A 56957-nucleotide genomic window follows, 5' to 3' on the forward strand; every position below is an offset into this window, starting at 1 on the left:
AGGATTACATTGATGGCTTCTACAACCGATCACGCCTGCACTCTGGTCTGGGGTATCTCAGTCCGCTAGAGTACGAGGCGAAGAATGGATAATACGAATGTGTCCGCAAAAGTGGGGCAAGATCAGGAGTTTTGTCTTCAATTTCTGGCTTTACTAATGCACCTCTACGCCTCACGGTCAAAGCTCTGACATTAAGCCACTCGATCTTCTGCCACGCACCGAACACGTGATAAATGTCGGCGTCCCAATAGTCTTGGTTGGGCTCCGCCTCATCTACGTCTTTGCGCTGAAATTGCAGAGCACCCTCGAAATTTTGAAGCTCTTCAAATAGGCGCCGCCACTTTGTATCGTTTAGTACGCTACCAATTCCCTCACGTTCCAGATATCTCGTCAGTTTTGTCTTTGAATCTGATTCCATACTCGACTCGCTTAGGCACTTAACAGTTTATTCATGCGCATGCGCGTTTTCTTGGTAGCGTGATTTGTTGCGGAAGGATGCCAGGCATTTGAATTGATTGATAATTTCCATTTTCATAAAACCATCCTCCCTGGAAATACACGCGCAGACGGCGATTTATGCGCGTTTTTCTGGTTTAACGTGCACATTAATTTTGCGCCAATAACACAAAACCATTGAACTTCATGGACTTACGCTAACAGCATCCGGAAAAACACGCAACGGCTCTGGAAATACGGGCATGGCTTTTTTCTTCAGGCTGATAATGCTGTTTATCCATACAGTTTTTTTTAGGAGAGTAGAACCATGCGGGGGACAAGCAGCTGGGCCAATTAACAAGCCGAGTAGCCGCCAGAAGTCGGACGTCGGACGCGATTGTTGTGGGCATAAATGCCCACCCTACAACAGAGCAACTATTAACACCGATTTCGCCCAGCGCAGCTGGCTGCCCAATGCCCATCTGGGCGAGCCGGGATTCACCGCAACGGCCGACCCAGCCGGGGCATGGATGCCCCGCAAGGCCGGGGGACAAGGTCCCCCAAGAGGGCAAGCAGCCGAGCAAATTAACAAGCCGAGTAGCCGCAAAGCGCCAGAAGTCGGACGCCAGACGCCAGACGCCAGACGCCAGACGCCAGACGCCAGACGCCAGACGCCAGACCAACCCCATAAAAAAGCCCGGCATAAAGCCGGGCTCAGAAGGTGGCCGGGTACCAGCCGGATTAATGCGCCCGTCTCAGCTCTCTCAATTTCTGGATCGCTTCCACATCGCGATCAATCTTGTCCATTTCAGCCATCATGCCAGCAATATAACCCGTGCTCTCACGCACCTGCTGCCCTGCCGAGATCGATGAATCCACCAATGTCCCCAGCTCATTACTGAGCACACTACTGCCGTCGGCGATACGCGCAAGGAAGGATTCGGTGTGACCAATCGCATCCTGAATCGAACCAATCGAGCCGGTTACGGCATTAATGGTGTCACCAGTCTTGTTGAGGCTGTCCTGGGTGGTGTGTGACAACTGACGAACTTCGTCGGCTACCACCGCAAACCCGCGTCCGGCCTCCCCTGCCCGCGCCGCTTCAATAGCAGCGTTAAGTGCAAGCAGGTTGGTCTGGTCAGCAATACCGGAAATCACACTGAGGATATTCAGCACTTCTTCGGAGTTCTGACGCAGGGCCGCGACAGTGGTATGCAGGGCTTCACGCTCACCACTCTGACGTTCGATGTCCTTGGAGAATCCGACAAATTTTTTCTGCACGTCCGACAACACAGTACCGGTCTGATCGGCGTACCCGGAGACTTTCTCGAAGCTGTTTACGATGGTGTGCAGCAGGGTGCGGTATTCACCCAGATAGTCCACCAGCGTGCTTTGCAGGGTGTTGATACGCTCCAGACTGTTGATCTGCAGAGTCAGGTAATACTCGCGGAAACGGGCGTACTGGATCGGGAAGTTATCGGCGTATTCATCACGGAACGAACTGCCCGCTGGCACCCGATACAGGAACAGGGCGGTCAGGGTCTGGTTCATATGCACGCCCAGCAACTCACCAAAGGTCGAGAAGCCAGCAACCGGAATATCACGGAAATCCTGTACCTGCCCGAGTTTGTCGGCGTTGTTGAGACGACGCAGGATACAGTCGTTGGCAATCATGGCGATCGGCTTGCCGGGTTTGCCATTCATCATGCGCTGGAACGCCTGGGTAGTGGAATCCGCGAAATCACGCGGGTTCACCAGATACAGCTGATCACCAAAGTCGAGGTCACAGAAGAAGCTCATAGTGCGCGCTTTGGGGTCGATACCGGAGATCGAACGAATAAACAGCTCACCACCAATATCCACCGCAAACGAGCTTTTACCGAGCGCATCCCCCAGTCGTTCCGGTGTGCAACGCAGGTGCTCACACAGCGCGTCGACCAGTGGCACAATTTCATGTGTACCGTTCTTGATCACACTCTTGACGGTACGGGTGTGAACGTCGGACTCGGCAATGGTGAACGAGGTGTTGCTGCGTTCGAAATTGTGGGTTTTGAGAATGCCATAACGCACGTCAGACGCCAGCTTGGCAAAAATCACTACGGCCTGGTTGTGGGCAATCTGCTTGCCGTCGTACACAAAGGCTTTCTGGAAATCGAGTTTGCCACCGGCAGAACCACCGATGAAATAACAAGGGAAGCGCCCACTGGCGTACAGCCCTTGCATAAAGAAACTTTCGCTCGCTGTCAGGCCGTCGATAAACGTCAGGGCAATGGTGTCCTGGTAGTTCACATCAAACGGCAGGGTAATGCGTTCGAACTCGGCCCGAATCTGGTCAACACGCTGCTTGCGGGTGCTGCGAATATTGCCTGAACGCATGTCTTCACAGTGCAGCGGAATGGAGCGAACCTCAACCTGCTGGAACACCGTCGGACTGAACGCCTGTATGACGATATTATCCCAGCTGTTGTCAGCGCCGTGGTACAGCTGACTGCTGCAGGAGCTGAGCTCACCAGCGGTCATTACACCAATCAGTTGTTCGGCCCAGGGCATGGCCTGGCGTAACCGGCTGATGGTGCCTTCAAAATCCACATGTGGTGACAGAAACGCCAGCACCAACGGGCTTTTGCCGGAAGCGGGCTTGAGGGATGCCAGCGAGCTTTCACTGATGCTGCCACTGCTGATGCTGGTAACCACAACCGGCTGTTCGGTTTTTTTGGCGTTACTGCTTTTGCTGTCTTTTCCGAATCCAAACCAGGCCATAAGGAATTCCCGTAGTATTTTTGTTCGATATCGGCGTTCTACTGACTAACTGTAGTCAAGGACCGTCAAAAGAACAGGAAGCCCCTGCTTTTGTCGCGTGAATAACCCTACACCAGCCGACTGACGGAGCCTGCGACACCCTTGATGCTGATTTATGCGCCCCGGTCGTGGCCCTGCTGCTGACGAGCGCCGCGACTTTCGCTAGAATTCGGCGCCTGTTTTTTGGTCAGCCGCAGTCCTCCGGAGTCCGTACGGTATGAATGTTTCAGAAGAGCCTAACTTTATCGATGCCATGCAAGGCGTTCATGTCGTCGACAGTGACGCTGATGATGCCGATGACATCACCGATGGTGATGACACTCTTGAGGCTACCGACGACGCCGGTGAGGTGATTGATCGCAAGGCCCGTACCGAATTCAACAAGCTGCAGAAGCGTCTGCGCCGCAACGTCGGCAAGGCGATTGAAGACTACTGCATGATCGAAGATGGCGATCGCATCATGGTGTGCCTGTCCGGTGGCAAGGACTCCTACACCATGCTCGATATCCTCATGAGCCTGCAGAAAAGCGCACCGGTGAAGTTCGAGCTGATTGCCGTGAACCTCGACCAGAAGCAACCAGGCTTCCCTGAGCATGTGCTGCCGGCCTACCTGAAACAGCTGGGTGTGCCGTACCACATTCTGGAAAAAGACACCTACAGTGTGGTGAAGGAGATTATTCCGGAAGGCAAGACCACCTGTGGTCTGTGCTCACGCCTGCGTCGTGGCACCCTGTACGGCTTTGCCGAAAAGATCGGTGCCAACAAGATTGCCCTCGGCCACCACCGCGATGACATCATCGAAACCCTGTTCCTGAACATGTTCTTCGGCGGCAAGATCAAGGCTATGCCACCAAAACTGCTGAGCGACGACAAAAAACACGTGCTGATCCGCCCGTTGTCGTACTGCAAGGAAAAGGACATCGAAGCTTTCGCCGAAGCCAAGGGTTTCCCGATTATTCCGTGCAACCTGTGTGGTTCGCAGGAAAACCTGCAGCGTCAGAACATCAAGGACATGCTGCACCAGTGGGAGCGCGAGCAACCAGGCCGCAGCGAACACATTTTCTCGGCTATTTGTAATGTTGCGCCGTCCCAGCTCGGGGACCGCGAACTGTTCGACTTTGTGAATCTTCAGAAACACCAGGACAAGGGTCACCTGCACACCCGTCTGGATGTAATGAATCTGGACTGACCGCCTTGATTTCGCCCGGTGCCGGTAAACGCATTTCCGGCACCGGTTTGGCGATTGGTACTAGCGCCAGCTGGTACTGCCCCATCCCCAGCACCGCAACCTTCATCGAAAATCTCTGACCATCCGGCAACCGTGCTTCGGTCGTCAGCAGGCATTGATCGGGAAACAGCTCCCAGTCAGGCAAGTCAAAATCCAGTGGCATATGCGGGCCAATTTCATAAACCCGGATACTGGCCAACATGGGGCGGCCCTTGTGTTGCTCGATGCGGTTACTCATCCACTGCAGATAAAACCCCTTGCCCCACTCTTCACGGGTACGAATCAGGCGAATGACACCATCATCGTCACCAGAGCGCCATGGGCAAATGCTGGCAACGGTTTCGACCCAGAACGGCAAACGATAGATCTGCCCCATAAAATGGGCATCGGTATTGGTTTCCGGTGGAGCAGCATCCTGCAGCGCAGCGGCAGCCGCCTGTTCGGCATCGGACGACAACAGAATCCGGGGGCCAGGCGCATTGGCAGGAACGGACATGAAGGTTGACCCGGAGGCTCCGGCCAGACCGGTTGCCGCTGGCGACGTCGCCGGATTGGCATTTACCACCAGAGCAGCACTGCATCCTGCCAGGATCAGCACTATGGGCGATTGCCATGAGAAAAATCGGAATTTGCGCATATTCACCTCCTGCTCCAGCAAGCCTAGCAGCTCGGAGGGTATCCGCAGCGCGGAACCGCTCGACACCAGCGGTGCGCGTGCAGCGGTTCCGTTTTTTGATCGTTTCAGGCCAGAGCCGGATCAGGTTTTCCAGCGGTGAGTATGTTCGGCCGGTTTTTTATCCCAGGCCGGGCGCTGGTAATGCACCGCCAGAATAAAAAAGGTTTCGAGGCCCTTCGGCAGGCGTACGGTCACTTCGTCATCAATGGCCTTGCCTGCCAGACCACGCGCCAGCGGCGCATCAATACTGATGTAGCCATGGGCGAGATCGATTTCATCCTCTCCTACCAGACGGTAGTTGAAGACCTCACCTTCTTCGTTTTCCAGTTCAACCCAGGCACCAAAATAGACCTTGCGGGGGTCAGCCGGCGGACGATCCACCACCGTGACTTCGTCCAGTCGTTTCAGCAGAAAACGTACGCGACTGTCGATCTGGCGCAAACGCCGTTTGCCATAAATGTATTCCGCGTTTTCTGAGCGGTCGCCCAGCTTGGCAGCATCCGATACTTCCTGGGTTACGCGCGGGCGTTCTTGTCGCCACAGGTAGTCGTATTCTTCCCTCAGGGCCTGCTCGCCGTGGGGCGTAATCAGATGGCTGCGACGCGGTAACGCTGGTTTGTTCGGATCAGTCATGACACTTCCGTTAGCGGCTCATAATCGTTCAGCCGCCAATTATAGAAGCAGCGCCGGGGAAACGGCTATTGGCGGCAGTCGTCACCGCGGCGATGAAGCAGACGAACTCCGCAGTCTTCTGGCTGACATCTCCGCTGTGCTAGTCTGGCGGCATGTTTAATCTCCATCAGGACCAGGTGTCCGCCCCGGAAGAGTTGCTCGAAACCCTCCAGCTGTTGCTTGGCAGCCGTTTGCTGGACGGTGAGGTATACACCGAATACCAGCTGATCCAGTGGCTGAAACAGCCCGACCCCGGTGTATTCCAGAAGGATTCTCTGGGCGATGCCCTGACGCTGTTCCGCTGCCATTTTCTGGTGATGCATTGTCTGTATCGACTGCGCCTGCAGTGGCTGGCCGAACAGGCGGGCTGGCTGAAAATCGAACCCTTGAGCATGCAACTGCTGCCGTGGGAAGCCAGCACCAGCAGCGATAACCAGCATGTCTGTGAATCCGATAACCTCGCCCGTTATTACCTCGACCTTGGCAACCTGCATACCGATCGCGATACAGTCGAACAGCTGCTACGCGGCATTTGGCAACAGACCCAGACACCGGCCCAGCGCCGTGATGATCTGGCCTTGCTGGAGTTGACAGACCCGGCCTCGGAAGAGGATATTCGCCGCCAATATCGCCGTCTGGCCATGCGCCATCACCCTGATCGCGGCGGTGAAGTCAGCCACTTCCAGGCGTTGCTGGCGGCCTACCAGCGGCTGACGCTCTGATCCTTCCTGCCCGGCTTTTCCCTGTTGAGGTTTGTTTCCATGTCGCGCCTGTTATCGCTGCGCATTCATCGGTTGTTTCCGTTATTCCTGTTGCGCTCCCTGCTGGTTTTTCTGGGTACTTGCGCCTTGATGATATCTGCGTCGGCACGTGCCGATCTGGTGATTCTGCAATACCACCATGTGTCGGATAAAACCCCACCGAGCACCAGCATCAGCCCGGATAACTTCCGTCGCCATCTGGAATTGCTGGCTGAACAGCATATGACTGTGGTCGATCTGCCTGACGCTATTGCCGCTCTGCAAAAAGGCGAGGCGCTGCCGGAACGAGCGGTGGCCATTACCTTCGACGACGCTTACGAATCCATTTATCGGGTCGCCTTTCCGATGCTGAAACAGCGCGGCTGGCCATTCACCATTTTTGTGAACCCGGAGCCGGTTGATCAGGGCCTGAAAGGCACCATCACCTGGGACCAGCTGCGTGAAATGAAAGCGGCCGGCGCGGTGATTGCCAACCACTCCATGAGCCATCCGTACCTGATCAATCGCCCGGACGGTGTCAGCCTCAGTGACTGGATGGACCAGCAAATCGAGCAGGCGCAGGTTCGTCTGGAAGCTGAAATGGGGCCAACGCCACGGATGTTTGCTTACCCGTTTGGTGAGTACAACCTCGATATGGTGAAGTGGCTGGCCGACCATAATTACCTGGCGTTTGGTCAGCAGTCGGGCGCGGTGGGCAGCAGCAGTCACTGGCAGATTATTCCGCGTTATCCGTCGGCTGGTGGTTATGCCGATGTCAAAACCCTGAAGGAAAAACTCAAGACGCTGGCACTGCCGGTGCCCAATAACGAAGCGGCCGATCCGGTGCTGGATGGCGCGGTGATGCCACCATTCACTATGACTCTGACGCCATCCGACTGGAAAGCCGCCAACCTCAACTGTTTTGCCAGCGGTGAAGGCCCGATCCGGGTAGAGCGCAAGCCTCTGGAAAACGGCCAGCTACAGGTTACTGTCACCGCCAACAAGCCGATTCCGGGCGGCCGCAGTCGTTACAACTGCACCGCACCGAGCATCAGCAAGCCGGGATACTTTTACTGGTATTCACAGATGTGGGTTAACAGCCAAGTGAAAAACCGTTAATCCGGATGTTCCGCAACTGGCGATCACGAGATCGCCAGTCGGGCAAATGTTTGCTCATCAAACGCTGAAAACCCGGGCCATGATCAAAGTGCTCGAGGTGACACAACTCGTGCACCACCACCAGTTCAATCAGCTGCGGGTCCATATGCACCAGCAACCGATTGAGGTTGATATAACCAAGCTTCGACAGACTGCCCCAGCGGGTGCGCATTTTTTTGACCCGTAACACCGGTGGTTTGCCGGTATGGGAAAACGCTGGCCACCAGCGTGCAATCTGGTCTTCAAAACACTGGCGCGCCATGCGGGTAAACCAGTCATCCAGCCACAACTGGCGTTCATGTTCCGCTACCGTGGCCGGAATCATGAGTTGTTGCCCTTCGAGCCCCACGGTTTTGCGTGACCACTGCCCCAGGCTCAGGGGTTTCCCCAGATAATGAACGCTGTTGTTTTCCTGTTGCTGACGGGCTCGTTCGGCGAAGGCCTGACGGCGCTGCAGAATCCACGCCTCGTGCTGGCGCAAAAACCGGTCTACCGTATCTTTGGGGCTGTTAAAGGGTATACGCAGGTCGATTTCACCGCTTTCAGTGACAATCAGCCGGATGCTTTTACGCTGCATGGCGGTTAGAACCAGTGGTACGTCCTGCCCAGCCAATCTTACGGTTAAATGTTGTTTGTAGCCTTTCATAAGCCTGTTAGCATGTCCGCCACTTTCAGGAGTCCCGTCATGAATGATTTGAATAGTATCCCAGCACTGAGCGAGAACGAACTGGAAACTCTGGGCGTTCTGCTTGAAGAAGAAGCCGAGCGTCAGGACAGTTTTGATTTCTTTGCCATCCACGGTCTGATCACCGCCTTGCTGACCGGCCCGGTTCCGTTCGATATGGACACCGTGTGGGAATGCGCATTCGATGACAAACTGGGCTTCAGCGCCGACGAGAAAAAAACCGTCGACACCCTGATGAAAAAACTGGCTCGTGAAATCCAGGCATGGCTCGATTCCGGTGAAGACTTCCCGGTTCCGGCTGAACTGACTCTGGTTGACGACGAAGAAGACGAACCACCACTGGAAAGCTGGGCCATCGGCTTTATGACCGGTGTGATGCTGAACGAAGAAGAATGGTACGCCCGCGAAGAAGAAGAAGTCGCCCAGCTGCTGTTCTCCACCATGTATGCTTCCGGTCTGTTTGCCGATGAAGAAGAAATGGCCGATATCGACGATGACGTTGACCTGTCCAACCAGGTGTGTGGTGCCATTCCGGCATCCGTGATCGACATGTACCTGTTCTTCCACAGCCAGGAATAATTCTGGCGGTTTGAACAACCTCTCCGGGCGCGTTTTGTTTCAGGAATCGCGCCCATAAAAAAACCGGCTTGCGCCGGTTTTTTTATGTCTTGCCGAAATCCGATCAGCTGTTCTTGGCATGAACGCCAGGCTGACGAATCCAGACTTCTACACGACGGTTTTTCTGTTTGCCTTCTTCGTGATCCAGAGAGGCAATTGGCATCTGTTCGCCATAACCAATCGCTTCTTTCGGATAGATGCCGTTACGTACCAGCTCACGACGCACCGCCATCGCACGCAGACGGGACAGTAGCTCGGCACGACGCTCAGAACGCTTGCGGTCACCAAAACCGATCAGAACAATTTCAGACTGACCTTTTTGCTGCAGGTAGCTCACCAGACGTTCAACGTCCTGCAGGCCTTTGTTATCCAGGTGGGCGCTGCCTTCCTGGAAACGGAAGTTAATGGTCAGACGCTGGGCATCAGCCGTCAGGTCGCGGAAGTCCTGTGGCAGTTCGGCGTAGAACTCAGGGGTTACCGCTTGCAGTTCCTGGGATACGAAACCGGTTTCCGCGACCACTTTCTGGCCCATGTCATCCTGCACAAAGTCGATAAATTCGTTTACGTACGGATTTTCGGTCTTGGCGTTGGTGTACATGAACAGACGACGAGCCAATGCATAGTCTTCAGTACCAACGGTCAGCTTGTTTGGCTTCAGAGCCTTGGAGCTACCATCAGACACCGCCAGCAGACGGGATTTGTGAACAGAGGACAAACCAACAAAACCGATACCGTTGATGTCTTCCGCCACAACAGCAGACAGTTCATCACTGGATTCAAAACGACGGGTGCCTTGCAGCAGAGCACGTTTACCCAGAACCATACCGGCGAAGCTGTCCCAGGTACCGGAGTTTTCGTCACGAGCGTACAGATGGATCGGGCCCGGACGACCACCTACCTGAGACCAGTCGGTGTAACCACCGGAGAAAATCTGGGCAATTTCGTCCACGCTCAGCTCTGCAATCGGGTTATTCGGGTTAACAATGATGGCAAGACCGTCGATACCAATGATGTGTTCAGACTCAGGAGCACGCATATCACCCAGTGCATGCAGGGTGTCAGCTTCAGCATCCTTGATTGGGCGGGAAGCGGCGGCGATGTCTGCGCTCTTGTCGGCCAGACCAACGAAGCCTGTACCGGAACCGTGTGCAGCTACTTTGGCGTAGACCCGGGTCAGGGTGGCAGGAACACGGCCGCTGACAATCACTTCGTTGGCAACCTTGGTTGGCTCAATGGTAACGTCCTCGGCACCTTTCTGTTCCAGGTAACGACGAATCAGCTCAGGGCCCAGGGCGGCACCAATGGTGTTCGAGCCCTGTACAGAAAATACCTGAACTTCGCCGTTCAGCGGCAAATCACTAAAGCGCGCTGGTGCTTCAGCATGAGTCATGGAAGCAGTCAGAGAAGCGAAAGCCGACATCAGAATCAGCATGTATTTCATAGATTTCCGGGTCCGTTATTGAGATCGGGCGCGATTCTATGACGGAAAAATGACACTTTTGTGACAATGCCAACTATCAGGTCAGACAATCAGAATGCGGAAATAATCCTGCAAGAGAATTGCAATCCGGCTGCCATCAGGCATTCACCCAGAGGTCACCGGATTGCCACACAACTGTCATCCCCCACCGCAGCTTCGGATCTCAGTCGCTTTTTTGGCTCGAATATAATCCCTTATATAAAGAGAGCAGACCAACGGCTGATCAGCCGTGTTTGCCCTGACAGGTAGGAGACGCAGGAACCTGATTGTTTGCGGCCCACTCGGTTGGCGTAAACAGATGCAGAGCCAGTGCATGCACCGGGCCTTTCAGTTCTTCCGCCAGCAGACCGTACAGCATCTGGTGACGAGCCACAGCGCGCTTGCCATCAAATGCGGCACTCACCATTACCAGCTTGAAATGGGAGTCGGTCGCCGGGCCAGCATGCATGTGACTTTCGTTCAACAACTGAACATGTTCCGGGTTTAACGCCGCCACCTTGTCGAGAATAACCTGTTCTACACTCATCTTTTTCCTCCGGAAAACAATTCAGCCGCTATAATCCGCGCCCTTTTCAAATGACTCAAGCAAATTGCCGGTGTCTGAACACTCCACCGGCCTGATGTTCAACCACTACACCAATACCGGATACCTTGCATGCAGGATAACGAACTGAACGGCACCCAATCCCTGATCCAGAAGTACTACGAGGAGGAGCAGCAACGCGCCATACGTGAAAAGAGCATGGCGGAAATCCGCCTGAAACTTCCGGTCAGTGATCTGGCGATGCTGAACATGATCGCTCGTCGCTTCAACAAGACCCGTGATGATCTGTCATCCGACGTGATGGCATCAGCACTGCTGGATATTTTCAGCCGTCTGGAATCCGGCGAGCGCAAGCTGCTGGCCCGTGATGCCGATGAAAGCTCACGCAAGCTGGCCGCCGATATCGCTGAAGAAAATGGCGTGAATGAAGTGGATTCACGTCCAGGCTTCTGGGCCAATCAGGAAAAACTGATCACCAAGGAAGAAAAGCGTCGTGCCCGCCTGGCGGAAAAACAGCGAATGAACGATGAAAGCGACGGTGACGACCTGGACGAAAATCGCACAACTGATCAGGAAACAACCGATCAGGATTCAGCGGTCGCAGACGTTGAAGTGGAAATTTCTGAAGTGAAAGCAGCCCTCACCCCGGTGATCGAGGAATAAACAGGGTATTTCGTCGAATCTGGAGGGGCAAAAGCCCGCGGATTACCAGATCCGTGAAAACTTGATGCTGTGTCAGCCGGAACTGCAAACGTCCGGCTGTCCGGTTAAACGACGAAAAACGCTATTTGCGCCAGAGGCGCAGCTCACGAAACTCGCCGGGGCCTGCCTGCATCCACAGGACCTCGGCCGGATCCGAAAAAACAAACTTGTTGCCAACCAGGAAGCCTGAGCGACGACGACCGGAAACGGTTGCTGACGCCTGTCGACCCTGACGTTTGGCACTCCGCGCGAAATCTTCTGGCAAGACATCCATACATTTGTCTCCAACATGACCAATTTCACTGGGATCACAAGGATCTCGGTCAGGTTAGCCAGCAATTGTGACATACAGATTGCGTCGAAATTGCACTCACTGCCGCACGGGCAGTTGCTCTGGACTGACCGTCCTATACAATGTGCCGCCCAATTTTTATCAGGTCAACCGGATTACACACAATGGCAGTCCAATGGTTCCCCGGGCATATGAACAAAGCCCGAAAAAAGATCAGCGAGGCCATGCCTGAGATTGATCTGGTCATCGAGGTGATGGATGCACGCCTCCCTTTCTCCAGCACCAACCCGCTGGTCGATCAGCTGCGCCGCAATCGACCGGTGATCAAACTCCTGAACAAGGACGATCTCGCCGACCCGGACGTCACCCGTCAGTGGGTTGAATATTTCAGCAAGCAGGACAACACCCTGGCGCTGCCACTGGTGGCGGAAGACAAATCCCAGATCAAGAAAGTGATCGCACTGTGCAAAAAGATCGGTGCCGCCCGCGCCGAACGCAAACAGTCGATCCGGGTCATGGTGATGGGGATTCCGAACGTCGGCAAATCCACCCTGATCAATGGTCTGGCAGGTCGTTATGTGGCTAAAACCGGTAACGAACCGGCCGTCACCAAAGCCAATCAGATGATCGATCTCAAAAATGGCATCGTGCTGTCGGATACCCCCGGCATCCTGTGGCCAAAATTCGAGAACGAACACAGTGGTTATCGTCTGGCGGCCAGTGGTGCCGTAAAAGACACAGCCATGGAATACCGGGAAATTGCCCAGTACACCCTGGGTTATTTGCTCAAGGCCTATCCGCACCTGCTGAAAGATCGTTACAAGATGGACCCGCTGCCAGCCAGTGGTCCGGATGCTCTGGAGTTGCTGGGGCGCAAACGCGGTTGTCTGCGTCCGGGCGGCGTGATCGACCTGCACAAGGCCGCTGAACTCTGTCTGCATGAAATGCGTTCCGGCAAAATCGGTCGTATTTCGCTGGAAACGCCTGACATGGTGGCTGACGAGCTGGCTGAAATTGAACGCCTGCGTCTGGCTGCAATTGCTGCGGCCGAAGCGGCCGAAGCTGAAGCTCGCAAAGGCAAACGCCCACAGCCGGGCAGCGCCGAAGCAGAAGCTGACGCCGAAACCCGTGCTCAGGCAGCAGCGCAGTCTGCCGAGCATCATGAAGAACCTGACAACGGTCAGTCAGACGACCAACCGCGTCCGGAGTAATCCGGACACTTTTGTTCAGGGGAACTGATTCAACGGCATTTTCAGATAGGAAATGCCGTTGTCTTCCGGCTCCGGCAAGGCACCGGCGCGAATATTCACCTGCAACGACGGGAATATCAGCCGTGGCATTTCAAGGCCAGCATCGCGCTTCTCCCGCAACGCCACAAAATCCTCCCGACTGACTCCGTCACGAATGTGAATATTGGTGGATCTTTGTGCTCCAACCGATACCTGACTGATCAGCTCACGGCTGGTCGCCGGATAATCGTGACAGAGATGCATCATCACCTCGTCCCCCAGCGCCAGCAAACGCTGCACCGAGTCATACAGGGTTCCGGCATCACCACCCGGGAAATCACATCGGGCCGAGCCAACATCCGGCGCAAACAGGGTATCGCCAACAAACAGGTCGGTATTGTTGAGCAGGTAACTGACACAGGCCGGAGTGTGCCCTGGCGTTGCCAGCACCTGAATGGCGCTATCGCCCAGTGGAATTACATCCCCTTCTGCCACCAGCTGATCAAACTGGCGACCGTCAACCGCCAATCCAGCACCTTCGTTAAACACCGCAGCAAAGGTCTTCTGCACGCCGGTAATACGATGACCAATCACAATGGCGGCGCCGGTGTGAGTACGCACGTAATCACCCGCCGACAGATGATCCGCATGAGCATGGGTTTCCAGCACATAACGCAGCTGCCCGCCCTGGCTCTGCACATCGGCCAGAATCTGATCAACAAACAGGCTGCTGGTGCGACCGGCTTTCTGATCAAAGTCCAGCACCGGGTCGACCAGTGCCGCCTGCCGGGTATTTTCATCCAGAATCAGATGAGTGAAGGTCGAGGTGTCCTTGTGAAAGTAGGTACGAATGCTGGCGCTCATGTCTGACTCCCTCCGGGGTTCAGGTGATTTGGCGTTTACATAATAATATTAGAATATTCTTATGTAGAAATATAGAATGTTTCCATCACATCCGGAAAACGTCTGATGACCATCTCACCTCCAAACGCCGATCAGGGGGCCACCCGCCATCTTGATGATCATCGCCAGCAGGCCGTGCAGCTGCTGAAGGCATTGGCCAATGAGCACCGTCTGACCATTCTCTGCCATTTGCGCGAAGGCGAAATCTCCGTCACAGAACTGGGGAGCCATCTGCCGCTGAGCCAGTCAGCCTTGTCTCAACATCTGGCGTGCCTGCGCGCCGAACAACTGGTGGCCTGTCGCCGCGAAGCTCAGTCGATGTATTACCACATTGCCGACAACAAGGCCGAACGGGTCATTCAGCTGTTGAACGAGCTTTACGGTCAACCAGAAACCGGCGGGCAAAATGTCTGATTTCGTCCATGAGTGCACGCCTGCTCCTGCGCCTGATCAAAGCGAGCCCCAAACACCAGCCACGTCTGTAACGTCGACAACGTATCCCAGAATCCATCGCTACGAAGTACTGCCCCAGCGCAGTGGCCCGCGTTTCAAGGTGCGTTATCGCGAAGGCAGTTTGCCTGCTGGTGAATGCCGTTTGTGCCAGTCCTGATCGCGCAGAAAGCAACAACGCCTCCCGGATATCCCCTTTTCAACGGTTAAAATTCAGCCGCTGCACAGGTATGATGCCCATCCCTTTAAGCTGTTCGAAATCGCCATGAGCCCCTTGCTGATTGTCCTGTTGGTTATCGCCGTTCTGATTGTTGCCGCCCTCGGTGCTTACGCACTCCACCTGACCCGCAAGGTCAAGGAACAGGAAACGCGCCAGCGCGCTGAAGAAGCCGAAGCAGAACAACAGTTGCGTCAGCATCAGCTGGGCCTGATTCAGGACGTGCACTTTGTCTGCAAAGCCGTTATTACCGACCAGTGTGAGATCACTGAAGGTGTTTTACGTCTCGAATATCTGATTCGAGGCCTCGATCCGGACGTTTGGAACGCTGCGGAATTGAACACCTTGCGACATTTTTATAGTCTGGCACGCGAAATGCCGATCCTTGATGCTTATAAAAATCTCTCGCGCCAGGAACAGTTCCGTTTGGATAAACATCGCTGGGACCTGGAAGAAACGCACAAGGACAATATCCTGCGCGAACTCCAATGGCTGGTTGAATATCGATTTCCTGCCGTGAGTCTCGTGCACTGATTACATCGTGACGACACGCATGGAGGTCTTATGATCACGCGTACCCTGATGCTGGCTGCCTCTCTGGCTGTTACCCCAATCGCCATGGCTGGCTGGACCATCGACGATGGCTCCAGTATCGCGTTCAGCAGCACCAAAAACACTGACATTACCGAAGAACACCATTTTCGTGACTTCGATGGATTCGTCACCGACGGTGGTTCAGCCACCGTCAATGTACGCCTGACCAGTGTCGATACCGGTGTTGAGGTACGGGATCAAAGACTGCGCAACACGTTGTTTGATATTGCCCACTTCCCGACCGCCGTATTGCAGATGAGTGTACCGAAAGCCGCCATGGCCGATCTTAAAGCCGGTAAATCCGCGACGTTTCAGGCATCCGGTGCACTGGCCCTGCACGGCAAACGAGTGCCGGTCAAAGCCTCGTTGCAAGCCGAACCATCCAGCGACAACCGTATTGTGGTAACCACTGCTGCACCGCTGATGCTGGATGCTACCGCCTTCTCGTTAACTGATGGCATCAATCAGTTACGGGAAATGGCAGGGCTTCAATCCATTGCCAGTACGATCCCCGTCAGCCTGAACCTGGTGTTCAAACCCGAGTAATTCATGACCCAACCCGTTCCATCCGTTCTGGTGTTTGATTCCGGTGTCGGCGGCCTCAGTATCGCCGCCGAAATCCGCAAACTGCTGCCACAAGTGGCCATCCGTTATCTGATGGACGACGATGCTTTTCCATATGGCATCAAGGAAGACAGCTGGCTGGAACAACGTATTCTGACGATTTGTCTGGATGCGGTTGCCCGTTTGCAACCCGACCTGCTGGTAGTCGCCTGCAACACCGCCAGCACGCTGGCTCTGCAACGCCTGCGCGAACATCTGAACATTCCGGTGGTGGGCGTGGTGCCTGCAATCAAGACGGCGGCTCAACAAACCAGCACCGGAGTAATCGGATTACTGGCGACTCCGGCGACCGTCAGCCGCCCGTACACCGATCGACTGCAGGCCGATTTTGCCAGCCATTGCACCCTGTTACGGATGGGCAGTACCGAGCTGGTGCGCTGGGCCGAAGAACTGATCCACAACGGCCGCTTTAGTGGCGACCTGCAGCAGCATTTGCAACCCTGGCTCAGCACCGGCAATCCAAGCCACGTGGTACTGGGCTGTACTCATTTCCCGTTACTACGTCCGTGGCTGGAACAACTGTGGCCAAACATCGCCTGGGTGGATTCCGGTGCAGCAATTGCACGTCGGGTATCAGCCTTGCTAACTGACCAGCTCTCCCCTGCCGCAGATCAGCAGGAGTGCCACGATCAGATTGCTGTACCCGCCCTGTTTGATCTGCACTGGACCTCATCGCTACCCGACTACCCCGGCGTGCAGCGTTTTATCCGCTCGCTGCAAGCAGAAACCATTCCTCTGGAAAACTGATAGTCAATAGTTATACAGAGCAATTTCTGTATAACTATGGCTTTTTTGGTTACACTCACGTATTGAACAATCGAACTGGAAACGTCATGTCTAATCTGGAATCCCTGTACCGGGATATTCTCACTGGCCTCGGTGAAGATATTCATCGCGAAGGGCTGCTTGATACGCCAAAACGTGCCGCCAAGGCTATGCAATTCCTGACCAGCGGTTACGAAGGCAATCTGCACGACGTTATCAATAACGCTGTTTTCAGCAGTGATAACGATGAAATGGTGGTTGTGCAGGGCATTGAGTTCTACAGCCTGTGTGAACACCACATGCTGCCGTTTATTGGCCGCTGCCATATTGGTTATTTACCGAATGGCAAGGTACTGGGACTGTCCAAGTTTGCCCGCATCGTTGACCTGTTTGCACGTCGACTGCAAATTCAGGAAAACATGACCAAACAGATCGCGGATGCCGTAACTGAAGTGACCGGCTGTCGTGGTGTTGGTGTGATTATGGAAGCCCAGCACATGTGTATGATGATGCGTGGCGTTCAGAAGCAGAACTCCATGATGCGTACATCCGTCATGCAGGGTGACTTCCGCACCAATCAGGCTACCCGCAGTGAATTCATGCGTCTGGTAGGTCTCTGAGCGGCCCGTTTCCCCCTCAACGGACATGCCGTTGGCCAGCCGCCAGACTGGCCTGACGAAAAACAAAAAAGCCATGCAATTGCATGGCTTTTTTGTCGGGAATCTCGCCTGATGACTCCCGGCTCTTGAGCCTGGCCACCACCGGAGCAAGTGGCGACCAGAGAGTATGATCTGCCGTCAGATCAGAACTTGTAACCGGCACCCAGGAATACAACGGTAGGGTCGATTTCGACGTCAGTTGTACCATTCAGCTTGGAGTCGATATCGATTTTCCAAACAGCAATGTTCAGCAACCAGGTTTCGTCAATGTCGTAGTTAACACCAGCAGAGAATGCCAGACCAGTGCTCTTGTCCAAGTGGTTAGCAACACCATCTTCTTCGAAGAAGAAGGTATGGTTCAGACCCAGACCAACGTATGGCTGCAGAACAGACTCGCCAGACAGTGGGTAGTACTGAACAGATACAGTTGGTGGCAGGTGTTTGGTGGTGGCGATAGTACTTCCGCTCTTAGTGATATCATGTTTGAACGGAGTAGCAGCCAGAACTTCAACACCAACCTGTGGAGTAACCATGTAGGTCAGGGTCAGACCCAGTTGGGTATCACTTTCAATTTCGATAGTTTTGTCGGCAGAAACCGGATTGCTCTTTGGGGACACGGTAACCGCGCCGGCTTTCACCATAATATCGCCAGCTTCATAAGCCATCGCAGGAACAGCAGATACTACAACAGCAGTGGCCAGCAGGGTTTTCAGAAAGTTCATGTCGCACTCCTTAGGGTCTGTGCTCGTTTTGATGGGTTCAGAATACTGTGCTGGGCAGGCACGATTTTGATGCAAATCAAGCACTTTCCTGCGCCAAAGCGGAACACGGAACTTTCTTGTGACAGGTCAAGTCAGGCCAGAGTGAACAATCGCGTCCTCTTGTAAAAACTGTTGTTTTGTTGTTGGAAAAAAGTCTGTCAATGTCAGGCAGGTTCGGCGTTCATAGACTATCGTTTTCAGGATTCCCTCGCCTGATCGGAGTTTCCGTTGCCTACAGATTTCTGGCCCGCCCTCAGCAGCCGTACCGGCAGGTACCTGCTCACCCGCGCCCTGTGGATGAGTTTTGTCATCACACTGGTGATGTTCGCCTACATTCTGCTTTCCGAATTTGATCGTGGCCGCCAGCAAATTCATCACGATCTGCAGCAAATCGAGAACAGCTACCAATCCAGTCTCAGCCTTAGCTTGTGGAATTTTGATGCCGACCAGGTACAGATCCAGCTGCAGGGAATACTCAATTTTCCCGGAGTGCACTACGTTCAGATTGAAAGCCGTGACCTGGGTCTTTTACAGGCTGGAGAGCGTCCGGCACAAATAGATGAAAGCTTCCAATTTGCTCTGAAATACCATGATCAGGATCTGAACATTGAACTTGGTAACGTTACCGTGCTGGCAAGTTACGCCGATCTATACACTCAGCTAAAAGAAATCGCCTTGCGAATACTGCTGGTACAACTACTCAAAACCGTGACCATATCATTAGTATTGCTGAGCCTGATTCATCGCCTGATCACTCGCCACTTGCTAAGTCTGGCAATATGGGCCCGACAGTTTGGATTGGATACTCTTGATCAACTACCAGATATTGGCAATCGCAGCGAAGTTCCAGATGAACTATCCACGCTGGTCAACGCAATAAGCCGTATGCAAACCGATCTGCGTACGGATATTCGCCGCCGTGAAGAAGCCGAACAAGAAGTGCGAGATACCCGCAATCATTTAGGCATAGCCATTGAAAACTCATCAATGGGTTTTGGCCGCTACAATGCCACAACAAACCAATTAGAAGCCAACAATCATCTCTGCCAGCAGCTGCGCATCAGTCGTGATGAGCTTCTGATACGTCCATCGCCATTTCACACACTGATCGAACGAATCGAGGGGAACGCGGCGATTGAGCAAAAAGAACGCATTAATCAGTTACTACAGGGACGAGTACAACGTATTCATGGCGAAATAACGTTACGTAAATTCAATGACCAGCTGGGAGTCTTTGATATAACTATCCAAACGGTCAGTTATATTGACAATCGACCCTGTGAAATTCTGATATGCAGTATCGACAAGTCTCGCGAACAACAAGCTATCAAACAGGTCCATGACTTGTCAGCAACACTGGAAAGCCGCATAAACCGCACAACGGAAATCCTTCAACACGACCTCCAAACCATCCGTTCCGCCTATGAACGCCTGAAATATGATTACGAGCGCCTCAAAATCAGCCGTACCGATGACAATCGCTATCGATTTTTGCAATTTATAGCCGATGCTCTTGCTCATGAAGAAAACCTTCAGCCAGATAATGCTGGTCACTGCCGGATTCTTTACACACGCCAGGCACTCGAACTACTGGCAAACCAGCACCATAACGATTTTGATCTGGCTGCACAGATCCACGATTGGCACCAGCAAAATCAGAATCAGTTCCTCGACTGCAAACTGAAACTCCCCTACAGCATGGTCCTATCCGCTACACCTTCGCTATTCACCTTCTTACTCAACTGGCTAACTCACGAACAACTGCTGGGGCATTCAAGAGCCAATACCAGCGTCATGATATCGTTACGCCTGCATGGGCCACGTTTGCAGATGTCAATTGAGTTGAAAAACCCGGCGCTGCATCCATCCAATCGCAGTGCAGAAGCCAACCATCTGTTACAACTTAGCCAACACCTGGTCAGTCTGAAAACACGCGGCAACCTCAGCAGCACAAGTGAGCACGGCCGCTGGATTCTGCTACTTGACGCGCATTTGGAGGAGTTATCAGTATGAACCATACTCCCCACACCAGCATGTTTGCCGCTAGTCCCGGCCAACCTGGTCGGCTGTCCCCCTTGCAACCACAGCGCGTACAGTGCCCTACCACCCTGCTGCGCCTCTTACCGAAACTGGTACGTATGACCCCGGAACAACGTATGGAGGAAGCGACCAGGGATGGACTGACGCTCAGTCATCTTGAACAGGAAGGTCTACACCTGATCCTGCAAGCCAGTCGTAGCCGACAACAACAGTTATTCTGGTGGATGCGCCTGCTCAATATCGAAAGCCACCCTGCTCAGGTGTATATCCCGGAAAGCCGAACCCCCAGCTTTCGGCTCTACACACCGCTATTACCGGAAGCAGGAGCCGAATTAACCCCCATTGTACGACAGTACCTGGGACGCCGCCTCGGCTGCCGGTTTCTTCATGGTCTGTTACTGCTGGGTTGGTTGATGCCGGAAATCCTGCATCAGGCACTGATACAGCGCAGCCATTGGGTCATTACCGATTATTTTTTGCCCACCCCATCAGCTCTTGAGGCACGTCCAGCCGGACTGGCCCAACAACGCCTGCGCTTTCAGTTTGAAGCCTTGCTGGCCAATCAACCACACAGCAACCAGGATCTGGTAGGTAATCTGAGACGCTGGATCCGCGCCGAAAGCAATCCCCCTACACTTGAAAATGCAGCCATTCATCTGGGATTCAGTGAACGTAGCCTCAATCGTTATCTGGCCGGACTGGGGAGCAGTTTTCAGGAGGAAATGGATCAATGGCGATGTGAACAAGCACTAAAATCCCTGCAAAATAGCGATCTGGACGCCAGCCAGATAAGCCAACAACTGGGATACGATAACCCAGCCAACTTCGGACGAGCCTGCAAACGCTGGTTTGGTCAACCAGCCGGTGCCATCCAGCGTGAACTGCAACGTTCTACGGATACTTGAAGCAAGCGCCACCAGCCAGTACAGTCACTTTTTTCGTTACCTGAGGTTTCTCGTGAGTTATCCGCACTTTGTGGCCATTGATGCCAGCTCCTGGGAAGAAGAAGCTCACCCGATTGCCATCGCCTGGTCGATGACCGATGGCCAGATCAAAACCACCCTGATTCAACCGGATGATGGCTGGGACGATTGGGACTACGCGCTGGAAGACATCCATGGCATCAGTCGTGACACCCTCTACCAACGCGGTGAAACCACCTGGTCCGTCATTCGCGAGCTGGAAAACGATCTCGAACAGAGTTACTTGCTGGCTGACGATCCGGAACGCGTTGAGGAACTGCTGAATCGCATTTACGAGTCCTGCAGTCGTGACCTCAGCCTGGAAGTTGGTAACCACACAGAAGAAATCCGCAACCGCGCAGCGCTGGCAGAAGCAACCGAGCAACTGTTCCACCAGCATCTGACCTGCGATGAACGGGTTCTGGTCATGCTGCAACTGTGGGTATCCGAACACGGTTATCAGACACCCGCAGAAGATGCGGATGAACGCAACAAACGCGATGACGACGATGAAGATTCTGAGGAAGAGCAAGACTACTGAACCTCAGCGATGAAACCCAAAAGGCTTCCCTCGGGAAGCCTTTTGTTTTTTAGCCAACAACCCCGTCTGAGCAAACCGCCCGAATAACCGGATACAGTGCTGTCAGTCTTGCTGCCGGGTGCGTTTCATAAAACGGGCTTTGCAGTCCTCATCCACCAGCGTAAAGATGCTGTATCGTTTGTCCCCGGTTTTGACATAACTGGCGATTTCCTTGCGCCCCGACGGGGAATGCACCTTGAGAACCCGTGCAGGGTGAAATACCGCACCGTCCTTGAAATAGCCCTTGGCGAGTTTGTCAGAAGCCGCCATCGCATCCAGATCCCGACATTCCGCCTGCATCGGCATGGCCATCAGCATCAACATCAGGCCCAACAGCCACAACCAAACAGCGCGACTTATTCCTGAACCATCCGGCCACGCCCACAGCACAGGCATAAAAAAACCCTCGCTAACCACTGTTTGTCAGTCTAGACGACCATCAGACAGGATCAGGAGGGATAACAGAGACGAAATCGGTAAAAAAAAGCCCCGACCGTGCCAATCCGGGCGGGGCGATCTTCTTGAGCACAGAAGATTAGGAGAGGCTACCTACCAACAATCAAAACCCTTCAAACCATACAGAGAGACTCATTGCCTGCCCATGCGGGGGCAGGCGCCGAATCAATCATCAGAACCCAGTACACCAAAGATCTGCAGCAGGCTGACGAACAGGTTGTACAGAGACACATACAGGGACACAGTCGCCATGATGTAGTTACTCTCACCACCGTGCAGAATATTGCTGGTTTCCCACGCAATCATGCCGCTCATCAGGATTACAAACAGACCGGATACCGCCAGAGACAGGGCAGGCATTTCAAAGAAGAACGCGCCCAGACTCAGAACAAACGCCACCAGCACACCGACCATCAGGGTCTTGCCCCAACCGGACAAGTCTTTACCTGTGGAGAGCACCCAAGCCGACATACCGAAGAAAATCAGACCGGTAGTGGCAAGGGCCGAAGTGATAATGCCGGTCCCACCGGGAATACTGGCGTAGGCACTGAGGATGGGACCCAGTGTGTACCCCATAAAGCCGGTGAGACCAAACACGGAAACAATACCCATCGCGCTGTCTTTGGTCTTGTGAACGGCGAACAGCAGACCAAAGTAACCCACCAGCGTCAGAATCAGGCCTGGATGAGGCAGATTCAGAGCCATTGAGGTACCCGCAACCGCCGCGCTGAACAGTAAGGTCATTGACAACAGCATGTAGGTATTGCGGAGTACTTTACGGCCGTCGACAGCGACGGTGCTGTACTCCATGCGATCGCCGCTCATGGCATCTGCCGGCATGGCGATCGTCTCAGAAGTCGAGGACTTCATGTTGAGATAATCAGGACGACTCATACAGTGATTCTCCAAAGAAACTGTTTTCATACAGGATTGAATTGTAGGAGCGTCAAATAAAAAATAATATTCGAATAATCTTTGCATGATAGATCGATTTTTACGAAGTATGAGACGCATCAACTACAAACATCTGCAGTATTTTCATGCAGTAGCCACCGAAGGCAGTATTCAGGCCGCCGCCGACCGCCTGCACATCACACCACAAACCATCAGTGGCCAATTACGTCTGCTGGAGGAAGATCTCGGCAATCATCTGTTCAGCAAGTCAGGACGAGGGCTTGAACTGACCGACGCCGGGCGGGTTGCTTACGATTACAGTCGTCAGATTTTTCAGCTTGGAGATGAGCTCCAAGAAGTCATGCATCTGGGCATATCCAATCGCCCGACCGAATTCCGGGTCGGCATTGTGGATGCCCTGCCCAAATCCATCGCCCACCGGTTTTTATCACCGGCAATGGCGTTGCCGGGTGGCATGCGGATTATCTGTCACGAAGAACAGATGACGTCATTACTCGGAGAGCTGGCGGTTCACAAGCTGGATCTGGTGCTTGCTGACAGCCCCATCCCTTCCGGCATGAATATCCGCTGCTTTAACCATTTGCTCGGGCGCAGCAGCCTGTCGTGTTTTGCTGCCCTGCCCTTGCTGGCACGCCTGAACGATACCCGCCCCTTCCCGGACTGCCTCGATAACGCCCCGGTACTGCTGCACACCGACAAGACTTCCAGTCTGCGTACCGAGTTGCTGAGCTGGTTTAATCACGCTGGCCTGAACGTGCGCATCACAGGAGAATTTGATGACTCCGCGTTAATGAAAGCATTTGGCAGCCAGGGATATGGGTATTTTTTTGCGCCGTCACTGATCGAGGAAGAGATTTGCCAGAAATATCAGGTACAGCTGGTCGGTCGGCTGGATGATCTGGTGCAGGAGTTTTATGCCATTTCGGCGCAACGCCGTATTACCCATCAGGGTGTTCTGGCGATTACCGGGCAACCGGCGATCGGCGCAGAATCAGAAATGGATCATGAATAAAAAAGCCCGCAGGCGTAAAACGCCTGCGGGCCTGATCATACACGTCGTACCAATCAGCCGTTTTCACCCACCAGCTCAACGGCACGCCAGCAGCCCTGACCATCACGTCCCAGCAAATCAGCCAGACGTGGCAACAAGGCCTTCATACGTTCCATCAGCACATAAGGCGGGTTGATCACCAGCATGCCAGACGAGGTCATGCCTCGGCCGTCACGATCCGCTTCAATGCCCAATTCGAACAACTGGATATTGGCAATCCCCGAAGCCACAAATGCCCGTTCCAGCTCGTTTATACGACTACGATCCACAACCGGATACCAGAGGGCATATGTGCCGGTAGCAAAACGTCGATGGGCAGCAACCAGGGTTTTAACCACCTGCTGGTAATCAGTTTTGATCTCATACGGAGGATCCATCAGGATCAGACCTCGTTTGAGGGTCGGCGGCAGCAGACTGATCAGCCCGGCAAAACCATCCTCACCGTTCACACGCACCCGGCGGTCACGATAAGTCAGATCCTCCAGCAGGGCCAGATCTCGCGGATGCAGCTCGAACAGGAAGGCGCGGTCGTCCTCGCGCATCATATGCATGGCAAACCAGGGCGAGCCTGGGTACAAAGGCTCATCGGCCAATTCCTGACAAGCCCGCACCACATCCAGATACGACTGTACTTCTGGCCAGTTGGCCTCCAGCAGAGGTGCAATACCGGTTTCGTATTCACGATTTTTCCCGGCTTCCAGCGAATCCAGCTGATACAGACCGGCAGCCGCGTGAGTATCGATGTAAACGTAGGGTTTATCCTTGCGCGCCAGATACTCAAGAATCTCGACTTCAATCAGATGTTTGAGCACATCGGCAAAGTTGCCAGCGTGGAAGGAATGGCGATAACTGAGCATAGGGTTCACCCGGTTTTGAAAAAACAAACAGCCGTTGTCGCAAAACAACGGCTGTTGGGGATTAGCCAGACCGGCAGATTACTCTGCCACGTCTGTTATGGACGATCGTCGATCTCGTCCTGCACTTCTGGAGGCATCAGATCTTCACGGGAAACCTTCATCGCCAGCAGCAGCGCAGATGCAACGTAGATGGAGGAATAGGTACCCACCACCACACCAATCAACAGAGCCGTTGCGAAACCACGAATCAACTGCCCACCAACCACCAGCAGAGCCACCAGCACCAGGGCAGTCGTCAAGGAAGTCATGAGAGTACGGCCGAAGGTGTGGTTGAGCGCGTCGTTGATCACTTCACGAGGAGTACCGTTCAGCATGGTACGGAAGTTATCACGAATATGGTCCGCCACAACGATGGTGTCGTTCAGGGAGTAACCGATTACCGCCAGCAGTGCTGCCATCACAGTCAGATCGAAGTTGATCTGGAAAATCGCAAAGACACCCAGAATGATGATCACGTCGTGGAACAACGCCAGTACCGCACCAACTGAGAACTTGAACTGGAAGCGGGCCGCTACGTACAGCATGATCAGGAACAGCGCCAGCAACAGAGCCATACCGCCCTGGTCACGCAAGTCTTCACCCACGTTGGCACCGACGAACTCACTACGCTTCAGAATCAGCTGGTTGGCGCCCGCAGCTTTTTGCAGAGTCGCCAGAACTTCCTCACCCAGACCGTCGTGAAACGACTCGGACATACGCACCAGAACGTCGGTTTCCGCACCGAAGCTCTGCACGCTGACGCCTTTGTAACCCGCCTCGCCCAGAGCCGTGGAAATATCCTGAACCGGCACTGCAGTGGTGTATTTCACTTCCAGCAGCGTACCACCGGTGAAGTCGAGGCCCATGTTCAGACCTTTGACCGCCAGAGCGCCAATCGACACAACTACAGCAAGCAACGACACCAGCAGTGCCAGCTTGCTGTACTTCATGTAATCAAAATCGTGCTTTTTGCTCATTCCTGACCTCCGATCGACAGCTTCTCCACACGACGCCCGCCGTAGATCAGGTTAATGATGGCGCGAGACAACATAATGGCAGTAAACATGGACGTGATGATGCCGAACGACAAGGTAACCGCGAAGCCCTTGACCGGACCGGTACCCACGGCAAACAGGATCACCGCCACAATCAGAGTGGTGATGTTGGCATCAAAAATAGTGATAAAGGCACGATCGAAACCTTCAGCAATGGCTTGCTGTGGAGTACGTTCCTTGGCCAGCTCATCACGGATACGAGCAAAGATCAGTACGTTGGCGTCAACCGCCATACCTACGGTCAGCACGATACCGGCGATGCCCGGCAAGGTCAGGGTCGCTCCGATAAGACTCATCAGCGACACCACCAGCACCAGGTTGAACAACAGTGCAACGTTGGCCACCAGACCAAACAGGCGGTATTGCCACACCATCAGCACCAGCACCAGAGCAAGACCCAGAACCACCGAGTTCAGACCCATCTGGATGTTTTCCTTACCAAGGCTTGGACCAACCGTACGTTCTTCAACGAAGTACATTGGTGCAGCCAGAGCACCGGAACGTAGCAGCAGCGCCAATTCAGACGCTTCGGCAGACTCCAGACCCGTGATACGGAAGCTGGAACCCAAAGTGCTCTGGATGGTTGCCAGGGAAATGATGGATTTGTCGACCACCTGAACGGTTTTTGGTGTTTCAACACCTTCCACCATTTCGTAAACGGTTTTTGGCTTGCGCTCAACAAACAGCACCGCCATACGACGCTTGATAGCCTTGCGGGTAACCTGGGTCATCACCGCGCCGCCCTTTGAATCCAGGTCGATGTTTACTTGCGGGAAGCCGTTTTCATCAAACGCCGACATCGCGTTGGTTACGCTGTCACCGGTAGTGATAATGGTTTTTTCCAGACGTGCAGTACGGAATTCATCACTGCGGAATTTGTATTCTTCAGTAGTGAAACGACTGGCACCCGGCTCAGCTTCCAGACGGAACTCGAGGTTGGCAGCTTTGCCCAGAATTTTCTTGGCCTCAGCAGTGTCCTGCACACCTGGCAGTTCAACCACGATACGATTACGTCCCTGACGCTGCACCAGTGGCTCAGCAACACCCAGCTCGTTAACACGGTTACGCAGGGTGGTCAGGTTCTGCTTGATGGCGTAGTCCTCGAACTCCTTGATTTTCTGCTCGGAGACACTCAGAACCACGTCAAAGGAATCACCTTTCTGTTCGTCTTTACGAACAAATTCGGCATATTCGCGGGTCAGGAAACGGTTGGCTTCGTCGCGAACAGCAGCGTCCACAAAACTCAGACGGATCTGCTTTTCTTCAATCTGGATGCGACGATATTTGATGTTTTCTTCGCGCAGACGGTTACGCAGTTCTTCGCGATAGTTACCAACGCGGCTGCTCAGGTATTCGTCCATGTCCACCTCCATCAGGAAGTGCACACCACCGCTCAGGTCCAGACCCAGAGTCATTGGGCCAGCGCCCATACTCAACAGCCATGCCGGAGTGGTTGGGGCCAGGTTCAGTGCAACGATGTAGTTGTCACCCAGCTGACGTTGAACAACGTCTTTGGCGCGTAACTGCTGTTCGCCATCCTGCAGACGGAACAGGACGGTGGCACCTTTCTGTTCGTCCGATTTGGTCTTGATGCCGTTTTCATCCAGCAGCGTGCGAACATTACCAATCACATCCGCGGACAACTCGGCACCGGAACGGGCAGGAGTAATCTGAATGGCGGAATCCGGCGGATACAGGTTAGGAGCGGCGTAAATAGCAGCCAGAACCAGCACTGCCAGGATCAGCAGGTTTTTCCAGAGGGGATATTTGTTGAGCATAGTCTGCCCTTGTTATGACTCATTTTTGAGGCCGGACAGCTGTTAGTCAGCATCGTCCGGCCACTGGCACGCTCAAATCAGGCGAGCACATCCTTGATAGTGCCTTTTGGCAGAGCCATGGCAACCGCAACTTTCTGGATAGGCATCTGGATGCCGTTACCCACTTCAATCACGACGAAATCGTCAGTCACCTTGATGACCTTGCCCAGCATACCGCCAGCGGTCACCACTTCATCACCTTTAGCCAGAGCGCCAATCAGCTCTTTGTGTTCCTTCTGGCGTTTGGACTGTGGACGCCACAGCAGAAAGTAGAAAATCGCCAGGAACCCCCCCAGGAAAATAAGCTGTCCGGTTACCCCCATAGGAGCGTCACCAACAGGGCCTTCGGCAAAAGACGCGGCAGACAGGGTCATCGCCAGAACGGCAAACAGAGCTTTCATTGAAACCAATCTCCAGTACAAATGCGGGCTCCCAGCAGGGTGCCCGCTACAGTTTTTCAGGAATTTCGCTGATCCAGCGCTGGAGTTGTCATCCCGCGCCGGGCATAAAAGCTATCAACAAAGGCCGCAAATGTACCTTCTTCCAATGCACGGCGCAAACCGGCCATCAGAGTCTGGTAGTAGTGCAGGTTATGGATACTGTTCAGCGTAGCCCCCAGCATTTCACCACACTTATCAAGGTGATAGAGGTAGGCGCGGCTGTATCCACGGCAGGTGTAGCAATCGCATTCCGGGTCAATTGGCCCGGTATCGTTACGATTGGCTGCGTTACGCAGCTTCAATACACCAAACGATGTGAACAGGTGTCCATTACGGGCGTTTCGGGTTGGCATCACACAGTCAAACATGTCGACACCCCGACGCACCCCCTCAACCAGATCCTCGGGCTTCCCGACTCCCATCAGATAACGAGGCTTGTCCACCGGCATTTTCGGCGCGGTATGAGACAGGATACGCAGCATGTCCGGCTTGGGCTCACCCACGCTCAGACCACCAATCGCATAACCATCGAAGCCGATATTGAGAAGACCTTCGAGAGACTCATCACGCAGGGTTTCGTACATCCCCCCCTGAATAATGCCAAACAGCGCGGACGGATTATCACCGTGTGCATCTTTGGAGCGCTTGGCCCAACGCAGCGACAGGCGCATGGAGTCCGCCGCTTGCTGTTCAGTAGCAGGATACGGGGTACATTCATCAAAAATCATGACAATGTCAGAACCGAGATCCCGCTGCACTTCCATCGAGCTTTCCGGGGTCATCAACACCCGATCACCGTTCACCGGTGACTGGAAGGTAACGCCTTCTTCGGTAATCTTGCGCATATCCCCCAGACTGAACACCTGGAAGCCGCCGGAGTCGGTGAGAATAGGTTTGTCCCAACCAATAAAGTCGTGCAGGTCACCGTGGGCTTTTACAACGGTGGTACCAGGACGCAACATCAGGTGAAACGTATTGCCCAGAATAATCTCGGCACCCAGCTCGCGAATCTGGTCGGGCGTCAGACCCTTCACTGAGCCATAGGTTCCCACCGGCATAAACGCCGGGGTTTGTACCTTGCCACGCGGAAATTCAAGGGTGCCGCGACGGGCATTGCTGCTGTCGTCGGTCGCCAGCAGGTTGAACTTCATAAAACATTCGCGACTCATCAGGACTCCCGAGGGTAAACGGCATCGGCACTTGGCGCCGACAAAAACATGGCATCACCGTAGCTATAGAAACGGTAACGATTGGCAACGGCTTCATTGTAAGCCGCCAGAGTCGCATCTCGACCACAAAATGCGGATACCAGCATGATCAAGGTGGATTCTGGCAGGTGGAAGTTGGTGATGACGGCATCTACCGAGCGGAATTGATACCCCGGATAGATAAAAATGCGGCTATCACCATAAAACGTGGCAATCTCGCCACTCTGGCTGGCACTTTCCAGGCTGCGTACTGAAGTCGTTCCCACTGCCACCACACGTTTGCCGGCGGCACGGGTCGCCTTGACAGCTTCTACTACCTCTTCCGGTACCTCGATGTATTCCGCGTGCATTTCATGCTCGAGAATATTATCGACCTTGACCGGCTGAAATGTACCGGCACCGACGTGCAGGGTAACAAATGCCATACCAACGCCCTTGTTACGCAGCTGCTCGAGCAGGGCTTCGTCAAAATGCAGGCCCGCTGTTGGCGCGGCGACCGCACCCGGTTTGGCAGCATACACTGTCTGATACCGCTCACGGTCGAACTCGCTGTCATCACGATCCATATAAGGTGGCAATGGCATATGACCAGCACGTTCGAGAATCTGTAGCAGAGGCTCATCCGTTTCAAATTTCAGATGAAACAGATTGCCCTGACGACCCAGCACCCGAACGTTTTCACCGGCCACCACCAGAAGTTGCCCTTCTTTAGGGGACTTTGATGCGCGGACATGCGCCATAACCTCGCCGTTTTCAAGCAAACGCTCCACCAGCATTTCGATCTTGCCGCCAGAGGCCTTCTCACCAAACAAGCGCGCAGGAATCACACGCGTATTGTTAAAGACCAACAGGTCGCCGGGCTCCAGCATATCAACCAGATCAACAAACTGCTGATGCTGGGTCGTGCCAGTGCGACCATCCAGACGCAGCAGGCGGGAAGCACTGCGCTGCTCCGCCGGATAACGGGCGATCAGCTCGTCCGGAAGATCGAAAGAAAAATCTCGGGTTTTCATACCATACATCTAGTAGTGGCTCGTTTATTGAGAGCGCTGCAAAGCGATCAAAAAGCAGCCAGAGAAACAGGAGCCGCAAGGTTACCGAACTCATCGCAGCAAGTTAAGAAAATATTTTAAAAAATAGTTTGACAGGAAAAATTTTCGCTGTAATATGCGCGGCACTGACAGCTACTGACAAGCCAGAGTGGCGAAATCGGTAGACGCAGGGGATTCAAAATCCCCCGCCCTTGCGGGTGTGCCGGTTCGAGTCCGGCCTCTGGTACCAAATCCCTGTAGTTGTTAGTGACAATCTGTATGCCCAGGTGGTGGAATTGGTAGACACGCTGTGTTCAGGTCGCAGTGAGCTTACGCTCGTGAGAGTTCGAGTCTCTCCTTGGGCACCAAATCAAAAAATTTTTGATTACAGATTGTAAAAAACTGATCAGAGCAGTTTAACTCTGAAGCTGGAAACAACCAGCGTATAAAAATGCCCAGGTGGTGGAATTGGTAGACACGCTGTGTTCAGGTCGCAGTGAGCTTACGCTCGTGAGAGTTCGAGTCTCTCCTTGGGCACCATTAATTAACCGTTAATGGTGTAATAAAACTGGTCAGAGCAGTTTAACTCTGGAGCTGGAAACAACCAGCGTATAAAAATGCCCAGGTGGTGGAATTGGTAGACACGCTGTGTTCAGGTCGCAGTGAGCTTACGCTCGTGAGAGTTCGAGTCTCTCCTTGGGCACCAATTATTAACCGTTAATGGTGTAATAAAACTGGTCAGAGCAGTTTAACTCTGGAGCTGGAAACAACCAGCGTATAAAAATGCCCAGGTGGTGGAATTGGTAGACACGCTGTGTTCAGGTCGCAGTGAGCTTACGCTCGTGAGAGTTCGAGTCTCTCCTTGGGCACCATTAATTAACCGTTAATGGTGTAATAAAACTGGTCAGAGCAGTTTAACTCTGGAGCTGGAAACAACCAGCGTATAAAAATGCCCAGGTGGTGGAATTGGTAGACACGCTGTGTTCAGGTCGCAGTGAGCTTACGCTCGTGAGAGTTCGAGTCTCTCCTTGGGCACCAATAACGTCGATATCGACGAACAAGAGCCGGCTCCAGCCGGTTTTTTGCTTTCTTGAATTTGCAATAAAATTTACCTCCCCTTTGTTTCATCTGTATCTTTTCCAGCAATAAATTATCGGTTGATCACTACCATTCCTGCATCTTTGGCTAAGCTAATCAGGAATGCTCTGGAGGCAACTATGTCACATCACGCCGAAAACAGCCCACTCAGCGCTTTGCTTAATCTGGTTGCTGGCGCCGGATCCGGCTTGCTGATCTACAGTCTGCCACTGTCACACGAGTGGTCAGCCCTTACCGCTGGCTTGGCGTCAGCCGCGGTCGTAACACTCCTGAATTATCGCCAAGGCAAAAAACAACGTGCTCAGTCCTGTTATTCACTCGGCCAATGGCTACAAGGCAATACCGGCGTAGAACATCTGATTCCAGGAATGGAAAAGGCGCGTGATGGCATCCTGGGCATGGGGAAAGTGCGAAGGGAATTATCAACGCACAGCGGACGTATCGCCATATCAGCAGCCGAAATGTCGTATGCCTCTGATCGCCTGCGCGACAAAATTCACGAAGAAGTAAAAGATACCAGACAGATCGTGGCGTCCGCTGAACAGATCGCAGCAGCGGTCGACCAGATGGTACATCAGACGCGAGAAGCCGCCCACGCGGCCGACAACGCCAAAACCATTAACCTTGAAGGTAAAAAAGCGGTTGATGAAACCATCCCGCAGATGGAAGGTACACGGGCACGTGTTAACGCCAATGCCGAATTGATTTCCCAGCTCGAGAGCAAATCCGAACAGATCAAGGCCATGACTCACGTTATCAGTGATATTGCCGAACAGACCAACTTGCTGGCACTGAACGCCGCCATCGAAGCTGCCCGCGCCGGCGAACAAGGTCGAGGATTTGCCGTAGTAGCCGATGAAGTGCGTGCCCTGGCTGCCAAAACCTCCAGCGCCACCGAACAGATCGGAGAAACCGTCAAACAGATCAACAACGCCATCAAAAGTGCGGTTAATAACAGCCAGGAACTGACCGTGGTGATTGATCAGGGTGTTCGTATGACCCAGACCATCAGTTCACACCTGAACGAAATTTATGCTCGCTCTGAAGAAATTCAGAGCAGTGTTAATACAATTGCCGCCAACGTTCAGAACAACAGCTCTCATATCCAGCATATTTCGTCGATTGTGCAGGAAACCAGCCGCCGCCTTGAAGACACCGAAAAAGAGATTTCGGCCATGTCTGAACGCTCGCTGTCATTGTCTGAAACCGCTGAAAAAATTTATGAAGCCTTTGGTGACGGTGAACTCGGACACGTTCACGACACGGCCAAAAACGAGGCAATAGCTGCGTCGGCGGCGATCAGCCGTCTGTTCGAGGATGCCATCGACAGTGGTCGCATGTCATTGGACGATGTGTTTGATACCAACTACCAACCAATCGCCAATACCACTCCAACCAAATTCCACACCCGTTACGATACCTTCACCGACCAGTACCTGCCGGCTATTCAGGAGCCTATTCTTGAGCGCCACAGTGAAATTGCCTACGCCGGTGCCGTAGACGTAAATGGTTATTTCCCGACTCACAACCGCCGCTTCAGCCAACCGCTGACAGGCGACTATAAACGCGACCTCGCCCAGAACCGCACCAAACGTGTATTCAATGACCGCACCGGTTCCCGCTGCGGCCAGAACAAACAACCCTTCCTGCTGCAAACCTACAAACGCGACACAGGAGAAGTCATGCATGACCTTTCGGTGCCGATTATGGTCAAAGGTCGACATTGGGGTGGTTTCCGGATTGGTTATCGCAGCGAATAAGCGTTCAGATACCAACAGAACCCGCTGCGGCGGGTTTTGCCATGATCATCCCTGCCGTACACTGCCAGCTCCAGTTTTCCGGGAATTCCTATGTCACGTCAGCTTGTGTTAAGTCTGCTGTTTGCCGCCATGCCTGCTCTTGCTATTGATGCGGGTTCACCTGCCCCGCAAATGCCTCTGCAACAACTGCAGCAGAATGGCAGCCATACATTGGCAGACTTCAAGGGAAAAGTGGTCTACGTCGACTTCTGGGCTTCGTGGTGTGGGCCTTGCCGCAAATCACTGCCCATGCTGGCAGAACTGCAGCAGGAACTCGCCAGCCAGGGCTTTGTCCTTGTAGGCATCAACGAAGATGATGACCCGGCATTGGGTCGGGAATTTCTGAAAGACAAGAATATTACCGTCGGCGTACAGCTGTCAGACCCGGAGGGGAAACTGTCGGATGCCTTCGGTGTACAGGGAATGCCAACCTCTTACCTGCTGGATCGCAATGGTAACGTCAGCTGGGTACACGAGGGTTTTACTCCGGCAGAAATAGACGAGATTCGCAGCCACATCGAGACGCAGCTGCAAACCCCATAAGCAGGCCTTAATCGGCCTTGTGTTCGCGCGCCAGATAATCGCGGGATTGCATTTCCAGCATACGAGAAGTGGTTCGCTGGAATTCAAATTCCAGTTTGCCGGTGGTGTAGATATCCGGAATCGCTACCTCGGCAGACATGATTACCTTCACACCACGATCGTAGAATTCGTCGATCAGGTTGATAAAGCGACGCGCCAGATCGTCGTTCTTCAGGCCCATCTGCGGCACATTGGAAACCAGCACAGCATGGAACAGCTTGCCCAGTTCGATGTAGTCGTTCTGGGAACGTGGGCCATCACACAGGGCCGTAAATTCAAACCAGGCAACATCTTCACACACGGCACGTGCGCGGATATTACGGCCCAGCACTTCTACATCCTGATTCAGCTGCACACAACGAGCATCCGGGATCAGGCCATCAAAGCTTTTCTTGAGGCCGGATTCTGCAGCACTGGTCAGCGGGAAGTGATACAGCTCAGCCTGCTCCAGCGTACGCAGACGGTAGTCCACACCACTGTCAACGTTCACAACTTCCGTGAATTTGTTGAGCAGACGGATAGCCGGAATAAAACGATCACGCTGCAGACCATCACGGTAAAGACCATCCGGCACAATGTTGGAGGTCGCCACCAGAGTCACTCCGCGGCTGAACAGTTCCTGCATCAGACCACCCAGAATCATCGCATCACCAATATCGGATACGAAAAATTCGTCGAAGCAGATCACCTGGGCTTCAGATGCAATGCGATCCGCCACAATCAGCAACGGGTTCTTTTCACCAGCCAGATCGGTCAGATCACGGTGCACACGCTGCATAAAGCGGTGAAAGTGAGTACGCATCTTGCGTTTGATCGGTAGCGCATCATAGAAGGTGTCAACCAGATAAGTCTTGCCACGACCAACACCGCCCCAGAAATACAATCCTTTAACCGGCTCCGGTGCCTTGCGGCTGAAACGGGCTGCAAACTTGTCCAGAATACCGCGATTCGCGGCGCGCTCTTCAGCAGCAACCAGATCGTCATACAGGCGTTGCAGGTGCTTTACCGCCATTTCCTGGGCGGCATCATAGGAAAAATCGTCTCGTTTGAGATCGGCTTGATAAAGCTCCCAAGGGGTCGACACGGGCGGGCTCCACGGTTGGATTTCGGGGTGCGAAATGTATCCGACCCCGCTGAAACAATCAAACCGACCTGTTGCTGAGAAGTGTTTTTGCCAGCAATGGCAGACGACTACCGGGATTGTTCCGGGACGAACAGGCTCGATTCCGTCAATAACACTCTTGCACCCAGCCCCACACCCTCATATTCAACGCATGTTCTGTTGAATTAACCATCGTTGTCACAAGCCTTCCGAGACCACTCTCAAGCCTGAACAGATGCCCAAACCACGGGGATTGAAGGTTATAACCGTTATAACCAAACAATCTTGATGTAAGCTTTTTATATGCCACATGCCTTGGTATAGTCCCGGCCAATGTAATATCGGGCGAGGTCTGGCAACCCGCTTTGTCAATTACCCCTGCTATCACCGCTCAAGACACTAACATTCGAGACCATCTTCCCATGATCAGCGAATACAACCTGACCCACCTCAAACAGCTGGAGGCGGAGAGTATCCATATTATCCGTGAAGTAGCTGCCGAGTTTGATAATCCGGTAATGCTCTACTCCATCGGTAAGGATTCCTCTGTGATGCTGCACCTGGCTCGCAAGGCATTTTTCCCTGGCAAGCCACCGTTCCCGCTGATGCACGTGGATACCACCTGGAAATTCCGCGAAATGATCGAATTCCGCGACAAGATGGCTGCGGAAGTGGGTATGGACCTGATCGTCCACATCAACCAGGAAGGTGTTGAACAGGGTATTGGCCCGTTCACTCACGGTTCTTCCAAACACACCGACGTGATGAAGACCGCTTCCCTGAAGCAGGCGCTCGACAAGTACGGTTTTGACGCAGCCTTTGGTGGCGCCCGTCGTGACGAAGAAAAATCCCGCGCCAAAGAGCGTGTGTATTCTTTCCGTGACAGCAAACACCGCTGGGACCCGAAAAACCAGCGTCCAGAACTGTGGAACATCTACAACGGTAAAGTGAACAAAGGCGAATCCATCCGTGTATTCCCACTGTCCAACTGGACCGAACTGGACATCTGGCAATACATCTATCTGGAAGGTATCCCGATTGTTCCGCTGTACTTCTCTGCCCCACGTCCGGTTGTAGATCGCGATGGCATGCTGATCATGGTTGATGACGACCGTATGCCACTGAAAGAAGGCGAAGTACCGGAAATGAAATCCGTACGTTTCCGTACCCTGGGTTGTTACCCGCTGACCGGTGCGGTGGAGTCTGAAGCTGCCACCCTGCCAGAAATCATTCAGGAAATGCTGCTGACCACCACTTCCGAGCGTCAGGGCCGTGCCATCGACCACGATTCATCCGGTTCGATGGAGAAGAAGAAGCAAGAGGGTTACTTCTGATATGTCTCACCAGTCTGATCTGATCGCCCAGGATATTCTTGAGTATCTGAAGCAACACGAAAACAAGGAACTGCTGCGCTTCCTGACCTGCGGTAACGTTGACGATGGCAAATCCACGCTGATCGGCCGTCTGCTATACGATTCAAAAATGATCTATGAAGATCAACTGGCTGCCGTAACCAAGGACAGCGCCAAGGTTGGCACCACCGGTGACCGTCCGGACCTGGCACTGCTGGTTGACGGTCTGCAGGCTGAACGTGAGCAAGGCATCACCATCGACGTAGCCTACCGCTACTTCTCGACTGCCAAGCGCAAGTTCATCATCGCGGACACCCCAGGGCACGAGCAGTACACCCGTAACATGGCCACCGGTGCTTCCACCTGTGACCTCGCCATCATCCTGATTGACGCTCGTTACGGCGTACAAACCCAGACCAAACGTCACAGCTTTATTGCCTCCCTGCTGGGCATCAAGCACGTGGTGGTTGCCATCAACAAGATGGACCTGCTGGACTTCAGCGAAGCCCGCTTCAACGAAATCCGCGAAGACTACCTGGCGTTCGCCTCCAAGCTGAACCTGGCTCAGGACGATATCCACTGCGTACCAATCTCCGCTCTGGATGGTGACAACGTGGTAGACCGTTCTACCCGTTCACCTTGGTATAAAGGCCAGACCCTGATGGAAATCCTGGAAACCGTTGAGATTTCCAAGGACAAGAACATCGAAAACTTCCGTCTGCCAGTGCAGTACGTGAACCGTCCAAACCTGGACTTCCGTGGTTTCTGCGGCACCATCACCTCGGGTGTGATCCAGCCAGGTGACACCATCATGGCCTTGCCATCCCGCAAGACCAGCAAGGTTGAACGTATCGTGACGTTCGATGGTGATCTGGACAAGGCGTTTGTTGGCCAGTCCGTGACCCTGACTCTGGAAGACGAAATCGACATCAGCCGTGGTGACGTCATCGTCAAGATCGACGACCAGCCAGTGGTGGGTAACCGCTTCAACGCTGACATCGTCTGGATGACTGAAAAAGCCATGGTTCCAGGCCGTCCATACGACCTGAAATTCGCTTCTGGCGCCAGCGCCGGTACTGTCAGCAAGATTCACCACCTGATCGACGTGAACACGCTGGAACAGCGCCAGGTTGAACAGGTTAACCTGAACGAAATCGCTCTGGTTGAAGTGAGTCTGGACAAGGCCGTACCGTTTGATGCTTACAACAAGATCAAGGGCACTGGTGCATTCATCATCATCGACCGTCTGAGCAACGTTACCGTTGGTGCGGGCATGATCGTTGGTCAGGCTTCTGCTTCCGATAACAACAGCGCGGTTTCTGCTGAAGAAAAAGCCCGTCGTTTCGGTCAGAAACCTGCCGTTGTTGCCGTTAACGCCGTTAATGCAACAGCACTGGTTGAAGCACTGGATCGTCGTCTGTTCGAAATGGGCCGTGTAGCCGCCATTGGTGCAGCTGAAACTGCTGGCGTGCTGAAAGCCGCTGGTCTGGTTGTACTGGTTGCTGGTGGTGCCGATGGCGCCGACGTCAGCCTCGCAGCCGACAACCAGAGCGTTGACAGCCTGGTAGCCGACCTGCAGGAGCTGGGTATCATCTGATGCCATGCCCTTCTGGGCAAGCCTCGGCTTGCTCAGATAACGGACAATAAAAAAGCGCCCTTGGGCGCTTTTTTATTGTCTGCAGCCCGCCGTTTATCCGGCCAGCCGCGACAACTATCGATCAGAAACCAACAGAGAAAGCTGCACCGTAGTACATACCGGAGATTTTTACGTCGGTATTGATGTCGGCCAGATCTTCATCGGTGTTCAGGTTGATTGCACGGTAACCAGCTTCGATACCCAGATCCACAACCGGGATTGGCAGATCGTAACCAACACCGTAGCTGACGTCAGACAGTTTGTTGCCAGACATACCGATGTAGTTGATATCAGCATTGGCGTAGATACCAAATGGTGTGCTGACTTTTACTTCGGCGAAGCCCATTGGCACCACAAAATCCAGATCCTGGCTGGCAGTTTTGTTTTCTGTCGTGCTGCGAACTTCCGCCATACCGTCAAACTGACGAGCCGTCAGACCGAAGTTGAAATCAAAAAACGGGATTGGCAGCGGCAGGCCCCAGTACAGGGTCAGGTCGGTGTGGCTCAGATCCAGAGTGCTATCAACCGTCTCATTATCAAATCGAGTGTCGAGGAAGCTGATGTCAACTGTCCCAGAACCATTCAGTTCCAGATTGGTCTGTTTGATGCGCACGTTAGGAATAAACGGAATCGGGTGTTCGAAGAACACAGTGATCTGCTGACCGTTTTCGGATTTGATCTGCAGATCATCGTCCACGGATACACCATCGTCCAGCTGACCTGATGGATCAGCATTCCAGACGCTAGCTTTGGCGCCCAGAGTAAACAGCAGGTCTGCATGAGCAGACAGCGGAGCAGCGGCCATCATGGCCAGTACGATTGCAGTCTTTTTCATTGGTTATGTCCTGTTCCAATTGGATATGTGCAAAATCGTCAAAACGGCGCTAGTTTGCCCGGATTCCTGCCATTTGCCAACGCAATCGCCGCCATTGTTCCAGAAAAGCAAAACGCCCCGCCAGCAAAGCTGACGAGGCGTTTCAGAAGCCGTTTCAGGCGATGATCAGAATTGTACGCCGATACGACGGCCTACTTCTTCGTAACCTTCAACCACGTTGCCCAGGCCCTGACGGAAGCGGTCTTTATCCAGCTTCTCACGAGTTTCCTTATCCCACAGACGGCAGCCGTCAGGAGAGAACTCGTCGCCCAGCACCACTTCGCCCTTGTACAGACCGAATTCCAGTTTGTAGTCGACCAGAATCAGACCGCCCTGATCGAACATTTCTTTCAGAACCTTGTTCACAGCAAAAGTCAGTTCTTTCATACGGTTCAGGTGAGCTTCTTCAGCCCAGCCGAAAGAACGTACGTGGTATTCGTTAACCATCGGATCGCCCAGGGAGTCGTTCTTCAGGAACAGCTCGAAGGTAACCGGATCCAGCTCGATACCTTCAGCAACGCCCAGACGACGGCACAGAGAACCGGCAGACACGTTACGAACCACACATTCCAGCGGAATCATGTCCAGACGCTTTACCAGCGCCTCGGTGTCAGACAGCAGGCCTTCGAAGTGAGTCGGAATACCCGCTTCAGCCAGTTTGGTCATGATGAACGCGTTGAACTTGTTGTTCACCATGCCTTTGCGATCCAGCTTCTCGACTTTTTTGCCGTCAAAAGCAGAAGTATCGTTACGGAATTCCAGCACCATCAGGTCCGGGTTATCTGTGCTGTATACAGATTTGGCCTTGCCAGAATAAAGCAGTTCGCGTTTTTCCATGAGGATCTCCGGAATATAACTATAAAGAATCGGGCGCCTCGGCAGTGCCGGAGCGGCTGGTTAACGGAATTCGAACCAGCCCGAAATACCATCCTGCCCCAGTAACTGCACGGAATCCGCATCGCATCCGAGGACACGAGACAGCTCACGGCGCACCAGTTCAGGGCTGTTGTTTTTTTCGCTGATATGACCTGCTGTCACCTGTTGCAGACCAGACCATAACAACGCTTCCAGTAACTGCGCACACTGGCCGTTACTGAGGTGACCATAATTACCAGCAACACGCGCTTGCAGCGCTGGCGGATATGGTCCTTGTCTTAACATCACCGGATCGTGGTTGGCCTCAAGCTGCAAGGCATGACACTCCCGGTAGGCATCCAGAATGTGTGGAGTGATCGATCCAAGGTCACTCAACACACCCAGACGGCGTTCTTCTGTGTGGCTGGCCACCACAAACTGCAGAGGCTCATGGGCATCATGTGGAACCGTTACCGGCCGAACCCGCAGGGTTTCAAGCTCCAGCAGCTGGTCACCGTGTAATGGTCGCCATAACTCATGGTCGAGCCACCCCATCTTGCGCGCCGTACCAAACGAGCTGTACAGCGGCCGATCAAGCCATTCACAGACCGCCAGCGCCCCGCGGGAATGATCAGTATGTTCGTGGGTAACCAGTACCGCATCCAATATGGACCAATCCGCTGAGGCTGCGGTCATACGCTCCAGAATGCCCTTGCGACTGAATCCGCAGTCGATCAGAAGGCTTCTGCCAGCGTGTTCAACCAGGGTTGCATTTCCCTTGCTACCACTGCCTAGCGAGGCATATCTCACTGGGTCAGCTGTTTATTCAGAACCCGCAGAACCGATTCCGTCAGCTCCGCACCCGCCAGCTTGTCATCTTCCTTCAACAGGGAAACATACACACCGGTACGGGAACGGTTCATTTTCAGCAAGTAGGTGCCAGTAACCAGCTCCGGTTTGCTACCCCACAGGCGGCCCCACCAGCCGATATCCTCTTCGGATTCGCGCTCGCTCAGCTCCATGTACCAGGTGCCAACACTGCGGTTGAGGTCGGTTACCTTCAGTGGCGTTTTGGTCAGGGCATCACTGACGGCTGACCATGCCTGAGCAAAGTTACCGTCCATACGCAGTACCAGACTACCAGAACCGTCGGTTTCGAGACGAGGGTTCAGCGCCTGCGACTGATAGGCTGTCAGGCTCTGGGAATCTTCTTCCACATCGTTGCCGCCCACCAGAGGGTCCGGTTTTGGAACTTCAAACGCGGTTGGTACTGCTGGCGTGGTTGGCAGCTGCGGGATCGGATAAAGATCCTGACCACCAACAGGGGCACCACCCACATCCAGCGTTGGCTCGATATCCTTGGTGATCAGGTAATCATCGGCGCGATCGTGAAAACGCTCGCCCAGATAACCTGAACATCCACTCAGGGCAACAACCAGCACTACAGGCAAAAATTTCATAAGCGTCAGATCAGTCCGACAGAAGACATCGCCAGCTCAACTTTCGGAGCAAAGCGGCTGTCCATTTCAACCAGAGGCAGACGCAGACCAGACTTGATCAGGCCCATACGAGCCATGGCCCACTTCACCGGAATCGGGTTGGCTTCACAGAACATGGCTTTGTGCAGTGGCATCAGGCGATTTTGCAGCTCGGCAACTTCAGCAGCCTTACCGTCCAGAGCCAGCATGCACAGTTCATGCATCAGCTGTGGAGCAACGTTGGCAGTCACGGAGATGTTGCCTTTGCCACCCGCCAAAATCAGGTCAGGAGCCGTCAGGTCATCACCGGAATAAACGGCCATACGGTCGCCTACCAGTTCGATAATCTTGCGAGCACGGTCGATATCACCGGTCGCTTCCTTGATGGCAACGATCTGGTCGATATCCGCCAGAGCGGCCACCGTTTCTGGCAGCATGTCACAACCAGTACGGCCAGGTACGTTGTACAGCCACTGCGGAATATCAACCGCTGCAGCAATCGCTTCGTAGTGTTTGATGAGACCGCGCTGTGGTGGCTTGTTGTAGTACGGAGTCACCAGCAAGCAGGCGTCAGCACCCAGATTTTTGGCTTCACGGGTCAGCTCAATGGCTTCCGCTGTGCAGTTGGCACCAGTACCGGCGATAACCGGGCGACGGCCAGCAACCTGTTTGATCACGCGGGCAACGACCGCCAGATGCTCTTCAGTATCCAGAGTGGCTGATTCACCAGTAGTGCCCACTGGCAACAGGGCATCAGTACCATTCTTGATGTGGAAGTCCACCAGGCTGTCCAGGCATTCCCAGTCGACCTGGCCATCAGGATGCATTGGCGTGACCATTGCCACAATACTGCCGGTGATCATGAGCTTCTACTCCGCTAGGTTGTCGCCCCGAATCAGGATGCAATGGCTGTCGGGGTTTAAAAATCAAGGGCGCAATACTACTGGCGTGCTGGCGGAGTGACAAGTCACCCCACCATTATCCGGGGTATCAGTTACGCACCAAATGGATGATTGTGGCCCGGCCACGAGCTGATAACGGCCTTGAACAGGGTTGCCAGAGGAATTGCAAAAAACACCCCCCAGAATCCCCACAATCCACCAAACACAAGAACCGCCACAATAATGGCTACCGGATGCAAGTTCACCACCTCGGAAAACAGCAACGGCACCAGTACGTTGCCATCCAGAGCCTGAATAATGCCGTAGACCACCATCAGGTAAATAAAGTCATTGCCCCACCCCCACTGCATGTAGGCGACCAGAGCAATTGGCACGGTAATCACCGCCGCACCGATATACGGAACCAGCACCGACAGACCAACACCAATCGCCAGCAGTGCAGCGTAATCCAGACCGAGAATCAGGAACGCGACATAACTGACACCACCAACAATCACGATCTCGAGCGCTTTGCCACGGATGTAATTGGCGATCTGGAGGTCCATTTCACTCCAGACCTGATTCAGCAAGTTGCGTTGAACTGGCAGAAAATCCACACACCAGGCGATGATCTCATCACCATCCTTGAGCAGGAAAAACACCAGAATCGGCACCAGCACGCAATAGATCAGCATACCCATCACCAGGGTGATACCGGAAATCGAGAAACTCAGCGCCCACTGTCCCATGCTGGCCAGCTCATCCCGGATTTGCTGCATCCAGTCCTGGGCCTGTTCGACCGACACCAACTCAGGATAACGCTCAGGCAACAACATCATCAGCGCCTGTCCTTTGCTGGCGATTCTCGGCAACTCTACCGCCAGCTGCGATAGCTGGGTCCAGGTGGCCGGCAGGATAATAAACAGCAGCAGCACCATCAGGCTGACAAACAGCAGGAACACCACAATGGTGGCCGATAAGTGCCCCATCCCGACACGCTTGCAACGATCCATCAGACCTTGAAGCAGATAGGCAAACACCACTGCCGTGAGAAACGGAGCCAGTACATGTCCCAGAAACATCAACACCAGCAAGGAACCAACAATCAGCGCCAGTAACAGCAACGCCTCTTCATTTGAAAAATAGCGATCAATCCAGCGCTTCAAAACCTGCATCATGTCAGGTGGATCCTTTTTCTATCCAGAAACTGTAAAGCTTGCCATCTTCCTGACTGGCGAGCAGACGGTGTGGAGATGTCTCCACAAAACGGGGTATATCACGCCACGAACCGGCATCGGAGGCTTTGACCAGCAATACCTCGCCGGGTGCCATCGACTTGAGCTGCAAACGGGTTTTCAGAAGCGGCAGCGGGCAAGGTTGCCCTTCCGCATCCAGAAATCGATCAAAAGGAATTGAATTAGACACAACCGGCGCCATTTGCCAAACTGGTGGGATATGCAACGATAATCTCAAACCGCGTTACAAGTCTCAACGCTTCTCTGCACCGAACGTATCACATTATCCCGTCCCCGGCCGCCCCAGGAACTTTTTGGCCTGCGCGGGTCAGAGCCGGATTACAACTTTGTTTCCTGTGGGAATTTCCGATTGAACCGAACACTTGTCTGCATATTGCTGGGAGCCTGTGCGGCCACTGCTCACGTCCAGGCAGACCAGTTGCCCTCGCTGGGTGACAGCTCATCGTCCTACGTTTCCCTCGAGGACGAATATCGCCTGGGCCGAGATTGGCTGCGCCAGCTACGAGCCAACACCCAGCCGATTGAAGATCCACTACTGGAAGAGTTCATCGAGAATACCGTCTACAAGCTGCTGCCGTTTGCGGACATGCCGCAGAAAGAGTTCGAGTTCATCATGATCGACAAACGCGAGCTCAACGCCTTCGCAGCGCCCGGCGGTATTATTGGCGTCAACTTTGGTCTGTTCCTGTTCAGCGAAGACGAAGATGAGCTGGCGGCGGTACTGGCGCACGAACTCGCCCACCTTGGACAACGACACTACGCCCGTGGCGTTGAACAGGCCCAGCAACAGGAACCTGTGGCCATTGCCACCCTGCTCGCCAGCCTGCTTCTGATCGCGACCAATCATGCCGATGCCGGGTTCGCAGGATTGATGGCCGGCCAGGCCGCCAACATCCAGAACCAGCTGGCCTACAGCCGCGACTGGGAGCGAGAAGCGGACCGTATCGGTATTCGCACCCTCGCCGCCTCAGGCATGGACCCGGAAGCCATGCCAAGCATGTTTGAGCAGATGCAAAACTCCCAGCGGATTGGCGAAGCACCACCGGAATTCCTGCTGACTCACCCTCTCACGGGCAGCCGTATTGCCGATGCCGCGGATCGCGCAGCACAGTATCCGACCGAACCACGACTGGTTGGCATTGATTTTCTGGTGCTCAAACAAGAAGCGCAGATGCGCTACCAGCTCAACCCGGAGCAAGCTCAAGCGGAGTACCTGACTACACTCGACAAGCCCGGCATCAGCGACGCCCTCAAAGGGGCAAGCCTTTGTTCTCTTGCCTCATTGGCGCTAAAACAGAATCAGCCTCAGAAAGCGATCGACTGGCTTAACCAGGTTCCAGCCAATCTGCAACGGGAACCGGTTGTACTGAGTCGTTTGGCGCGCGCCAAAGCTCAGACCGGTCAACTGGACGACGCCATTCGCCTGCTGCGTCAACAACAGGTTTACCGTCCAAACAGTTATGTGCTGGCCGATACTCTTGCCGACATATTGGACAACGGCGGCCGCTCCCGCGAAGCAACAACCGTTCTGAAAGATCTCAGCAATCAACGCCCTGGCAATCCGCTGATCTGGAAAAAACTGTCCATCGCAGCGGCTCATGCCGACCAACAGGTCACCGCCTATCAGGCCAATGCCGAATATCTGTATCTGACCGGTGATGATGCCCGCGCCGCCAGTCAACTCGACATGGCAATTCAGGCAGCTGCCAAAAGTGGCGACTTCATGCGCCAGGAAGCACTCAAGGAGCGTTTGCGCCAGATCACAGGCTCAACTGACCCGAAAGCACCACCACGCCGCTCCTGAGCCCCAGGAGCACGCGTCTTCGCTGAAAGGCAGATAACAAAAAGCCCGCTAATGCGGGCTTTTTGTTGGGACCAATCTCCATCTGTAGCTGGGCCAATATCAGACCTTGAAGTCCAACATACGCTGCAGGCTACGCACCGCACCCTGACGCAGGGTTTCTTCAACAAAGATTTCCTGATCACCACGTACCAGCACGTCACGAATATTGGCCAGTCCGTTCATAGCCATCCACGGACAATGTGCACAGCTACGGCAAGTTGCACCATTGCCGGACGTAGGCGCTTCGATCAGCAACTTGTCAGGCACAGCCTGCTGCATCTTGTAGAAAATCGCCTTGTCGGTCGCCACGATCATGACCGGATTCGGTAAGGTGGTAGCCGCTTTTATCAGCTGACTGGTAGAACCAACGGCATCCGCCATTTCAACCACAGACTGAGGAGATTCAGGGTGAACCAGAATAGCGGCTTCCGGATATACCTTGCGCAGGTCTTCCAGCGCCTTGGCCTTGAACTCATCATGAACGATACAGGCGCTATCCCACAGCAACATATCAGCACCAGTATTACGCTGAACGTAATCACCCAGATGGCGATCCGGCGCCCAGATCAGCTTCTCGCCCTTGCCATGCAGGTGAGCAACCACATCCAGCGCGATACTGGAGGTAACCACCCAATCTGCACGTGCTTTTACCGCAGCAGACGTATTCGCATACACCACCACAGTGCGGTCTGGATGTTGATCACAGAACGCTGCAAACTCATCGGCAGGACACCCCAGATCCAGAGAGCAGGTTGCCTCCAGTGTTGGCATCAGCACACGTTTTTCCGGGCTGAGAATCTTGGCGGTCTCTCCCATAAAACGCACACCAGCAACGATCAGGGTGCTGGCTTCATGACGAGAACCAAAACGAGCCATTTCCAGCGAGTCCGACACACAGCCACCGGTTTCTTCAGCAAGCGCCTGGATCGCCGGGGCGGTGTAATAATGCGCCACCAGGACAGCATCTTCCTTACGCAGCAACTCACGGATTTCTTCTTTCAGGGCTTCAGCCTGTGCAGGATCCAGCGGCTCTTCACGAGAAGTCGCCAGAAATTCCTGAACCAGCTGTCGTTGTTCTTGTTGGACGACCTGCGACATAAGGATCTCATTACCAGGATGGAAAACGGACAGAGTGTAACACAGTCGGGAAATATCCCGTTTTGACCTTGAAGATTGATGGTCGCAAACATTTTGCGCCCAATGAAAAAAGGGAGAAAGCAAGGCTTTCTCCCTTTTTTAAATAGTGGTGGGTCGTGCTGGATTCGAACCAGCGACCAATTGGTTAAAAGCCAACTGCTCTACCGACTGAGCTAACGACCCAAGCCTTGGCGCGCATTTTACTGATTTATGTGACACTGTCAACAACTTTCAGTATTTTCACATCTACCACCACATCAGACTTGTTTGAAGTGGTGGGTCGTGCTGGATTCGAACCAGCGACCAATTGGTTAAAAGCCAACTGCTCTACCGACTGAGCTAACGACCCGATGCTATAAACGCTTCTTTCAGGTTAGTCCACCACCATTCCCGAAGCGTTTGGGAAAGTGGTGGGTCGTGCTGGATTCGAACCAGCGACCAATTGGTTAAAAGCCAACTGCTCTACCGACTGAGCTAACGACCCCCTGAAAGCGAGACGTATATTACTCGATTTTCAGGCTTGTGCAAGCAGAATTTTAAAAAATATGAAATTTTTTAAAAAAACTGAAATCAGCCGCCTGCATTCAGCTTATCCAGATAGGACTGTGCCAGACGAACTGTGCCATCAGCCTTGCCGGAATAACGTTTGACCACGGTTTTCAGCCACTCAATTGCACCCGCCTTGTCACCAGACTTGTCGAGCGCCACAGCGTACTTGTAGGTAGCATCAGGAGCTTTGACATGATCCGGGTACTTGTCGATCACCTTGCGGAAGCTGGTGATTGCCGATGCCAGTTCTTGCCGAACCATATACACCTCGCCATTCCAATAATAGGCATTGGCGGTCAGGGCGTCATTTGGATAGGTTTTAACGAACTGTTCGAAGGCCTTGTTGGCAGCAGCAAACTGCTTGTCCTTGACCAGCGCCATCGCAGCATTATAGGCGTCTTCAGCAGAAGCTGATGAAGTCGGCTCGGAACTGGCAGCAGAGCTGTCAGATGCTGTAGAAGAAACAGAAGTCGAGGCAGAAGAGGATGCTGAGGTATCAGTCGTTGCAGTGCTGGAAGCGGAAGGTGTCGTTGCCGACGCACCACTACCATTGGCAGTAGTGAGGAACACGATACGACGATCGAGATCAAGATAGCGGGTCTCGCTGTCTTTTTCGAGACGCTTGATCTTCATGGATTGGGATTCAACGGTACCACGCAGTTGCGCAATTTCCTGCTGCATCTGGTCGATCTGCATCAGCAGTTCGCTCATCAGATTGCCCTGGGCGGGCGTATTAACAGCAGTGACCGGTGTGATTGGAGCCACTGGGACTACAGGATTCCCGGAACTGATCGACGTACTAGCAGGTGCGCCTTGGGAGGACGCACCTACAGACACCCAGTCACCCGCACTGGCACTGGCTGAAACAACCAGTGCTAAAGGGATGATGAGTGATTTCATTAACGGCTCTGGTATTTGATTTCTACGCGACGATTTTTCTCGTAGCTGGACTCATCGTGACCAGAAACGGCTGGACGCTCTTCGCCGTAAGAAACAACTTCGATCTGACCAGCAGCAGCGCCGTTAGCCAGCAGGAAGCGACGAACAGCTTCACCACGACGCTCACCCAGAGCCAGGTTGTATTCTACAGTGCCGCGCTCATCAGCGTGACCTTCCAGAACAACACGGGCAGTAGAGTTAGCAGCCAGGTAAGCAGCATGAGCGGTCAGAGCAGCTTTGCTTTCGGCTTTGATAGTAGACTGGTCGAAGTCGAAGTAGAAAACGGTCTGAGCCAGCAGAGCAGCTTGAGCTTCACGAGCAGCAGCTTCACGAGCAGCAGCATCCAGAGCAGCCTGGTCAACAGTGTTGGTAGCAGTTTCTACTTGAGCAACAGTGCTGCCTTCTTCTTCTTTAACGTCTTTGCTGGAACATGCGGTTACCAGCAGAGCGGCCAGAGACAGACCCAGAGCTTTGTACAGTGCGTTGGTTTGCATAATTAATTACCCACTCCAATTGAAGGTTCAACAGTTAAAAAATAGGCGACCAGGCCGGTTCCCTGACATCACCATATTTAGACGGTAAACGGAATTTAACATCGCCATCCACAGACACGGCAGCGAGAATACTGCGGTCAGCTTCAGTTGCGGCATAAATTACCATACTTCCGTTCGGTGCAACACTAGGAGACTCATCAAGTTGAGTATCCATAGTAAGAATATTTACAGCACCAGTTGCCAGGTCCTGGGATGCAATATGAAAACCTTCATCTTCACGATGAACATAAATCAATTTGCGACCATCATCAGTAACCCGAGGACGAGCATTATAGTTACCCTGGAAAGTCATACGCTTAACTTCACGCGTAATAGTATCCAGACTATACACCTGCGGCCCACCTGCGCGGCTGGATGTAAATACAATAGTACGATTATCTTTCATCCATTGAGGTTCAGTATCAATGGCATAATGATCGGTCAAACGTGATACGTTTCCGGAAGCCAGATCCAGCACAAAAATGTCCGGATTTCCGCCCTCAGAGTGAACAAACGCAAGGCGCTGCCCGTCAGGCGAGAACGCAGGCGCACTGTTGGAGCCTTTCATGTTCAGCACCATCTGACGCTTGCCGGTTGCCAGCTCCTGGAAATAAATTGCAGTGCGGCCACTTTCAAACGAAACATATGCAATACGTTTGCCATCTGGCGACCATGCTGGCGAGATAATTGGTTGCGTGGATGTGAATATCAACTGTTCACGCGCACCATCCGCATCGGCATAGTTCAGGTTAAAACGATTACGTTCACGATTTGTAGTGACATATACAATCTTGGTTGAAAACACTCCCGGAATACCGGTCAGTTTGCTAAACACAAAGTCACTGATGTAGTGAGCCATATCGCGCAACTGACTGGCAGTACCACGAACACGGTGATGGAATAATTCAACCTTCTGGTGAACATCCATTACGTGGAAATCAACCGCATATCCGGAGCCGTCATAAGTGATTTTGCCAATAACCACAAAATCCTGACGAAGGTTTTTCCAATCACCAAATACAACCTGTTCCGGTGCATATGGACGACCAATCATATTTTCAGCAGCCAGAGTGCGGAAATATCCGCTGCGTCCGAGGTCATCATTAACAATGCCACGAACATCCTCAGGCAGAGGCTGCAAACCGTCCCATTCAAAAGGAACGATACCAATAGGGATTGCGGACTGTTTGCCCTGTGTTACCTGAATGGTGAGCTCGGCGTGTACTGCTGCAGACAGCAATACCAGCAAAGACAGCATCAATCTCATTACCACGTTGCGTTCTCCGGTCTGAATTCCATTGTAAATGTCCTGAAAGACTGCTCGTAAACTCGCGGATCATCTGGCATCGGCAATGGCGACGCCTTCATCACAGCTTGTTCAACCGAACGGTCCAGTGCCGGGTTTCCACTCCCCTGCACAATCGTCACACTCATTACCTGCCCAGTAGGCACTGTATTGATGCGCACCACAACCCGCTGTTGCGGATTCACATTGGGTGGATACATCCAGTTATCTTCTACTGCAGCACGAATCTGGCTAATGGCATCAGCCTGAGCCTCTGCAGCCAGCTTGGCACGCTGTTCAGCTTGCTCGCGGTCTGCAACCTCACGAGCGGCCTGCTCAATGGCCATTTGCTCCATCAGCTGCTGCTCTTCTTTCTCACGCTGCTTGGCCTTTTTGGCTTCTTCAGCTTTTTTCTGTTCGGCGGCTTTTTTAGCTTCTTCGGCCTTTTTCTGTTCAGCAGCTTTTTTGGCTTCTTCAGCTTTTTTCTGCTCAGCAGCTTTCTGGTCCGCTAACTTTTTGGCTTCTTCAGCCTTTTTCTGTTCAGCGGCTTTCTGGTCCGCTAACTTTTTGGCTTCTTCGGCTTTTTTCTGTTCAGCGGCTTTCTGGTCCGCTAACTTTTTGGCTTCTTCGGCCTTTTTCTGTTCGGCAGCTTTCTGGTCCGCTAACTTCTTGGCCTCTTCTGCTTTCTTCTGCTCAGCAGCTTTCTGGTCGGCGACTTTCTGCTCCGCCGCTTTCTGCTCCGCCGCTTTCTGCTCCGCCGCTTTCTGTTCGGCTACTTTTTGCTCTGCCGCTTTCTGCTCGGCTACTTTTTGCTCTGCCGCTTTTTGATCGGCAACTTTCTGCTCAATCGCTTTTTGTTCAGCAGCTTTTTGTTCTGCTACTTTTTTCTCTTGCTCCGCCTTGCGGCGACGGTCTTCTTCCGCTTTTTTGCGTGAGGCCTGGTTACGCTGCTCGGTCACCGTGTTTTCGCTTTTCACGATTTGCGCCGTCACGTGTTGTGGCGGCGGTGCGATCTCACGAGGGCTATCCGGCCACTCGATCAGAAACAAGGCAACAACAAACAGGTGCAGCGATACAGCCAACACCAACGGCAAGCGGTAGGACGATGTGTCATTAACCATCTCAACGCACCTGCGGAGTTGGCGCTTCGGTAATCAAACCCAGATTGGTGACACCAACACCCTGCAAACCACCCATCAGCGCCACCACACTTCCGTATGGAACATTCTGGTCACCACGAATCATGACCTGGGTTTCCGGAACCGCACTTTTCATCTTGCCAGCGTAATCAACCACTTCTTCCAACGACATCGCCTGCGGCTCTTCTTCTTCGCGTTCGACGTAGTACAGGCCATCTGCAGTAACGCTGACAGTCAGCATACTGTCATCCGGTTTGATATCGGTTGCAGTAGCATCTACGTCGGGCAAATCAACCGGCACGCTCTGCACCAGCATAGGCGCAGTCACCATAAAAATGATCAACAGCACCAGCATGACGTCGATATAAGGAACAACATTGATGTCAGCCATTGGCCGACGCTTCTGCCCCTGCGGCTGCATCGAATCCATCAGATGTTACCCTTGCGTGGTGCTGGCTGGTTCAGGCGCAGCGCCTGACGGTACAGCAATGATGAAAATTCATCAGCAAAGGTGTACATACCAGTAGTAAGGGATTCGGTACGGGTAGCAAAACGGTTATAGAAAATTACCGCAGGAATCGCTGCCAGCAGACCCATGGCGGTAGCAACCAGAGCTTCAGAAATACCAGGAGCCACAGTCGCAATGGTCGCTTGCTTCACAGCCGCCAGACCGGTAAATGAGTGCATGATCCCCCACACAGTACCAAACAGGCCGATGTACGGACTGGTGGAACCAACGGTGGCCAGGAACGGCAGATGCAGCTCAAGTGCTTCGGACTCACGGGTAATGGCAACACGCATGGCACGCTGACAACCCTGCATCAGGGAGTCAGGATCAACGGTCGCCTGCTGACGCATCTTGGTGAATTCTTTCAAACCAGCCATGAAAATATTTTCCAGCGCACTGGTTTCTTCCTGATTCTGGCATTCACGGTAGAGATCATTCAGATCGATACCAGACCAGAAACGCTCTTCAAAATCAGAAGCCTGGGAGCGAGCATCAGACAGCAGACGGCTGCGCTGAAAGATAATCATCCAGCTGAACACTGACGCGCTCAGCAGCAACAGCATAACCAGCTGCACCACAAAACTGGCGTTAGCAATCAGATGAAACAACGACAAGGATGATTCGGCTTCGTTCACAACAACTCCCGTTTTTAACCGCTCTGGCGGTCTGTATAGTCAATTTTTTCACGTACTTCAGCAGGTATAGCTTTTGGCTTGCCTGCTGCCGACATACAAGCCACCGTCACGGTGCCGGTGACCAGTAATTGGGGAGCATCCTCCCCCAACCTGAAGACTTCATGACAGATACGCAAACGGGCTTTTCCCATATCAGTTACTGTCAGAGTCACTTCCAGCGCTTCATCAAGTCGCGCCGGCCGGTGATACTTCAAGGCCGCTTCTGCTACAACGAACAGAATGTCCTGGTGCCGCAGTATTTCCTGACTGACTCCACACTGTCTGAGCCATTCGGAGCGGCAACGTTCCATGTAACGCAAATAATTGGCGTAATAGACAATTCCGCCAGCGTCAGTGTCCTCAATGTAAATCCGCACCGGGAAACTAAAGTTCGTCACTGCTTTTCCCCAGTCGCTCCGGCACATTCAGGCCGAAGTGCAGGTAAGCCAGACGTGTCGCAACACGCCCTCGCGGTGTGCGCGTCAGATAACCTTGCTGCATCAGATACGGTTCAAGAACGTCTTCAATCGTGTCACGCTCTTCACCAATCGATGCCGCCAGGGTTTCTACACCCACTGGCCCACCGTCGTACTTTTCCATCAGCGTTAACAGCAAACGGCGATCCATATGATCGAAGCCCTGACCGTCAACGTTCAGCAGATTCAGCGCGGCATCTGCACACTGGCGATCAACCTGACCGGTGCCGCGCATTTCGGAATAATCCCGAACCCGTCGTAACAGCCGATTGGCTATTCGCGGCGTACCACGACTGCGCCGCGCAATTTCTGCAGCGCCGCCCTCATCAACGTCGAGCCCTAACATCCGCCCCGAACGTTGCACAATCAATCCGAGATCTTCAGCGCTGTAGAACTCCAGACGCTGCACGATGCCGAAGCGGTCTCGCAGCGGCGAGGTCAGCAAACCTGCCCGGGTAGTCGCCCCTACGAGGGTAAAAGGCGGCAAATCAATCTTGATGGAACGGGCCGCAGGCCCTTCTCCCACCATAATATCCAGCTGGTAGTCTTCCATTGCCGGATACAACACTTCTTCGACTATCGGGCTCAATCGATGAATTTCATCGATAAACAACACATCACCCGCTTCGAGATTGGTCAGCAAGGCTGCCAGATCTCCTGCCCGCTCCAGCACTGGCCCCGAGGTGGACTTGATGGCTACGCCCATCTCCTCGGCGATAATATTGGCCAATGTTGTTTTGCCTAATCCCGGCGGACCAAATACCAACGTATGGTCGAGCGCCTCCCTGCGCGCCCGAGCAGCACCGATGAATATTTCCATCTGCTCACGAACGACAGGTTGACCAATATAGTCTTTAAGGGATTTTGGGCGAATTGCGCGATCCTGGTGTTCCTCACCGGATCCAGCTGGAGCAGAACTGATGATAAAACGATCGGTTTCTATCATGAGTTACCCAGACTGTTGCGTAATGCCAGGCGAATTAATTCTTCCGGTGTGCTGGCCTGATCAGCCACACGGTTCAACATACGGGACGCTTCTACGGGCTTGTAACCCAACGCTATCAATGCAGATTCAGCTTCCCGCAGTCGGTCATCTGCTTGCTTTTGCTCGGCTTGTTCACTGGCCTGCCACAGTGGCGCGGGCGCTTGCCATTCTTGCAAACGATCACGCATCTCAACGATCAGACGTTCTGCTGTTTTTTTACCAACACCGGGGAGTTTCGTAAGGGACGCTACATCCTCGGCATGAACACAACGCGCAAACGCCTGGACGTCCATTCCTGACAATATAGCCAGCGCCAGTTTGGGACCAACACCGTTCAGTTTGATCAGGGTTCGGAACAGGGTGCGCTGGCTGGTATCACTAAAACCAAACAGCTGATGCGCATCCTCACGAACAACCAGGTGGGTATACAGAATTACAGGATCCCCGACCTTGCCAAGGCTGGCAAAAGTCGACACCGGCGCTTGAACTTCATACCCCACGCCATGTACGTCTACGAGCAAATCCGGGAGGCTTTTCTCCAGCAGAACGCCCTGTAATCGACCAATCATTTTGTTACCTGTATCAAACGCGGCATAGCCTAGTGGAACGTTTGGTAACACTCAAGAGGAGCACAAGTGTTACCGCAATTATATTTTTTTGGTAGGGGGTACTTGACTTAATCGCTTTCTTTCAGGCCGCTTAATACCAGCCATTACCACCCTGTTTAACAGGCTATAACCGTGACACAAGGCCACTGCCAGCGCATCGGCGGCATCGGGTTGCGGGCGCCCCGGGAGCTTCAGCAAAACCTGCATCATATGCTGGATTTGCTCCTTTTCCGCACCACCCGCACCGGTTACTGCCTGCTTGATTGCGCGTGGTGCGTACTCATGGATTGGCAGACCATGACGAGCTGCCACCACCATTGCCACCCCCCGAGCCTGGCCCAGCTTGATGGCCGAATCAGCATTCTTGCCCATAAACGCCCGCTCAATGGCAAACTGCTGCGGCGTCCAGGTTTCAATCAGCTCATCAATACATTCGTAAATACGAAGCAAGCGGTCCGGCATTTCGCCTTCACCACAGCGGATACAACCACTGGTCACGTAGGTGGCAGTCTGCCCGACCATGTTGATGATGCCAAAACCGGTGGTACGCGACCCCGGATCAATACCCAAAATCAGGGCCAATGTTTATGCCCCACTTAACGAGAAAATTGCCAGCGCTGTCCGTTCTGGCGATTCTGGACCACCAGCTGCTGCCAGTCGTCCGGTAGTGACACCGTCATACAAGGCGAGGTCAGCATCTGAGCCGCCATACCATCTGGACGCTGTTCGGAGAATTCAAGAAACAGATTACCACTATCAACATCCTGACGAGTCAGCTCAATGTGATAGCCGGCCGAGGGCCGCCGCCCCAGTGAGATTCGCACCGATTGACGATGGTTATCAAGATCAACACCAGCGGGATATGGGCAGTTCAGTTCCTGAACCGTGGCCAGCGCAGCCGTTTCAGCCGGCTGGGCAGTACTGCAAGCAGTGATCATCAGAACCACCCACAGCAGTGTTATTCCTTTAAATGTTGTCATCCGGGCAAGAGATCCAGGAAGGCTAAAATGAAGCGTCACCTTAACATGATAGCTGAAGGTGTTAACCCCTGGATCATCACATCTGCGGCAACAGTGATCTGACAAAATTGTAATAAAAAACCCGGATTGCTCCGGGTTTTTGCTGCCGTCGGATTATAAATATCCGTACGGCTCTGATGATGGATCAGTGACGACTGCGGAAAACCAGATGTTCATCCTGAACATCCGCCACAATGGTATCCCCCGGCATAAATTTGCCGGACAGAATATCCTGAGCCAATGGGTTTTCGATCCAGCGTTGAATGGCACGTTTGAGCGGACGCGCACCAAACACCGGGTCATAGCCCACATCCACCAGTTTGCTGACCGCTGCATCACTGAGATCCAGCGCCAGGTCACGGTCTTTCAGACGATCCCGCAGCAACTGCAACTGGATATCCGCAATGCCGCGAATCTGGTCTTTCAGCAATGGATGGAATACCACAGCTTCATCAATCCGGTTGATAAACTCCGGACGGAAGTGACTACCAACAACCTCCATCACAGCATCCCGCATGATTTCGTACGGCTGGTCCGAATACAGATTCTGGATCAGGTCAGAACCGAGGTTCGACGTCATCACCAGCACGGTATTCTTGAAGTCTACCCGCCGGCCCTGACCATCGGTCAGCTGGCCATCATCCAGTACCTGCAACAGGATGTTGAACACATCCGGGTGCGCCTTTTCAACCTCATCCAGCAGAATCACCGAATAAGGCTTGCGACGTACGGCTTCTGTCAGATAACCACCCTCTTCGTAACCGACATAACCTGGAGGCGCACCAATCAGGCGAGCCACCGAGTGTTTCTCCATATATTCGGACATATCAATCCGGATCATGGCGTCCTTGCTGTCGAACAGGAAATTCGCCAGCGCCTTGCACAATTCGGTTTTACCCACCCCGGTTGGGCCGAGGAACAGGAATGAACCGTTCGGGCGATTCGGATCGGACAAACCGGCACGGGAACGACGCACAGCATTGGATACCGCCTGAATCGCCTGATCCTGACCTACCACAGACTCGTGCAGCACTTCTTCCATCCGCAGCAGTTTGTCGCGCTCGCCTTCCAGCATCTTGGTCACCGGCACACCGGTCCACTTCGATACCACTTCGGCAATTTCGTCTTCGGTTACCTTGTTACGCAGCAAGGTAAATTCCTGCTTGCCAGCACTTTCTGCTTCGTTGGCAGACGCCAGCTGTTTTTCCAGTTCTGGAATACGGCCGTATTGCAACTCAGACATACGGGTCAGGTCACCTGCACGACGCGCGGCATCCAGTTCGATACGAGCCTGTTCGAGCAATTCCTTGGATTTGGACGCACCTTCCAGCAGGGCTTTTTCACGCTTCCAGACATCTTCCAGCTCAACATAGACACGCCCGGCCTTGTTGATTTCTTCGTTGAGATCATTAAGGCGTTTTTTGGCGGCGTCGTCTTTCTCCTTGCGCAGCGCTTCGCGTTCGATCTTCAGCTGGATCAGGCGACGTTCAAGCTTATCCATCTCCTGCGGCTTGGAGTCGATTTCCATCCGGATTACCGATGCCGCTTCATCCACCAGGTCAATCGCCTTGTCCGGCAAACGACGATCGGTGATGTAGCGCTGCGACAGCTTGGCAGCAGCAATAATGGCACTGTCGGTAATCTGCACCCCGTGGTGCACTTCGTAG

General features: G+C 53.5%; 57 protein-coding genes, 9 tRNA genes and 1 pseudogene (1 of these 67 running past the window's edge). 27 read left to right on the forward strand and 40 right to left on the reverse strand.

All coding sequences use genetic code 11. From position 1 onward, the window contains the following. Positions 1-8: 8 nt before the first annotated feature. Positions 9-92, forward strand: a complete 84-nt coding sequence (locus tag OUO13_RS20000; protein WP_428982302.1) for a hypothetical protein — start codon at positions 9-11, stop codon at positions 90-92. Positions 93-109: 17 nt separating this feature from the next. Here the strand turns inward: OUO13_RS20000 and OUO13_RS20005 are convergent. Further along, a pseudogene (locus tag OUO13_RS20005) lies at positions 110-418 on the reverse strand (DUF6678 family protein); the annotation flags it as partial. A gap of 758 nt (positions 419-1176) precedes the next feature. Continuing rightward, a complete protein-coding gene (locus tag OUO13_RS00020) occupies positions 1177-3195 on the reverse strand; it encodes a methyl-accepting chemotaxis protein (protein ID WP_283171803.1) in 2019 nt (672 codons plus the stop codon). A 256-nt stretch (positions 3196-3451) separates the two neighbouring features. On the opposite strand from OUO13_RS00020, the gene ttcA reads away from it, so the two are divergent. Continuing rightward, on the forward strand, positions 3452-4423 hold the full coding sequence (ttcA, locus tag OUO13_RS00025; RefSeq protein ID WP_283171804.1) for a tRNA 2-thiocytidine(32) synthetase TtcA: 972 nt from the start codon (positions 3452-3454) through the stop codon (positions 4421-4423). 796 nt (positions 4424-5219) lie between these two features. Here ttcA and greB read toward each other — a convergent pair. Continuing rightward, complete coding sequence (greB, locus tag OUO13_RS00030) at positions 5220-5771, reverse strand: transcription elongation factor GreB (protein ID WP_283171805.1); 552 nt, start codon at positions 5769-5771, stop codon at positions 5220-5222. A 152-nt stretch (positions 5772-5923) separates the two neighbouring features. On the opposite strand from greB, the gene OUO13_RS00035 reads away from it, so the two are divergent. Both OUO13_RS00035 and OUO13_RS00040 read left to right on the forward strand, forming a co-directional pair. Then, positions 5924-6532: a DNA-J related domain-containing protein gene (locus OUO13_RS00035; protein ID WP_283171806.1), complete on the forward strand. Its 609-nt coding sequence runs from the start codon at positions 5924-5926 to the stop codon at positions 6530-6532. 39 nt (positions 6533-6571) lie between these two features. Continuing rightward, the gene (locus OUO13_RS00040) at positions 6572-7669 is read left to right on the forward strand and encodes a polysaccharide deacetylase family protein (protein ID WP_283171807.1); all 1098 of its coding nucleotides are present in this window, start codon (positions 6572-6574) and stop codon (positions 7667-7669) included. On the opposite strand, the gene OUO13_RS00045 is transcribed toward OUO13_RS00040, so the two are convergent. Then, positions 7644-8285, reverse strand: a complete 642-nt coding sequence (locus OUO13_RS00045; protein WP_283171808.1) for a M48 family metallopeptidase — start codon at positions 8283-8285, stop codon at positions 7644-7646. The two genes, OUO13_RS00040 and OUO13_RS00045, sit on opposite strands and share 26 nt — an antisense overlap. Before the next feature lie 108 nt (positions 8286-8393). Here OUO13_RS00045 and OUO13_RS00050 point away from each other — a divergent pair, with 108 nt between their 5' ends. Continuing rightward, positions 8394-8972, forward strand: a complete 579-nt coding sequence (locus OUO13_RS00050) for a YecA/YgfB family protein (protein ID WP_283171809.1) — start codon at positions 8394-8396, stop codon at positions 8970-8972. A gap of 103 nt (positions 8973-9075) precedes the next feature. Here the strand turns inward: OUO13_RS00050 and OUO13_RS00055 are convergent, their stop codons facing one another. Both OUO13_RS00055 and OUO13_RS00060 read right to left on the reverse strand, forming a co-directional pair. Next, entirely contained in the window at positions 9076-10452 is a 1377-nt protein-coding gene (locus OUO13_RS00055; RefSeq protein ID WP_283171810.1) for a substrate-binding domain-containing protein, read from the reverse strand. A 262-nt stretch (positions 10453-10714) separates the two neighbouring features. Next, on the reverse strand, positions 10715-11017 hold the full coding sequence (locus OUO13_RS00060) for a BolA family protein (RefSeq protein WP_283171811.1): 303 nt from the start codon (positions 11015-11017) through the stop codon (positions 10715-10717). 129 nt (positions 11018-11146) lie between these two features. Between OUO13_RS00060 and OUO13_RS00065 the strand changes: the two genes are divergently transcribed. Both OUO13_RS00065 and ylqF read left to right on the forward strand, forming a co-directional pair. Continuing rightward, a complete protein-coding gene (locus OUO13_RS00065) occupies positions 11147-11698 on the forward strand; it encodes a hypothetical protein (RefSeq protein WP_283171812.1) in 552 nt (183 codons plus the stop codon). Between the two features lie 495 nt (positions 11699-12193). After that, the gene (ylqF, locus tag OUO13_RS00070) at positions 12194-13240 is read left to right on the forward strand and encodes a ribosome biogenesis GTPase YlqF (protein ID WP_283171813.1); all 1047 of its coding nucleotides are present in this window, start codon (positions 12194-12196) and stop codon (positions 13238-13240) included. Positions 13241-13255: 15 nt separating this feature from the next. Here the strand turns inward: ylqF and OUO13_RS00075 are convergent, their stop codons facing one another. After that, positions 13256-14122, reverse strand: coding sequence for an MBL fold metallo-hydrolase (locus tag OUO13_RS00075; RefSeq protein WP_283171814.1), 867 nt, complete (start codon positions 14120-14122; stop codon positions 13256-13258). Between the two features lie 105 nt (positions 14123-14227). On the opposite strand from OUO13_RS00075, the gene OUO13_RS00080 reads away from it, so the two are divergent. The 5 genes from OUO13_RS00080 to folE all read left to right on the forward strand — a co-directional run bounded on the left by OUO13_RS00080 (position 14228) and on the right by folE (position 17431). Continuing rightward, on the forward strand, positions 14228-14575 hold the full coding sequence (locus tag OUO13_RS00080; protein ID WP_283171815.1) for an ArsR/SmtB family transcription factor: 348 nt from the start codon (positions 14228-14230) through the stop codon (positions 14573-14575). Between the two features lie 301 nt (positions 14576-14876). After that, a complete protein-coding gene (locus OUO13_RS00085; protein ID WP_283171816.1) occupies positions 14877-15362 on the forward strand; it encodes a DUF2489 domain-containing protein in 486 nt (161 codons plus the stop codon). A 30-nt stretch (positions 15363-15392) separates the two neighbouring features. Next, complete coding sequence (locus OUO13_RS00090) at positions 15393-15968, forward strand: YceI family protein (RefSeq protein ID WP_283171817.1); 576 nt, start codon at positions 15393-15395, stop codon at positions 15966-15968. A gap of 3 nt (positions 15969-15971) precedes the next feature. Beyond that, entirely contained in the window at positions 15972-16793 is an 822-nt protein-coding gene (gene murI, locus OUO13_RS00095; RefSeq protein WP_283171818.1) for a glutamate racemase, read from the forward strand. Between the two features lie 86 nt (positions 16794-16879). Continuing rightward, positions 16880-17431, forward strand: coding sequence for a GTP cyclohydrolase I FolE (gene folE / locus OUO13_RS00100; RefSeq protein ID WP_283171819.1), 552 nt, complete (start codon positions 16880-16882; stop codon positions 17429-17431). 182 nt (positions 17432-17613) lie between these two features. Here folE and OUO13_RS00105 read toward each other — a convergent pair whose 3' ends face one another. Further along, on the reverse strand, positions 17614-18192 hold the full coding sequence (locus OUO13_RS00105) for an OmpW/AlkL family protein (protein ID WP_283171820.1): 579 nt from the start codon (positions 18190-18192) through the stop codon (positions 17614-17616). A gap of 267 nt (positions 18193-18459) precedes the next feature. Here OUO13_RS00105 and OUO13_RS00110 point away from each other — a divergent pair, with 267 nt between their 5' ends. The 3 genes from OUO13_RS00110 to OUO13_RS00120 are packed head-to-tail and all read left to right on the forward strand — an operon-like array spanning position 18460 to position 21774. Continuing rightward, a complete protein-coding gene (locus OUO13_RS00110; RefSeq protein WP_283171821.1) occupies positions 18460-20244 on the forward strand; it encodes a hypothetical protein in 1785 nt (594 codons plus the stop codon). Further along, positions 20241-21176 (forward strand): helix-turn-helix domain-containing protein, encoded by a 936-nt coding sequence (locus OUO13_RS00115; protein ID WP_283171822.1) that lies wholly within the window; start codon positions 20241-20243, stop codon positions 21174-21176. The genes OUO13_RS00110 and OUO13_RS00115 overlap by 4 nt, the downstream gene beginning before the upstream one ends. A gap of 52 nt (positions 21177-21228) precedes the next feature. Continuing rightward, a complete protein-coding gene (locus tag OUO13_RS00120; RefSeq protein WP_283171823.1) occupies positions 21229-21774 on the forward strand; it encodes a hypothetical protein in 546 nt (181 codons plus the stop codon). Positions 21775-21876: 102 nt separating this feature from the next. On the opposite strand, the gene OUO13_RS00125 is transcribed toward OUO13_RS00120, so the two are convergent. Together OUO13_RS00125 and OUO13_RS00130 are read right to left on the reverse strand one after the other, a co-directional pair. Next, complete coding sequence (locus OUO13_RS00125; protein WP_283171824.1) at positions 21877-22209, reverse strand: hypothetical protein; 333 nt, start codon at positions 22207-22209, stop codon at positions 21877-21879. Between the two features lie 225 nt (positions 22210-22434). After that, on the reverse strand, positions 22435-23094 hold the full coding sequence (locus OUO13_RS00130; RefSeq protein WP_428982303.1) for a Bax inhibitor-1/YccA family protein: 660 nt from the start codon (positions 23092-23094) through the stop codon (positions 22435-22437). A 178-nt stretch (positions 23095-23272) separates the two neighbouring features. On the opposite strand from OUO13_RS00130, the gene nhaR reads away from it, so the two are divergent. Beyond that, positions 23273-24196, forward strand: coding sequence for a transcriptional activator NhaR (gene nhaR / locus OUO13_RS00135; RefSeq protein WP_283171826.1), 924 nt, complete (start codon positions 23273-23275; stop codon positions 24194-24196). 53 nt (positions 24197-24249) lie between these two features. Here nhaR and OUO13_RS00140 read toward each other — a convergent pair whose 3' ends face one another. The 6 genes from OUO13_RS00140 to queA all read right to left on the reverse strand — a co-directional run bounded on the left by OUO13_RS00140 (position 24250) and on the right by queA (position 30664). Further along, positions 24250-25092: a 23S rRNA (adenine(2030)-N(6))-methyltransferase RlmJ gene (locus tag OUO13_RS00140; protein WP_283171827.1), complete on the reverse strand. Its 843-nt coding sequence runs from the start codon at positions 25090-25092 to the stop codon at positions 24250-24252. A 95-nt stretch (positions 25093-25187) separates the two neighbouring features. Next, on the reverse strand, positions 25188-26108 hold the full coding sequence (gene secF, locus OUO13_RS00145) for a protein translocase subunit SecF (RefSeq protein WP_283171828.1): 921 nt from the start codon (positions 26106-26108) through the stop codon (positions 25188-25190). Beyond that, a complete protein-coding gene (secD, locus tag OUO13_RS00150; protein ID WP_283171829.1) occupies positions 26105-27964 on the reverse strand; it encodes a protein translocase subunit SecD in 1860 nt (619 codons plus the stop codon). Before secD ends, secF begins: the two co-directional genes overlap by 4 nt. A gap of 77 nt (positions 27965-28041) precedes the next feature. Continuing rightward, positions 28042-28404: a preprotein translocase subunit YajC gene (yajC, locus tag OUO13_RS00155; protein WP_283171830.1), complete on the reverse strand. Its 363-nt coding sequence runs from the start codon at positions 28402-28404 to the stop codon at positions 28042-28044. A gap of 56 nt (positions 28405-28460) precedes the next feature. Next, positions 28461-29594, reverse strand: a complete 1134-nt coding sequence (gene tgt / locus OUO13_RS00160) for a tRNA guanosine(34) transglycosylase Tgt (protein ID WP_428982304.1) — start codon at positions 29592-29594, stop codon at positions 28461-28463. Positions 29595-29611: 17 nt separating this feature from the next. Then, on the reverse strand, positions 29612-30664 hold the full coding sequence (gene queA / locus OUO13_RS00165; protein ID WP_283171832.1) for a tRNA preQ1(34) S-adenosylmethionine ribosyltransferase-isomerase QueA: 1053 nt from the start codon (positions 30662-30664) through the stop codon (positions 29612-29614). A 181-nt stretch (positions 30665-30845) separates the two neighbouring features. Here queA and OUO13_RS00170 point away from each other — a divergent pair. From OUO13_RS00170 to OUO13_RS00205, 8 genes are all read left to right on the forward strand, one after another. Next, a tRNA-Leu gene (locus OUO13_RS00170) sits at positions 30846-30932 on the forward strand. A 31-nt stretch (positions 30933-30963) separates the two neighbouring features. Then, positions 30964-31050, forward strand: a tRNA-Leu gene (locus OUO13_RS00175). An 85-nt stretch (positions 31051-31135) separates the two neighbouring features. Further along, positions 31136-31222 (forward strand) — tRNA-Leu (locus OUO13_RS00180). A gap of 79 nt (positions 31223-31301) precedes the next feature. Beyond that, positions 31302-31388, forward strand: a tRNA-Leu gene (locus OUO13_RS00185). 79 nt (positions 31389-31467) lie between these two features. Next, positions 31468-31554, forward strand: a tRNA-Leu gene (locus OUO13_RS00190). Positions 31555-31633: 79 nt separating this feature from the next. Continuing rightward, positions 31634-31720, forward strand: a tRNA-Leu gene (locus OUO13_RS00195). Positions 31721-31899: 179 nt separating this feature from the next. Then, the gene (locus OUO13_RS00200) at positions 31900-33540 is read left to right on the forward strand and encodes a methyl-accepting chemotaxis protein (RefSeq protein ID WP_283171833.1); all 1641 of its coding nucleotides are present in this window, start codon (positions 31900-31902) and stop codon (positions 33538-33540) included. 90 nt (positions 33541-33630) lie between these two features. Beyond that, positions 33631-34122, forward strand: coding sequence for a TlpA family protein disulfide reductase (locus OUO13_RS00205; RefSeq protein WP_283171834.1), 492 nt, complete (start codon positions 33631-33633; stop codon positions 34120-34122). 7 nt (positions 34123-34129) lie between these two features. On the opposite strand, the gene zapE is transcribed toward OUO13_RS00205, so the two are convergent. Then, positions 34130-35245, reverse strand: a complete 1116-nt coding sequence (gene zapE / locus OUO13_RS00210; protein WP_283171835.1) for a cell division protein ZapE — start codon at positions 35243-35245, stop codon at positions 34130-34132. A 443-nt stretch (positions 35246-35688) separates the two neighbouring features. Here zapE and cysD point away from each other — a divergent pair, with 443 nt between their 5' ends. Both cysD and cysN read left to right on the forward strand, forming a co-directional pair. After that, positions 35689-36597 carry a sulfate adenylyltransferase subunit CysD gene (gene cysD / locus OUO13_RS00215; RefSeq protein WP_283171936.1) on the forward strand — a complete coding sequence of 303 codons (909 nt, stop codon included), beginning with the start codon at positions 35689-35691 and terminating at the stop codon, positions 36595-36597. Position 36598: 1 nt separating this feature from the next. Further along, positions 36599-38212, forward strand: coding sequence for a sulfate adenylyltransferase subunit CysN (gene cysN, locus OUO13_RS00220; RefSeq protein WP_283171836.1), 1614 nt, complete (start codon positions 36599-36601; stop codon positions 38210-38212). Between the two features lie 121 nt (positions 38213-38333). Here cysN and OUO13_RS00225 read toward each other — a convergent pair whose 3' ends face one another. The 7 genes from OUO13_RS00225 to OUO13_RS00255 all read right to left on the reverse strand — a co-directional run bounded on the left by OUO13_RS00225 (position 38334) and on the right by OUO13_RS00255 (position 43776). Further along, on the reverse strand, positions 38334-39086 hold the full coding sequence (locus OUO13_RS00225) for a TIGR04219 family outer membrane beta-barrel protein (RefSeq protein ID WP_283171837.1): 753 nt from the start codon (positions 39084-39086) through the stop codon (positions 38334-38336). A gap of 165 nt (positions 39087-39251) precedes the next feature. Beyond that, the gene (purC, locus tag OUO13_RS00230) at positions 39252-39962 is read right to left on the reverse strand and encodes a phosphoribosylaminoimidazolesuccinocarboxamide synthase (protein WP_283171838.1); all 711 of its coding nucleotides are present in this window, start codon (positions 39960-39962) and stop codon (positions 39252-39254) included. Between the two features lie 60 nt (positions 39963-40022). After that, positions 40023-40790, reverse strand: a complete 768-nt coding sequence (locus OUO13_RS00235; protein WP_283171839.1) for an MBL fold metallo-hydrolase — start codon at positions 40788-40790, stop codon at positions 40023-40025. Then, positions 40787-41440 carry an NlpB/DapX family lipoprotein gene (bamC, locus tag OUO13_RS00240; RefSeq protein WP_283171840.1) on the reverse strand — a complete coding sequence of 218 codons (654 nt, stop codon included), beginning with the start codon at positions 41438-41440 and terminating at the stop codon, positions 40787-40789. The genes OUO13_RS00235 and bamC overlap by 4 nt, the downstream gene beginning before the upstream one ends. A 5-nt stretch (positions 41441-41445) precedes the next feature. Beyond that, a complete protein-coding gene (gene dapA, locus OUO13_RS00245) occupies positions 41446-42321 on the reverse strand; it encodes a 4-hydroxy-tetrahydrodipicolinate synthase (RefSeq protein WP_283171841.1) in 876 nt (291 codons plus the stop codon). A gap of 131 nt (positions 42322-42452) precedes the next feature. Next, the gene (locus OUO13_RS00250) at positions 42453-43517 is read right to left on the reverse strand and encodes an AI-2E family transporter (RefSeq protein WP_283171842.1); all 1065 of its coding nucleotides are present in this window, start codon (positions 43515-43517) and stop codon (positions 42453-42455) included. A gap of 1 nt (position 43518) precedes the next feature. After that, positions 43519-43776, reverse strand: a complete 258-nt coding sequence (locus OUO13_RS00255) for a sulfurtransferase TusA family protein (protein ID WP_283171843.1) — start codon at positions 43774-43776, stop codon at positions 43519-43521. Positions 43777-43944: 168 nt separating this feature from the next. Between OUO13_RS00255 and OUO13_RS00260 the strand changes: the two genes are divergently transcribed. Next, entirely contained in the window at positions 43945-45399 is a 1455-nt protein-coding gene (locus tag OUO13_RS00260; RefSeq protein WP_283171844.1) for a M48 family metalloprotease, read from the forward strand. Positions 45400-45498: 99 nt separating this feature from the next. On the opposite strand, the gene nadA is transcribed toward OUO13_RS00260, so the two are convergent. The 16 genes from nadA to clpB all read right to left on the reverse strand — a co-directional run. Continuing rightward, complete coding sequence (nadA, locus tag OUO13_RS00265; protein ID WP_283171845.1) at positions 45499-46536, reverse strand: quinolinate synthase NadA; 1038 nt, start codon at positions 46534-46536, stop codon at positions 45499-45501. Between the two features lie 146 nt (positions 46537-46682). Further along, positions 46683-46758, reverse strand: a tRNA-Lys gene (locus tag OUO13_RS00270). 90 nt (positions 46759-46848) lie between these two features. Next, positions 46849-46924: transfer RNA gene (locus OUO13_RS00275), tRNA-Lys, on the reverse strand. A 59-nt stretch (positions 46925-46983) separates the two neighbouring features. Beyond that, positions 46984-47059, reverse strand: a tRNA-Lys gene (locus tag OUO13_RS00280). 86 nt (positions 47060-47145) lie between these two features. After that, positions 47146-47835, reverse strand: coding sequence for a tol-pal system protein YbgF (ybgF, locus tag OUO13_RS00285; protein WP_283171846.1), 690 nt, complete (start codon positions 47833-47835; stop codon positions 47146-47148). 188 nt (positions 47836-48023) lie between these two features. Beyond that, a complete protein-coding gene (gene pal / locus OUO13_RS00290) occupies positions 48024-48557 on the reverse strand; it encodes a peptidoglycan-associated lipoprotein Pal (protein ID WP_283171847.1) in 534 nt (177 codons plus the stop codon). Between the two features lie 34 nt (positions 48558-48591). Continuing rightward, complete coding sequence (tolB, locus tag OUO13_RS00295) at positions 48592-49863, reverse strand: Tol-Pal system beta propeller repeat protein TolB (protein WP_283171848.1); 1272 nt, start codon at positions 49861-49863, stop codon at positions 48592-48594. After that, positions 49863-51002, reverse strand: a complete 1140-nt coding sequence (gene tolA, locus OUO13_RS00300; RefSeq protein ID WP_283171849.1) for a cell envelope integrity protein TolA — start codon at positions 51000-51002, stop codon at positions 49863-49865. The genes tolB and tolA overlap by 1 nt, the downstream gene beginning before the upstream one ends. 1 nt (position 51003) lies before the next feature. Beyond that, positions 51004-51450: a protein TolR gene (gene tolR, locus OUO13_RS00305; RefSeq protein ID WP_283171850.1), complete on the reverse strand. Its 447-nt coding sequence runs from the start codon at positions 51448-51450 to the stop codon at positions 51004-51006. Then, positions 51450-52142 carry a protein TolQ gene (gene tolQ / locus OUO13_RS00310; protein WP_283171937.1) on the reverse strand — a complete coding sequence of 231 codons (693 nt, stop codon included), beginning with the start codon at positions 52140-52142 and terminating at the stop codon, positions 51450-51452. Before tolQ ends, tolR begins: the two co-directional genes overlap by 1 nt. 35 nt (positions 52143-52177) lie before the next feature. Continuing rightward, on the reverse strand, positions 52178-52600 hold the full coding sequence (gene ybgC / locus OUO13_RS00315; RefSeq protein ID WP_283171851.1) for a tol-pal system-associated acyl-CoA thioesterase: 423 nt from the start codon (positions 52598-52600) through the stop codon (positions 52178-52180). Then, positions 52587-53624 (reverse strand): Holliday junction branch migration DNA helicase RuvB, encoded by a 1038-nt coding sequence (gene ruvB, locus OUO13_RS00320; protein ID WP_283171852.1) that lies wholly within the window; start codon positions 53622-53624, stop codon positions 52587-52589. Before ruvB ends, ybgC begins: the two co-directional genes overlap by 14 nt. Further along, a complete protein-coding gene (ruvA, locus tag OUO13_RS00325) occupies positions 53621-54232 on the reverse strand; it encodes a Holliday junction branch migration protein RuvA (protein WP_283171853.1) in 612 nt (203 codons plus the stop codon). Before ruvA ends, ruvB begins: the two co-directional genes overlap by 4 nt. Positions 54233-54310: 78 nt before the next feature. Continuing rightward, positions 54311-54853, reverse strand: coding sequence for a crossover junction endodeoxyribonuclease RuvC (gene ruvC, locus OUO13_RS00330; RefSeq protein ID WP_283171854.1), 543 nt, complete (start codon positions 54851-54853; stop codon positions 54311-54313). Positions 54854-54867: 14 nt separating this feature from the next. Beyond that, complete coding sequence (locus OUO13_RS00335) at positions 54868-55251, reverse strand: protease complex subunit PrcB family protein (protein ID WP_283171855.1); 384 nt, start codon at positions 55249-55251, stop codon at positions 54868-54870. A 184-nt stretch (positions 55252-55435) separates the two neighbouring features. After that, positions 55436-56957 carry the 3' portion of an ATP-dependent chaperone ClpB gene (gene clpB, locus OUO13_RS00340; protein ID WP_283171856.1) on the reverse strand. It continues 1067 nt past the right edge of the window, so the window shows 1522 of its 2589 coding nt (coding positions 1068-2589); its start codon lies off the right edge, out of view — the gene reads right to left on this strand; it ends in the stop codon at positions 55436-55438.

The sequence above is a fragment of the Parathalassolituus penaei genome, assembly GCF_026626885.1.
In the GTDB taxonomy this organism is placed as follows: Bacteria; Pseudomonadota; Gammaproteobacteria; order Pseudomonadales; family Oceanobacteraceae; genus Oceanobacter; species Oceanobacter penaei.

Bases quoted from the DNA above. Each gene is read 5' to 3' on its own strand.
- pal (WP_283171847.1), bottom strand. From the start codon at position 48,557: ATGCAAACCAACGCACTGTACAAAGCTCTGGGTCTGTCTCTGGCCGCT.
- ruvA (WP_283171853.1), bottom strand. From the start codon at position 54,232: ATGATTGGTCGATTACAGGGCGTTCTGCTGGAGAAAAGCCTCCCGGAT.
- tolB (WP_283171848.1), bottom strand. From the start codon at position 49,863: ATGAGATTGATGCTGTCTTTGCTGGTATTGCTGTCTGCAGCAGTACAC.
- nadA (WP_283171845.1), bottom strand. From the start codon at position 46,536: ATGTCGCAGGTCGTCCAACAAGAACAACGACAGCTGGTTCAGGAATTT.
- OUO13_RS00050 (WP_283171809.1), top strand. From the start codon at position 8,394: ATGAATGATTTGAATAGTATCCCAGCACTGAGCGAGAACGAACTGGAA.
- OUO13_RS00055 (WP_283171810.1), bottom strand. From the start codon at position 10,452: ATGAAATACATGCTGATTCTGATGTCGGCTTTCGCTTCTCTGACTGCT.
- ylqF (WP_283171813.1), top strand. From the start codon at position 12,194: ATGGCAGTCCAATGGTTCCCCGGGCATATGAACAAAGCCCGAAAAAAG.
- OUO13_RS00090 (WP_283171817.1), top strand. From the start codon at position 15,393: ATGATCACGCGTACCCTGATGCTGGCTGCCTCTCTGGCTGTTACCCCA.
- tgt (WP_428982304.1), bottom strand. From the start codon at position 29,594: ATGAAGTTCAACCTGCTGGCGACCGACGACAGCAGCAATGCCCGTCGC.
- greB (WP_283171805.1), bottom strand. From the start codon at position 5,771: ATGACTGATCCGAACAAACCAGCGTTACCGCGTCGCAGCCATCTGATT.
- secD (WP_283171829.1), bottom strand. From the start codon at position 27,964: ATGCTCAACAAATATCCCCTCTGGAAAAACCTGCTGATCCTGGCAGTG.
- tolA (WP_283171849.1), bottom strand. From the start codon at position 51,002: ATGGTTAATGACACATCGTCCTACCGCTTGCCGTTGGTGTTGGCTGTA.
- ruvB (WP_283171852.1), bottom strand. From the start codon at position 53,624: ATGATAGAAACCGATCGTTTTATCATCAGTTCTGCTCCAGCTGGATCC.
- OUO13_RS00105 (WP_283171820.1), bottom strand. From the start codon at position 18,192: ATGAACTTTCTGAAAACCCTGCTGGCCACTGCTGTTGTAGTATCTGCT.
- purC (WP_283171838.1), bottom strand. From the start codon at position 39,962: ATGGAAAAACGCGAACTGCTTTATTCTGGCAAGGCCAAATCTGTATAC.
- folE (WP_283171819.1), top strand. From the start codon at position 16,880: ATGTCTAATCTGGAATCCCTGTACCGGGATATTCTCACTGGCCTCGGT.
- OUO13_RS00115 (WP_283171822.1), top strand. From the start codon at position 20,241: ATGAACCATACTCCCCACACCAGCATGTTTGCCGCTAGTCCCGGCCAA.
- OUO13_RS00075 (WP_283171814.1), bottom strand. From the start codon at position 14,122: ATGAGCGCCAGCATTCGTACCTACTTTCACAAGGACACCTCGACCTTC.
- OUO13_RS00085 (WP_283171816.1), top strand. From the start codon at position 14,877: ATGAGCCCCTTGCTGATTGTCCTGTTGGTTATCGCCGTTCTGATTGTT.
- dapA (WP_283171841.1), bottom strand. From the start codon at position 42,321: ATGATCACCGGCAGTATTGTGGCAATGGTCACGCCAATGCATCCTGAT.
- ttcA (WP_283171804.1), top strand. From the start codon at position 3,452: ATGAATGTTTCAGAAGAGCCTAACTTTATCGATGCCATGCAAGGCGTT.
- tolR (WP_283171850.1), bottom strand. From the start codon at position 51,450: ATGGATTCGATGCAGCCGCAGGGGCAGAAGCGTCGGCCAATGGCTGAC.
- bamC (WP_283171840.1), bottom strand. From the start codon at position 41,440: ATGAAATTTTTGCCTGTAGTGCTGGTTGTTGCCCTGAGTGGATGTTCA.
- OUO13_RS00225 (WP_283171837.1), bottom strand. From the start codon at position 39,086: ATGAAAAAGACTGCAATCGTACTGGCCATGATGGCCGCTGCTCCGCTG.
- ybgF (WP_283171846.1), bottom strand. From the start codon at position 47,835: ATGAGCGAACTGCTGATGCAGATCGACCAGATGCAGCAGGAAATTGCG.
- murI (WP_283171818.1), top strand. From the start codon at position 15,972: ATGACCCAACCCGTTCCATCCGTTCTGGTGTTTGATTCCGGTGTCGGC.
- OUO13_RS00130 (WP_428982303.1), bottom strand. From the start codon at position 23,094: ATGAGCGGCGATCGCATGGAGTACAGCACCGTCGCTGTCGACGGCCGT.
- OUO13_RS00140 (WP_283171827.1), bottom strand. From the start codon at position 25,092: ATGCTCAGTTATCGCCATTCCTTCCACGCTGGCAACTTTGCCGATGTG.
- OUO13_RS00020 (WP_283171803.1), bottom strand. From the start codon at position 3,195: ATGGCCTGGTTTGGATTCGGAAAAGACAGCAAAAGCAGTAACGCCAAA.
- OUO13_RS00255 (WP_283171843.1), bottom strand. From the start codon at position 43,776: ATGGCGCCGGTTGTGTCTAATTCAATTCCTTTTGATCGATTTCTGGAT.
- OUO13_RS00205 (WP_283171834.1), top strand. From the start codon at position 33,631: ATGTCACGTCAGCTTGTGTTAAGTCTGCTGTTTGCCGCCATGCCTGCT.
- OUO13_RS00080 (WP_283171815.1), top strand. From the start codon at position 14,228: ATGACCATCTCACCTCCAAACGCCGATCAGGGGGCCACCCGCCATCTT.
- OUO13_RS00065 (WP_283171812.1), top strand. From the start codon at position 11,147: ATGCAGGATAACGAACTGAACGGCACCCAATCCCTGATCCAGAAGTAC.
- OUO13_RS00040 (WP_283171807.1), top strand. From the start codon at position 6,572: ATGTCGCGCCTGTTATCGCTGCGCATTCATCGGTTGTTTCCGTTATTC.
- queA (WP_283171832.1), bottom strand. From the start codon at position 30,664: ATGAAAACCCGAGATTTTTCTTTCGATCTTCCGGACGAGCTGATCGCC.
- OUO13_RS00125 (WP_283171824.1), bottom strand. From the start codon at position 22,209: ATGCCTGTGCTGTGGGCGTGGCCGGATGGTTCAGGAATAAGTCGCGCT.
- secF (WP_283171828.1), bottom strand. From the start codon at position 26,108: ATGAGCAAAAAGCACGATTTTGATTACATGAAGTACAGCAAGCTGGCA.
- yajC (WP_283171830.1), bottom strand. From the start codon at position 28,404: ATGAAAGCTCTGTTTGCCGTTCTGGCGATGACCCTGTCTGCCGCGTCT.
- OUO13_RS00060 (WP_283171811.1), bottom strand. From the start codon at position 11,017: ATGAGTGTAGAACAGGTTATTCTCGACAAGGTGGCGGCGTTAAACCCG.
- cysN (WP_283171836.1), top strand. From the start codon at position 36,599: ATGTCTCACCAGTCTGATCTGATCGCCCAGGATATTCTTGAGTATCTG.
- OUO13_RS00045 (WP_283171808.1), bottom strand. From the start codon at position 8,285: ATGCAGCGTAAAAGCATCCGGCTGATTGTCACTGAAAGCGGTGAAATC.
- OUO13_RS00250 (WP_283171842.1), bottom strand. From the start codon at position 43,517: ATGATGCAGGTTTTGAAGCGCTGGATTGATCGCTATTTTTCAAATGAA.
- OUO13_RS00035 (WP_283171806.1), top strand. From the start codon at position 5,924: ATGTTTAATCTCCATCAGGACCAGGTGTCCGCCCCGGAAGAGTTGCTC.
- OUO13_RS00200 (WP_283171833.1), top strand. From the start codon at position 31,900: ATGTCACATCACGCCGAAAACAGCCCACTCAGCGCTTTGCTTAATCTG.
- nhaR (WP_283171826.1), top strand. From the start codon at position 23,273: ATGAGACGCATCAACTACAAACATCTGCAGTATTTTCATGCAGTAGCC.
- OUO13_RS00335 (WP_283171855.1), bottom strand. From the start codon at position 55,251: ATGACAACATTTAAAGGAATAACACTGCTGTGGGTGGTTCTGATGATC.